The sequence below is a fragment of the Rhodoferax sp. GW821-FHT07G04 genome, assembly GCF_059418585.1.
This window is the reverse complement of the sequence record NZ_JBWKQD010000002.1, coordinates 680,759-735,822: the sequence shown is the minus strand read 5'-3', so window position 1 is coordinate 735,822 and position 55,064 is coordinate 680,759. Positions and strand designations below refer to the sequence as shown.

General features: G+C 64.0%; 55 protein-coding genes and 1 riboswitch (2 of these 56 running past the window's edge). Of the genes, 27 read left to right on the top strand and 28 right to left on the bottom strand.

Annotated features, from left to right (window positions below):
- On the top strand, positions 1-287 hold the 3' portion of the coding sequence (gene erpA, locus AC07OO_RS12580) for an iron-sulfur cluster insertion protein ErpA (RefSeq protein ID WP_495082450.1). Its footprint begins 85 nt before the window's first position; 287 of the gene's 372 nt are visible here — the last part of the coding sequence; its start codon lies beyond the left edge, outside the window; it ends in the stop codon at positions 285-287.
- A gap of 21 nt (positions 288-308) precedes the next feature.
- Here erpA and AC07OO_RS12575 read toward each other — a convergent pair whose 3' ends face one another.
- Both AC07OO_RS12575 and AC07OO_RS12570 read right to left on the bottom strand, forming a co-directional pair.
- Positions 309-1,421, bottom strand: coding sequence for an anhydro-N-acetylmuramic acid kinase (locus tag AC07OO_RS12575; RefSeq protein ID WP_495082449.1), 1,113 nt, complete (start codon positions 1,419-1,421; stop codon positions 309-311).
- Between the two features lie 22 nt (positions 1,422-1,443).
- On the bottom strand, positions 1,444-2,838 hold the full coding sequence (locus AC07OO_RS12570) for a M23 family metallopeptidase (RefSeq protein ID WP_495082448.1): 1,395 nt from the start codon (positions 2,836-2,838) through the stop codon (positions 1,444-1,446).
- Positions 2,839-2,998: 160 nt separating this feature from the next.
- Between AC07OO_RS12570 and tyrS the strand changes: the two genes are divergently transcribed.
- The 3 genes from tyrS (at position 2,999) to dtd (ending at position 5,599) form a co-directional block, all read left to right on the top strand.
- Positions 2,999-4,243 (top strand): tyrosine--tRNA ligase, encoded by a 1,245-nt coding sequence (gene tyrS / locus AC07OO_RS12565; RefSeq protein WP_495082447.1) that lies wholly within the window; start codon positions 2,999-3,001, stop codon positions 4,241-4,243.
- A gap of 85 nt (positions 4,244-4,328) precedes the next feature.
- Positions 4,329-5,138, top strand: coding sequence for a hypothetical protein (locus tag AC07OO_RS12560; protein ID WP_495082446.1), 810 nt, complete (start codon positions 4,329-4,331; stop codon positions 5,136-5,138).
- Complete coding sequence (gene dtd / locus AC07OO_RS12555; RefSeq protein ID WP_495082445.1) at positions 5,135-5,599, top strand: D-aminoacyl-tRNA deacylase; 465 nt, start codon at positions 5,135-5,137, stop codon at positions 5,597-5,599. The genes AC07OO_RS12560 and dtd overlap by 4 nt, the downstream gene beginning before the upstream one ends.
- Before the next feature lie 169 nt (positions 5,600-5,768).
- On the opposite strand, the gene pabB is transcribed toward dtd, so the two are convergent.
- Entirely contained in the window at positions 5,769-7,625 is a 1,857-nt protein-coding gene (gene pabB, locus AC07OO_RS12550) for an aminodeoxychorismate synthase component I (protein ID WP_495082444.1), read from the bottom strand.
- A gap of 68 nt (positions 7,626-7,693) precedes the next feature.
- On the opposite strand from pabB, the gene AC07OO_RS12545 reads away from it, so the two are divergent.
- Entirely contained in the window at positions 7,694-8,671 is a 978-nt protein-coding gene (locus AC07OO_RS12545) for an NAD-dependent epimerase/dehydratase family protein (RefSeq protein ID WP_495082443.1), read from the top strand.
- A complete protein-coding gene (locus AC07OO_RS12540) occupies positions 8,668-9,168 on the top strand; it encodes a DNA-deoxyinosine glycosylase (protein WP_495082442.1) in 501 nt (166 codons plus the stop codon). Before AC07OO_RS12545 ends, AC07OO_RS12540 begins: the two co-directional genes overlap by 4 nt.
- 86 nt (positions 9,169-9,254) lie before the next feature.
- On the opposite strand, the gene AC07OO_RS12535 is transcribed toward AC07OO_RS12540, so the two are convergent.
- The gene (locus AC07OO_RS12535) at positions 9,255-9,989 is read right to left on the bottom strand and encodes a PEP-CTERM sorting domain-containing protein (RefSeq protein WP_495082441.1); all 735 of its coding nucleotides are present in this window, start codon (positions 9,987-9,989) and stop codon (positions 9,255-9,257) included.
- Positions 9,990-10,152: 163 nt separating this feature from the next.
- Between AC07OO_RS12535 and cutA the strand changes: the two genes are divergently transcribed.
- The 3 genes from cutA to AC07OO_RS12520 all read left to right on the top strand — a co-directional run bounded on the left by cutA (position 10,153) and on the right by AC07OO_RS12520 (position 12,799).
- Complete coding sequence (cutA, locus tag AC07OO_RS12530; RefSeq protein WP_495082440.1) at positions 10,153-10,482, top strand: divalent-cation tolerance protein CutA; 330 nt, start codon at positions 10,153-10,155, stop codon at positions 10,480-10,482.
- A 29-nt stretch (positions 10,483-10,511) separates the two neighbouring features.
- On the top strand, positions 10,512-11,369 hold the full coding sequence (locus tag AC07OO_RS12525; RefSeq protein WP_495082439.1) for a sterol desaturase family protein: 858 nt from the start codon (positions 10,512-10,514) through the stop codon (positions 11,367-11,369).
- Between the two features lie 110 nt (positions 11,370-11,479).
- Positions 11,480-12,799 (top strand): DUF7933 domain-containing protein, encoded by a 1,320-nt coding sequence (locus AC07OO_RS12520; protein ID WP_495082438.1) that lies wholly within the window; start codon positions 11,480-11,482, stop codon positions 12,797-12,799.
- Between the two features lie 3 nt (positions 12,800-12,802).
- Here the strand turns inward: AC07OO_RS12520 and ybeY are convergent, their stop codons facing one another.
- Together ybeY and AC07OO_RS12510 are read right to left on the bottom strand one after the other, a co-directional pair.
- Entirely contained in the window at positions 12,803-13,249 is a 447-nt protein-coding gene (ybeY, locus tag AC07OO_RS12515; RefSeq protein WP_495082437.1) for an rRNA maturation RNase YbeY, read from the bottom strand.
- 31 nt (positions 13,250-13,280) lie between these two features.
- Complete coding sequence (locus AC07OO_RS12510; protein ID WP_495082436.1) at positions 13,281-14,315, bottom strand: PhoH family protein; 1,035 nt, start codon at positions 14,313-14,315, stop codon at positions 13,281-13,283.
- A gap of 87 nt (positions 14,316-14,402) precedes the next feature.
- Here AC07OO_RS12510 and ruvA point away from each other — a divergent pair, with 87 nt between their 5' ends.
- Complete coding sequence (gene ruvA / locus AC07OO_RS12505) at positions 14,403-14,975, top strand: Holliday junction branch migration protein RuvA (protein ID WP_495082435.1); 573 nt, start codon at positions 14,403-14,405, stop codon at positions 14,973-14,975.
- Positions 14,976-14,988: 13 nt separating this feature from the next.
- Here the strand turns inward: ruvA and AC07OO_RS12500 are convergent, their stop codons facing one another.
- Positions 14,989-16,041, bottom strand: a complete 1,053-nt coding sequence (locus AC07OO_RS12500) for a hypothetical protein (RefSeq protein ID WP_495082434.1) — start codon at positions 16,039-16,041, stop codon at positions 14,989-14,991.
- 166 nt (positions 16,042-16,207) lie between these two features.
- Entirely contained in the window at positions 16,208-17,389 is a 1,182-nt protein-coding gene (locus AC07OO_RS12495) for a carbonic anhydrase (protein WP_495082433.1), read from the bottom strand.
- A gap of 186 nt (positions 17,390-17,575) precedes the next feature.
- Between AC07OO_RS12495 and ruvB the strand changes: the two genes are divergently transcribed.
- Together ruvB and AC07OO_RS12485 are read left to right on the top strand one after the other, a co-directional pair.
- The gene (gene ruvB / locus AC07OO_RS12490) at positions 17,576-18,637 is read left to right on the top strand and encodes a Holliday junction branch migration DNA helicase RuvB (protein ID WP_495082432.1); all 1,062 of its coding nucleotides are present in this window, start codon (positions 17,576-17,578) and stop codon (positions 18,635-18,637) included.
- Between the two features lie 89 nt (positions 18,638-18,726).
- Entirely contained in the window at positions 18,727-19,122 is a 396-nt protein-coding gene (locus AC07OO_RS12485) for a hypothetical protein (RefSeq protein WP_495082431.1), read from the top strand.
- A 36-nt stretch (positions 19,123-19,158) separates the two neighbouring features.
- Here AC07OO_RS12485 and arfB read toward each other — a convergent pair whose 3' ends face one another.
- Positions 19,159-19,572: an alternative ribosome rescue aminoacyl-tRNA hydrolase ArfB gene (gene arfB / locus AC07OO_RS12480; RefSeq protein WP_495082430.1), complete on the bottom strand. Its 414-nt coding sequence runs from the start codon at positions 19,570-19,572 to the stop codon at positions 19,159-19,161.
- Between the two features lie 40 nt (positions 19,573-19,612).
- Positions 19,613-21,373 (bottom strand): lysoplasmalogenase family protein, encoded by a 1,761-nt coding sequence (locus AC07OO_RS12475; RefSeq protein WP_495082429.1) that lies wholly within the window; start codon positions 21,371-21,373, stop codon positions 19,613-19,615.
- Between the two features lie 139 nt (positions 21,374-21,512).
- Here AC07OO_RS12475 and AC07OO_RS12470 point away from each other — a divergent pair, with 139 nt between their 5' ends.
- Complete coding sequence (locus tag AC07OO_RS12470) at positions 21,513-22,709, top strand: tetratricopeptide repeat protein (protein ID WP_495082428.1); 1,197 nt, start codon at positions 21,513-21,515, stop codon at positions 22,707-22,709.
- A 22-nt stretch (positions 22,710-22,731) separates the two neighbouring features.
- Here the strand turns inward: AC07OO_RS12470 and AC07OO_RS12465 are convergent, their stop codons facing one another.
- The 5 genes from AC07OO_RS12465 to AC07OO_RS12445 all read right to left on the bottom strand — a co-directional run bounded on the left by AC07OO_RS12465 (position 22,732) and on the right by AC07OO_RS12445 (position 26,589).
- Positions 22,732-23,385, bottom strand: coding sequence for a histidine phosphatase family protein (locus tag AC07OO_RS12465; RefSeq protein WP_495082427.1), 654 nt, complete (start codon positions 23,383-23,385; stop codon positions 22,732-22,734).
- A 17-nt stretch (positions 23,386-23,402) separates the two neighbouring features.
- On the bottom strand, positions 23,403-24,359 hold the full coding sequence (gene ttcA / locus AC07OO_RS12460; protein WP_495082426.1) for a tRNA 2-thiocytidine(32) synthetase TtcA: 957 nt from the start codon (positions 24,357-24,359) through the stop codon (positions 23,403-23,405).
- Between the two features lie 168 nt (positions 24,360-24,527).
- Positions 24,528-25,412: a M14 family metallopeptidase gene (locus tag AC07OO_RS12455; RefSeq protein ID WP_495082425.1), complete on the bottom strand. Its 885-nt coding sequence runs from the start codon at positions 25,410-25,412 to the stop codon at positions 24,528-24,530.
- Entirely contained in the window at positions 25,406-25,777 is a 372-nt protein-coding gene (locus AC07OO_RS12450; protein ID WP_495082424.1) for a dihydroneopterin aldolase, read from the bottom strand. The genes AC07OO_RS12455 and AC07OO_RS12450 overlap by 7 nt, the downstream gene beginning before the upstream one ends.
- Before the next feature lie 14 nt (positions 25,778-25,791).
- Positions 25,792-26,589 carry an SDR family oxidoreductase gene (locus tag AC07OO_RS12445; RefSeq protein WP_495082423.1) on the bottom strand — a complete coding sequence of 266 codons (798 nt, stop codon included), beginning with the start codon at positions 26,587-26,589 and terminating at the stop codon, positions 25,792-25,794.
- 115 nt (positions 26,590-26,704) lie between these two features.
- Between AC07OO_RS12445 and AC07OO_RS12440 the strand changes: the two genes are divergently transcribed.
- The 5 genes from AC07OO_RS12440 to bioF all read left to right on the top strand — a co-directional run bounded on the left by AC07OO_RS12440 (position 26,705) and on the right by bioF (position 33,100).
- Positions 26,705-28,966 carry a penicillin-binding protein 1A gene (locus AC07OO_RS12440; protein WP_495082422.1) on the top strand — a complete coding sequence of 754 codons (2,262 nt, stop codon included), beginning with the start codon at positions 26,705-26,707 and terminating at the stop codon, positions 28,964-28,966.
- Positions 28,967-29,114: 148 nt separating this feature from the next.
- Complete coding sequence (locus AC07OO_RS12435) at positions 29,115-29,840, top strand: substrate-binding periplasmic protein (protein WP_495082421.1); 726 nt, start codon at positions 29,115-29,117, stop codon at positions 29,838-29,840.
- 103 nt (positions 29,841-29,943) lie between these two features.
- Positions 29,944-31,260, top strand: a complete 1,317-nt coding sequence (gene bioA, locus AC07OO_RS12430; protein WP_495082420.1) for an adenosylmethionine--8-amino-7-oxononanoate transaminase — start codon at positions 29,944-29,946, stop codon at positions 31,258-31,260.
- Entirely contained in the window at positions 31,257-31,943 is a 687-nt protein-coding gene (bioD, locus tag AC07OO_RS12425; RefSeq protein WP_495082419.1) for a dethiobiotin synthase, read from the top strand. The genes bioA and bioD overlap by 4 nt, the downstream gene beginning before the upstream one ends.
- Positions 31,940-33,100, top strand: a complete 1,161-nt coding sequence (gene bioF / locus AC07OO_RS12420) for an 8-amino-7-oxononanoate synthase (RefSeq protein ID WP_495082418.1) — start codon at positions 31,940-31,942, stop codon at positions 33,098-33,100. Before bioD ends, bioF begins: the two co-directional genes overlap by 4 nt.
- On the opposite strand, the gene AC07OO_RS12415 is transcribed toward bioF, so the two are convergent.
- The 4 genes from AC07OO_RS12415 to rsgA form a co-directional block, all read right to left on the bottom strand.
- Positions 33,097-33,519 carry a carboxymuconolactone decarboxylase family protein gene (locus tag AC07OO_RS12415; protein WP_495082417.1) on the bottom strand — a complete coding sequence of 141 codons (423 nt, stop codon included), beginning with the start codon at positions 33,517-33,519 and terminating at the stop codon, positions 33,097-33,099. The genes bioF and AC07OO_RS12415 overlap by 4 nt on opposite strands.
- Positions 33,516-33,923 (bottom strand): MerR family transcriptional regulator, encoded by a 408-nt coding sequence (locus AC07OO_RS12410; RefSeq protein WP_495082416.1) that lies wholly within the window; start codon positions 33,921-33,923, stop codon positions 33,516-33,518. The genes AC07OO_RS12415 and AC07OO_RS12410 overlap by 4 nt, the downstream gene beginning before the upstream one ends.
- Before the next feature lie 59 nt (positions 33,924-33,982).
- The gene (locus AC07OO_RS12405) at positions 33,983-34,468 is read right to left on the bottom strand and encodes a 6,7-dimethyl-8-ribityllumazine synthase (protein WP_495083342.1); all 486 of its coding nucleotides are present in this window, start codon (positions 34,466-34,468) and stop codon (positions 33,983-33,985) included.
- Positions 34,469-34,561: 93 nt separating this feature from the next.
- Positions 34,562-34,727, bottom strand: a riboswitch (FMN riboswitch).
- A 98-nt stretch (positions 34,728-34,825) separates the two neighbouring features.
- Positions 34,826-35,941 carry a ribosome small subunit-dependent GTPase A gene (gene rsgA / locus AC07OO_RS12400; RefSeq protein WP_495082415.1) on the bottom strand — a complete coding sequence of 372 codons (1,116 nt, stop codon included), beginning with the start codon at positions 35,939-35,941 and terminating at the stop codon, positions 34,826-34,828.
- A 438-nt stretch (positions 35,942-36,379) separates the two neighbouring features.
- Between rsgA and AC07OO_RS12395 the strand changes: the two genes are divergently transcribed.
- From AC07OO_RS12395 to trxC, 6 genes are all read left to right on the top strand, one after another.
- A complete protein-coding gene (locus AC07OO_RS12395; RefSeq protein WP_495082414.1) occupies positions 36,380-37,546 on the top strand; it encodes a class I SAM-dependent methyltransferase in 1,167 nt (388 codons plus the stop codon).
- Between the two features lie 17 nt (positions 37,547-37,563).
- Entirely contained in the window at positions 37,564-37,911 is a 348-nt protein-coding gene (locus AC07OO_RS12390) for a hypothetical protein (RefSeq protein ID WP_495082413.1), read from the top strand.
- A gap of 73 nt (positions 37,912-37,984) precedes the next feature.
- On the top strand, positions 37,985-39,451 hold the full coding sequence (locus AC07OO_RS12385; protein ID WP_495082412.1) for a hypothetical protein: 1,467 nt from the start codon (positions 37,985-37,987) through the stop codon (positions 39,449-39,451).
- A 34-nt stretch (positions 39,452-39,485) separates the two neighbouring features.
- Complete coding sequence (locus tag AC07OO_RS12380; protein WP_495082411.1) at positions 39,486-40,412, top strand: metal ABC transporter substrate-binding protein; 927 nt, start codon at positions 39,486-39,488, stop codon at positions 40,410-40,412.
- Positions 40,409-41,176 carry a metal ABC transporter permease gene (locus AC07OO_RS12375; RefSeq protein ID WP_495082410.1) on the top strand — a complete coding sequence of 256 codons (768 nt, stop codon included), beginning with the start codon at positions 40,409-40,411 and terminating at the stop codon, positions 41,174-41,176. Before AC07OO_RS12380 ends, AC07OO_RS12375 begins: the two co-directional genes overlap by 4 nt.
- A gap of 37 nt (positions 41,177-41,213) precedes the next feature.
- Positions 41,214-41,654, top strand: coding sequence for a thioredoxin TrxC (gene trxC / locus AC07OO_RS12370; protein ID WP_495082409.1), 441 nt, complete (start codon positions 41,214-41,216; stop codon positions 41,652-41,654).
- Between the two features lie 79 nt (positions 41,655-41,733).
- Here trxC and AC07OO_RS12365 read toward each other — a convergent pair whose 3' ends face one another.
- The 3 genes from AC07OO_RS12365 to AC07OO_RS12355 form a co-directional block, all read right to left on the bottom strand.
- Positions 41,734-43,005: a multifunctional CCA addition/repair protein gene (locus AC07OO_RS12365; RefSeq protein WP_495082408.1), complete on the bottom strand. Its 1,272-nt coding sequence runs from the start codon at positions 43,003-43,005 to the stop codon at positions 41,734-41,736.
- A 7-nt stretch (positions 43,006-43,012) separates the two neighbouring features.
- The gene (locus AC07OO_RS12360) at positions 43,013-43,699 is read right to left on the bottom strand and encodes a glutathione S-transferase family protein (RefSeq protein ID WP_495082407.1); all 687 of its coding nucleotides are present in this window, start codon (positions 43,697-43,699) and stop codon (positions 43,013-43,015) included.
- Positions 43,700-43,791: 92 nt separating this feature from the next.
- On the bottom strand, positions 43,792-45,795 hold the full coding sequence (locus AC07OO_RS12355; protein ID WP_495082406.1) for a lytic transglycosylase domain-containing protein: 2,004 nt from the start codon (positions 45,793-45,795) through the stop codon (positions 43,792-43,794).
- Between the two features lie 9 nt (positions 45,796-45,804).
- Between AC07OO_RS12355 and AC07OO_RS12350 the strand changes: the two genes are divergently transcribed.
- Complete coding sequence (locus AC07OO_RS12350) at positions 45,805-46,404, top strand: 5-formyltetrahydrofolate cyclo-ligase (protein ID WP_495082405.1); 600 nt, start codon at positions 45,805-45,807, stop codon at positions 46,402-46,404.
- A gap of 19 nt (positions 46,405-46,423) precedes the next feature.
- Here the strand turns inward: AC07OO_RS12350 and AC07OO_RS12345 are convergent, their stop codons facing one another.
- The 5 genes from AC07OO_RS12345 to AC07OO_RS12325 form a co-directional block, all read right to left on the bottom strand.
- Positions 46,424-47,335 (bottom strand): FecR domain-containing protein, encoded by a 912-nt coding sequence (locus AC07OO_RS12345; RefSeq protein WP_495082404.1) that lies wholly within the window; start codon positions 47,333-47,335, stop codon positions 46,424-46,426.
- Positions 47,307-49,376 (bottom strand): two-partner secretion domain-containing protein, encoded by a 2,070-nt coding sequence (locus tag AC07OO_RS12340; protein WP_495082403.1) that lies wholly within the window; start codon positions 49,374-49,376, stop codon positions 47,307-47,309. Before AC07OO_RS12340 ends, AC07OO_RS12345 begins: the two co-directional genes overlap by 29 nt.
- 12 nt (positions 49,377-49,388) lie before the next feature.
- On the bottom strand, positions 49,389-50,981 hold the full coding sequence (locus AC07OO_RS12335) for a ShlB/FhaC/HecB family hemolysin secretion/activation protein (RefSeq protein WP_495082402.1): 1,593 nt from the start codon (positions 50,979-50,981) through the stop codon (positions 49,389-49,391).
- A gap of 151 nt (positions 50,982-51,132) precedes the next feature.
- Positions 51,133-51,612: a TfoX/Sxy family protein gene (locus tag AC07OO_RS12330; protein ID WP_495082401.1), complete on the bottom strand. Its 480-nt coding sequence runs from the start codon at positions 51,610-51,612 to the stop codon at positions 51,133-51,135.
- A gap of 10 nt (positions 51,613-51,622) precedes the next feature.
- Entirely contained in the window at positions 51,623-52,582 is a 960-nt protein-coding gene (locus AC07OO_RS12325) for a DUF6279 family lipoprotein (protein ID WP_495082400.1), read from the bottom strand.
- Between the two features lie 70 nt (positions 52,583-52,652).
- On the opposite strand from AC07OO_RS12325, the gene glmU reads away from it, so the two are divergent.
- Both glmU and AC07OO_RS12315 read left to right on the top strand, forming a co-directional pair.
- Positions 52,653-54,035, top strand: a complete 1,383-nt coding sequence (gene glmU, locus AC07OO_RS12320; protein ID WP_495082399.1) for a bifunctional UDP-N-acetylglucosamine diphosphorylase/glucosamine-1-phosphate N-acetyltransferase GlmU — start codon at positions 52,653-52,655, stop codon at positions 54,033-54,035.
- Between the two features lie 19 nt (positions 54,036-54,054).
- Positions 54,055-54,804 (top strand): sensor histidine kinase, encoded by a 750-nt coding sequence (locus AC07OO_RS12315; protein ID WP_495082398.1) that lies wholly within the window; start codon positions 54,055-54,057, stop codon positions 54,802-54,804.
- Positions 54,805-54,816: 12 nt separating this feature from the next.
- Here AC07OO_RS12315 and AC07OO_RS12310 read toward each other — a convergent pair whose 3' ends face one another.
- Positions 54,817-55,064: the 3' portion of a glycosyltransferase gene (locus AC07OO_RS12310; protein WP_495082397.1), read on the bottom strand. 799 nt of this gene lie beyond the right edge of the window; the window shows 248 of its 1,047 coding nt (coding positions 800-1,047); the start codon falls outside the window, past its right edge; it ends in the stop codon at positions 54,817-54,819.

The window sequence follows — 55,064 nt, the reverse complement described above, 5'->3', positions numbered from 1 at the left end:
CTGACCTGATCGCCGAAGAGGGCAATCCTGACCTGAAACTGCGCGTGTTTGTGCAGGGTGGCGGGTGCTCCGGCTTCCAATACGGTTTCACATTCGATGAAATCACCAATGAAGACGACACCATCATGAGCAAGAACGGCGTATCGCTGTTGATCGACGCGATGAGCTACCAGTACCTGGTGGGCGCCGAGATCGACTACAAGGAAGACCTGCAAGGTGCCCAGTTCGTCATCAAGAACCCGAATGCCACGACGACCTGCGGTTGCGGGTCTTCGTTTTCGGCTTAAGCGGCTGAAAAACCTATCCGGTCAGGCCGGGTAGATCCCACCCAGTATGCGGGCGCCTTGAGCGCCCGTAACGCTTTTCAGGCTGGACGTTTTGCCTTCCATCGTTTGGCGGGCCAGCCAGGCGAAGGCGGCTGCCTCCACCTGTAGGGGTGGCAAGCCCAACTCGGCCGACGAGGCGACCCGACAGCCGGGCAGGGCTACCTGCAAACGTGCCATCAAATGCCCGTTCAGCGCGCCGCCACCACAGACCACCAGGGTGTTGCAGTTGGGGCTGGTGGCCAGCAGGCTGCGGGCGCAGCACAGCGCGGTCAGTTCCGTCAGTGTGGCTTGCACATCCTGCGGCGCCAGGCTCTCAAAGCCAACCAGTTTGCCGACCAACCAAGGGCCATTGAACAAATCTCGGCCCGTGCTTTTGGGCGGGGGTTTGGCAAAGAAAGGCTCCTCCAGCAGCCGAGTCAGCAAACCAGCGTGGACCTGGCCCTGGGCACCCCAGCGGCCGCCATCGTCAAAAGCTTGGCTGGTGTGGGTCAGGCACCAGGCGTCCATCAGCGCATTGCCGGGGCCACAATCGAAACCCAACACGTCTTTGGCGGCAGGGTCCAGCACGGTGATATTGGAAATACCGCCAATATTGAGCACCGCAAGCGCCTGGTCCGGCTTGCCGAAGAAGGCCCGGTGAAAGGGCGGCACGAGCGGCGCGCCCTGGCCGCCGGCGGCTACATCGCGGCTGCGGAAATCGGCCACGACGTTGATGCCGCACAGCTCCGCTAGCAGGGCGGGGTTGTTGAGCTGCAGCGTGTAGCCGGTGCCGTCAAATTCCTGCGGCCGGTGGCGCACGGTCTGGCCGTGAGCGCCTATGGCTTTCACCGCCTCGGCCTTGACATCGCATTGCGCCAGCAGAGCCGTCACTTGGCTGGCGTACAAGCGCACCAAGCCGTTGGCGGCCAGCGCCGCGCGGTGCAGTTCGTTGTCGGTGGAGCCGTTCAGGGCCAGTAGTTCGGCCTTGAGGGCCTCTGGCATGGGTGCACTGGAGTGCCCCAGCACGCGGGGCTGCGGACCATCGAAATCCACCAGCACGGCGTCCACCCCATCCAGCGAGGTGCCCGACATCAGGCCTATGTACAAACCCGACAAGTTTGAGGCCCGTAGTGGTCGCTTACTGCGCGTTACCCACTTGCATATTGGCCGCGGCGGCCAATTGCGTGCGTACCTGAGCGGCGGCCTGGTTGAATGCGGTGCGGGCCGAAGCAGCGACCGGCACGGATTCGCTCTGCTTGGCAATCGTCAGCGGGTCCTTGTGGGCGCCGTTGACGCGGAATTCGAAGTGCAGGTGCGGGCCGGTGGCCCAGCCGGTCTGGCCGACGGCACCCACGTTCTGGGCTTGGCTGACGCTCTGGCCAGTGCGCACATTGATGCGGCTCAGGTGGGCATAGACCGTCACATTGTTGTTGCGGTGCTTGACCATGACCACATTGCCGAAACCGTTTTGGGTGCCGGCGAATTCGACCACACCGTCACCCACACTGCGCACCGGGGTGCCGATGGGGGCAGCATAGTCCACGCCCAGGTGGGCGCGCCAGGTTTGCAGAATGGGGTGGAAGCGCATCTTGAAGCCGCTGGTCACGCGCGAGAACTCCATCGGCGACGCCAGGAAGGCGCGGCGCAGGCTTTCGCCGGCCAGCGTGTAGTAGCCACCCTTGGTCAGCGTGTGGCTGGCAGTAGACGCGGCAGCGCTGCCACTGGCCACGGGTTCCTGGAACCACATGGCCTGGAAGCTCTTGCCGGCATTGACGAATTCGGCGCTCAGCACGCGGCCGGCGCGCATGGGTTCGCCATCGCCTTCCAGGGTTTCATAGGTCACGGCAAAACGGTCGCCCTTGCGCAGCGCGCGGTGGAAGTCGATGTCGCCCGCGAAGATCTCGGCCAGCTGGATGGCGATGGTGTCCGGAATGCGAGCGTCATCGGTTGCGGCAAACAGCGACGTGCTGATGGTGCCGCCGGCCAGACGCGAGGACGCAGTCATGGGTAGGGTTTCCAGCTTGGACTGAAAGCCGGCTGCGGTCTTTTCGACTGTCAGGCGCTTGAACATGCCGTCATCTTCCGGGCTCCAGCGGGCGCTGAGCTTGAGCAGCGTGTTGCCTTCGCTGGCTTCCACGGTGACATTGCGCCCGGCGCGGCCCATCAAGGTTTGCTGGACGACGGTGTCGGAGCGGATGAAGGCGGCGGCCTGGGGGTCATAGATGCCCAGACGCTTGAGCAGGGTTTCGGCCGTGTCGGACGAGCGGGTGGCGTCCGAGCGGTACAGGCGCATGGCCTGGGTTTGCAGGGCGTCCAACTGACCCAGCATGGGCAAGGGCTGCACATCTTCGACAATGGTGCGTACGGGCAAGTTTGCAGCATCGGGCGCCAAGGAGGCTACCGCGTAGGTGGCACCGGCACCGCACAACAAGAATGCTGCGACGGCGATGCTGAGTTGCTGGGGATGGCTGTGGACGAGACGGGCAGCGCGGGCCAAAGAGCCCTCAGCGGCCTGTAGCAGGCGTTGTATCAAAATTCTGACTCCATGGATTGGGGGTGAGCCCGTGCGGCACTACACCCCGAAACTGCAAGCTGGGCGCGACTAAAATCGGGTCGCCAACCATCCAGCGCGATTGCAGGAGGAAGGTCGCAGTATAGCGGTCTACCGCACAGACACATCGATAAAAACCCTTATGAATCAAGCCTCAAGCCCCCAGTTAGTTGTAAGCGACCGTGTCCGTGAGGCTCTGGCGGTGACCCTGCGCGGCGTGGATGAGCTGCTGCCGCAGGACGAATGGGTCAAAAAACTCGCCAAATCCGAGGCCACCGGCAAACCGCTGCGCATCAAGCTGGGGCTGGACCCCACTGCGCCTGACATCCACATCGGCCATACCGTGGTGCTGAACAAGATGCGCCAGTTGCAAGATCTGGGCCACACGGTGATCTTCTTGATCGGCGACTTCACCAGCATGATTGGCGACCCGTCCGGCCGCAACAGCACCCGCCCGCCGCTGACCGCCGAGCAGATCAAGCTCAACGCCGAAACCTACCGCGCCCAGGCGGACAAGATACTGGACCCCGCCAAGACCGAGCTGCGCTACAACAGCGAATGGAGCGACCCGCTAGGCGCCCGCGGCATGATCCAGCTGGCCAGCCGCTATACCGTGGCCCGCATGATGGAGCGCAACGACTTCCACGACCGCTTCAAGGCCGGCACCCCGATCGCCGTGCACGAATTCCTGTACCCGTTGATGCAGGGCTATGACAGCGTGGCGCTGCACAGCGACCTGGAGTTGGGCGGCACCGACCAGAAATTCAACCTGCTGATGGGCCGAACGCTGCAGGCCGAATACGGCCAGGAGCCGCAGTGCATACTCACTATGCCTTTGCTCGAAGGCCTGGACGGCGTAGAGAAAATGTCCAAGAGCAAGAACAACTACATCGGCGTCACCGAAGAACCCAACACCATGTTCGCCAAGGTGCTGAGCATTTCCGACGTGCTGATGTGGAAGTGGTACACGCTGTTGAGCTTCAAGCCCGAGGTCGAGATTGCCGCGCTGAAGGCCGAGGTCGATGCCGGGCGCAACCCCAAGGACGCCAAGGTCGCGTTGGCCAAGGAAATCACAGCCCGCTTCCACAGCGCAGCCGCGGCCGACGCGGCCGAGCAGGACTTCATCAACCGCAGCAAGGGCGGCGTGCCGGATGAGATTGCTGAAATCAGCCTGCCGCTGGGCGAGGGCGGCGCGGCCCTGGGCATTGCGGCTTTGCTGAAGATGGCCAACCTGGCTGCCAGCAGCGGTGAAGGCAACCGCCTGATCGACGGCGGCGGCGTGCGGGTGGACTCCAATGTGGTCAGCGACAAGGGCCTGAAACTGGCTGCTGGAACCTATGTGCTGCAGGTCGGCAAGCGCAAGTTTGCGCGCGTGACTTTGGCATAGTTGCTATTGTTTTGCTAGCGGATTGCATATATTTCATGAGGGCTAGCGGCCTATTTTATAAAACCACATGGGTAGGAGGCAGCTCTTGAAGAATTGCATTGCTGCCACGCTACTAGCCCTGGCTGCCGCCAGCGCAAGCGCACAGCAGGATTGGCCCGCCGCCAGCCTGGCGCTGCTGAAGCAGGCCCAGTCCCAACCCGGCCACACCCAGGTGGAGGCCCTGCACCCCAGCTACCGCCCCACCAGCGATGGCCGCAGCTACGCGCTGGTGTGGATGGCCAACCCGGCACAACCACCGGCCAAGTGGATCGTCTCGCTGCCCGGCACCGGCGGCTACGCCACGCGCGACCTGGCCGTCTGGTACCCGCACCTGCAGGGGCGCGACGTGGGGCTGGTCGTGCTGCAGTGGTGGCTGGGCAGCGGCGATGCCACGCAGGACTACTACACGCCGCAGGACATCTACCGCGAAATCGACCGCCTGCTGGCCGATCTGAAAGTGCCCAAGAACAGCGCCCTGTTGCACGGCTTCAGCCGGGGCGCGGCCAATCTTTATGCGGTAGCGGCGCTGGACCGGGCCAGAGGCCAGCAGTATTTCTCCAGCTTTGTGCCCAGCTCCGGCGGCGCCTCGCTGGACTACCCGCCCACCCAGATGGTCACGCGCGGCGCATTCGGCGCTACGCCCTATGCCGGCACGCAGTGGGTGACGGCCTGTGGCGACCAGGATTCCAACCCGGCCCGTGACGGCTGCCCCGCCATGCGCCGCACCGCCGTGTGGATCAAAGAGCGGGGTGGCAGCATCGCGTTCGCCATCGAAGACCCGGCGCAAGGCCATGGCGCCTTGCAGCGCAACCCCGCCAACACCAAGCGTCTGCTGGACTGGTTCCTGCACCCATGATCGCCGTGCTGCAACGGGTCCGTTCGGCCCGCGTCGATGTGGATGGCCAGACCGTGGGCGAAATCGGCCCGGGTCTGCTGGTGCTGGTCTGCGCCGAGCAGGGGGACACGCAGGCCCAGGGCGACAAGCTGCTGGCCAAGATCTTGAAGCTGCGCATCTTCAGCGACGCCAATGGCAAGATGAATTTGAGTGTGCAGGACATGGACGGCGCCGGCACCGCAGGCGGCCTGCTGATCGTCAGCCAGTTCACGCTGGCGGCGGACGTGAGTGGCGGCAACCGGCCCAGCTTTACCGGAGCCGCTGCGCCGGACGATGGCAGGCGTCTGTACGAAGGTTTTGTGGAGGCTGCACGGCGTTCCCACGGTGTGGTGCAGACCGGTATCTTTGCAGCCGACATGCAGGTGAGCCTGGTGAATGACGGGCCAGTGACGATACCGATGCGGATTGCTCCCAGTGTTTGATTTGCTATTGTTTGAATAGCTGCTTGTGCAGTATTGACGAGGGCTAGCAGGTTTTTTGCTTGAGTGAACTGGCTAGGAGCCTGGGCGGCGGAGCGTTCTGCTCCGTGTCCTCCGCCCGCTGCGCGGGCTCCCCCTTTTACCTGCGCAGAACGCTCCGCCGCCCAGGCTCCTAGCCAGGTTGCAGGGCGCCGTGTTCACCGTCGTCCCAACTAGACGGCAATGGCAGAACCAGTGGCACATTCCACACGGCATCCACCCAGCCGCGCAGGCTGTTGATGAAGGCCATGGCCTCTACCCGGTGCAGGTCATTCAGGTGCAGCACGGCCTCCATTACACGCCCTTGTGCCAGCCAATGGGCGCGCCCCACGCCGGGCAACAGGCCGCAGCTTGCTGCCGGCGTGACCCAGCGACCATCCAGCAGCAGGGCGATATTGCCGCGGGTGCATTCGGTGATTTCTCCCTGCGTGTTCCACAACACCGTGTCGAATACAGCGGTGTCCGTGGGCGCAAACGGCTCGTAGTGGGCGCGGCGCGTGGTCTTGTGGCGCACAAACTCGCTGCGGGCCTGCGGTAGAGGGCGGCCAGCCAGTTGCAGGCGCACGGCGCAGGGCGTGGCGGGCAGGGCATGGGCCTCCGCCCTTGGTGTGCCCGCCGCATCCAGCAGCAGGCGCACGCGCCAAGCGCCACTGGAGTTCTGTTGACAGAGCGTGGCTAGCGCTTTTTGCACGGTGTGCACTTGCCATGGAAAACCAAAATGTGCTGCCGAAGCCGCCATGCGTGCCAAGTGGGCGTCCAGGTGCTGCAGCAAACCGTCGTGCAGTGCCAGTGTTTCCAGCAGTTCGAAAGACTGGCTGGCGCGGGTCAGATAGGCCTGCTTGTGCCGCCACTCCTGCCATTCGCCACCTGCCTCGGCGTCGAAGGTGATGGCGCTGCCCGTGCCGGTGCGCAGGTGGCTGCCCTGGGCCAGCACGGTGCGGATCGGCACATTGAAGGTGGCGCTGCCGCCAGGCCGCACCACGCCCACCGCCCCGCAGTAGACGGCGCGGTCCGTGTCCTCCAGTTCGCGTATCAGGCGCATCGCCTGCACCTTGGGCGCACCGGTGACGGAACCGCAGGGGAACAGCGCGCTGAATACATCGACCAGCGTGGTGCCGTCTCGGGCATCGGCATGCACGTCGCTGACCATTTGCCACACGGTGGACAAGGCCTGCACGCGGCACAGGCCATCCACCGTCACCGAATAAGGTTTGGCAAGGCGCGACAGGTCATTGCGTATCAGGTCCACGATCATCACGTTCTCGGCCCGCTCTTTGGGCGATGTGCGCAAGCCTTCGGCCAGCGCAGCGTCTTCGTCGGGCGTGCGGCCGCGGGGTGCCGTGCCCTTCATCGGGCGGGTGGTGACGTGACCTTCATGCCAGTCAAAGAACAGCTCGGGCGAGACCGACAGCACCTGCTCGTCACCCGTGTCGATATAGGCGGCAAAGCCGCCCGGCTGGGCCTGGCGCATCGCGGTGAATAGCTCCCAGGGCGGCACGTGCAACTGGCCTTGGTTGCGCGCTGTGAGATTGGCCTGGTAGATCTCACCGTCGGATATAGCTTGGTGCAGGCGGTCCAGGGCGGCATCGAACCTTGTGCGGGTGATGCCGGGCTGCCAGCTGGCGCGGCGGGTGCCGTCCGCCGATGGCGGGGAGGGGGCCCGGTCGGCCGATGGTAGCGGCGCATCGTGCACGCCAAACCAGGCCAGCGGCCCGGTGGATGGGTGCACGGCCAGAGCGGCGTCGAAGGCGGGGGCGGCCTCGTAGCGCACATAGCCCACGCACCACTTTCCCTGCAAAGACCGCTCTTGCACCGCCTGCAATACGGCCTTGACCTGGTCCAGCGTATGCGCCACCAGCACCTCAACCGGCTCCCCAAATGCCACGCGCACCGCGCCCGAGCCGGGAGGCAGGGCTTTGCGCGGCAGAGGCCCGCTGTCGTGCGGGGGATTAGGGGCCTGGATGGCGGCGAAATCGATCAGGGCGCGCATGGGGCTGGGTTGGAACGTAGGCTGCCGATTATGCTCAGGTGTTTGAACCCCTCTGAGCGAAGACGGCAATGGCAAAGAAATTATTGGTACTGGGCGGCACGGTGTTCCTGGGGCGCCATGTGGTGGACGCCGCGCTGGCCGCGGGTTGCGAGGTCACGCTGCTCAACCGGGGCACGCGTGAGGCCCAGTTCGCGCATCCGGTGGAGCACTTGCGCGGCGACCGCGACGGCGATCTCAGCGCGCTGCAGGGGCGCCATTTCGACACAGTGGTCGATTGCAGCGGCTACACACCGGCGCAGTTGCAGCGCTCGGCCGACGCGCTGGGCGACCGGGTGGGCCACTATGTGTTTGTGTCGACGATCTCGGTCTATGCCCGGTTCGCGTCGGGCCAGGCCTACGACGAAGCCGCGCCGGTCACAGAAGCTACCGAAGGCTATGGCGGCGCCAAGGCCCGGGCCGAAGAGGTGATCCTGGCTGCCCTGCCGGGACGGGTGTCCATCTTGCGGCCTGGGCTCATCGTCGGGCCTTACGACCCCACCGGTCGCTTCACCTACTGGCCGCTGCGCATGGCCCGTGGCGGCCAGGTGCTGGCACCCGGGCGGCCTGAGCGGCCGGTGCAGTTCATTGACGCACGCGACCTGGCCCAGTGGTGTGTGCAGTTGGGTTTGCAAGGCAAGCCCGGCGTCCTGCATGGCGTAGGGCCCTCGGGCAGCATGGCCGAACTGCTGCAGGCCTGCCAGCAAGCCGGCGGCAACGGTGCTGTTGAGTTGCAGTGGCGTGACGATGCCCGCCTGGTGGATGCCAAGGTCGCGATGTGGACGGGCTTGCCGCTGTGGATTCCCGAGTCCGACGCAGACTACGGCGGCATGTTGTTGGCCAGCAGCCAGCGTGCGGCAGATGGCGGGCTGCGCACCCGCCCGTGGGTGGAGACTGCGCGCGACACGCTGGCCTGGGCGCAAGCGGCGGGTGCCGCGGCCCGGTCTACTGTGGCCTTGACCCCTGAGGCCGAGGCCGCCCTCCTCGCAGCAATCGCTTCTGCGGCATGACCCTGGTCACCAGCTTCCCCCCGTTGGCACGACCCCATGCCAAGGTGTTGGTGCTGGGCAGCATGCCGGGTGTGGCATCGCTCACGGCGCAGCAGTACTATGCGCATCCACGCAACCACTTCTGGCCCATCGTGGCCCGCATCGCCGGGTTTGATGCCGCGGCACCCTATGCCGATCGGGTGGACGCGCTGACCAGTGCGGGCTTTGCGGTGTGGGACGTGCTGCAGAGCTGTGTGCGGCCGGGCAGCCTGGACAGCGCCATCCAGGCCGGCACGCGCGTGCCCAATGATTTCGCGGCATTCTTTGTCGAGCACACTGGCATCACCCGCGTGTGCTTCAACGGCACCGAGGCGCACAACAGCTTTACCCGGCATGTGCTGCCGGGCCTGTCCGTGAAGGGGGTGGACTATGTGCGCCTGCCGTCCACCAGTCCCGCGCATGCGGTGCCGTTTGCAACCAAGCTGGCCGCCTGGCGTGCGGCGTTGCTGGGCGCTTAGCCAAGCAGGTTGCTACTGTTTATATAGCGTATTGCGTAGTATTGACGAGGGCTAGACGGCTATTTGCCTGCATGCCCTTCGATCATTCAGGCAGTTTGGGCCTTGTTGCGACGGCGGCGTGCCACACCGCCCACCAGCGCCAGACCGGCCAGCATCAGCGCATAGGTCTCCGGCTCGGGCACGGTGGCCACCATGTACAACTGGTCCTGGGCATTCACCGTGTAGTGGCCGTGGCTGTCCTGGCTGTACAGGTTCAGCACCCGCACATTGCCGATGCCGCTCCAGGCGCCGGAGTTCACCGCCGCATTGGCCATGTTCTTGTACTGTGTGGCAAGGCTGCTCATGGTGCCGAAGGACTCGCCCTCCAGCGACCAGATGGCCTGCTGCACGGCCGTGTTTTTCACGGCCTGGTTGTAATTGCCCCAGATGGAGGTGTTGGAGAGGTTGGTCGTGAAGAACTGGGTAAACAGCCACGCGGTGCTGGCACTGATGGGGTCTTGCGTGGACGTATGGCCGGGCTCGCTGCCGTTGTAAGTGCCATAGGCACCGGCTGCATTGACGGTGTGGTTGGTCACGCTGGCCACGCGGTAAGGCGTGTTGCCCAGGCTGATGTGTTCGTTGTACTCCAGGCAAAAGCTTTGGAAGGAGTTGTTCCAGGTGCCCGACGCGCCCGAAATCACCGATCCGTTGAATGCGCCACCGGGGTTGTCACCCACGCCGTCCGCGAACTTGACGATAGTGCCGGTGACCACGGTCGCGGCGGCCCACTGTGTGCCCAGGAACAAGGCTGCCGCCAGTGCCGATCGAACCATTTTTTTCATACTATTTGTGTTGCGCATTGCCAGAAGTCCCGGTTGAAACCAAATGTAATAATTTGTAGCTGGACTGTAGGGGCTGCGGCCTGGATGGTAAATAGTCCGAACGGACTAAGCCCCGGCAGGAAGTGTGAACAATGTCACGGATTGGCCCGAAGACGAAAACTGTATGGAACCCATTGCCGTGATCACAACCGTTGGCAACCGCGCCGAGGCACGGGCGATGGCGCAGGCACTGCTGGAGCGCAAGCTGGCGGCCTGTGCCCAGATCGAAGAGATCGAGAGCTTCTACACCTGGGACGGTGCGGTGCAGAACGAAGTGGAATTCCGCATCACCTTCAAAACCCTGGATACGCAGTACGCGGCGGTGGAGGCTGCGATCAAGGACTTGCACAGCTACGAATTGCCGGCCATTTATGCAGTGGCGTTGGCTGAGGTCTATGCCCCCTATGGGCAATGGGTGGGGGAAGACGTACAACTGCGCCGAGACCCTGGCTGACGCAGTTACGATTCCCGGATTCCATGCCCTTGCTCAACCTTCTTCTGCAGTACATCGAGCCCATAACCCAGGGGGCTTTGGCGACCGGGCTGCTTCTTTTCGCGGGGTTCGAGTTGCGTCGGCCCCGCAGGCCCCTGCGGGCCGACAGAAAGTCCCGTTGGATGACCAACCTGGGCATTTATCTGCTCACTACGGCGTGCATGCTACTGGCGTTTGACCCACTGAGTGCCTTGGCCATCCAATGGGGTGGTATGGGTGGGTGGGGCGGCTTGGCGGCCATGGCTTGGCCATCCTGGGTCAAGGTCACCCTGGGCGTGCTATTGATTGACGCCCTGCAGTATGCGCTGCACGTGGCCTCGCACTACATTCCCTGGTGGTGGCGTTTGCACAAGATCCACCACAGTGATACATCCGTGGATGCATCCACGGCGATCCGACACCACCCCCTGGAGGTCTTTGCCAATGCGTTTCTGCTGGTGGCCTTGTTTGCCGCCTTGGGCCTGCCGCTGTTTTCCATCCTGATATACGGTGCATTGCAGCAACTGCATGCGCTGTTTTGCCACGCCAATCTGGTGCTCCCGCCCGCGGTGGATGCGTGGCTGCGGATGCTGTTGGTAACGCCCGACATGCATGCGGTGCACCACTCCGAGCGGATGGACGAGGGCAACTCCAACTTTGGACTGGTCTTCCCCTGGTGGGATCGCTTGTTTCGCAGCTATTGCGCGCAACCTGAACAAGGGTGCGGGGACATGCGTCTGGGCATCGCCGAACGGTCGGGCCCATCCTTGCGCCTGCTGGCGCTGCTGGGCTTGCCGTTTGTGGCGCTGAAAACGCAGGCCGGCGCAAAGGGCAAGGGTGGGCGGCGCAAGCAGGGGCGGCGGCGTTGAGCGTCACCTGTGCAATATGGGCGGGCGGTGTTGTGCTGTCCCAATAATGCAGAGAGAATTTGTCGGTCCTTGGTTCCAACAATTGTTGTCCACACGGTAGGAGGTGCCCCATGACACGGTTTGTTCGCCGGATGGTGTTTTTGTTTGCGTCCATGTGCCTGCTACTGGGCTCCACAGGCGCGTTTGCGGGCACGCCGTCCGTCTTGACCTTCACCAAATCCTTTGGTGCATCCAGCATTCCGCTCAATGGCAGCACGAGCCTGACGTTCAATCTGTCCCTGAACAATGTCGGGGGGCAAAACACCAATTCCTTTGGGTTCACGGACACCTTGCCGGCTGGATTGGTCGTGTCTACGCCCAGTGGGGCTTCGGCCATCAGCTGTTCCTACGCCAATGGCGGTGCGAACAACATCGGCATCCTCACGGCCAGCCCGGGTAGCGGCAGCATCACGCTGGCGGGCATCAATATGCCTTCGCCCAGTAATTGTTCGTTCTCCGTCAATGTCACGGCAACCTCGGTGGGCACCAAGACCAACTCGGTGACCACGTCCGCCGCCTATATCGCTGGAGGCACAACAACCGCCACCGCGACGCTGGAGGTCACTGCGGCAACCCCACCCATTCCCAACCAGACTCCAACCCCCACCAACGGCATAGGCACGCAACCCACGACGGTGAATCTCAGCCAGGGTCAGGGGCCGACGATGACGACCTGTATGCTCAATGCGGTCAAGAGCTTTGCAGGGCTCGGTCAGGCGGTGTATCTCGGGCAGGACGCATATGGCGTGGCCAGTATCGACCTCAAGGATGGACGCTATTTGTCGTTCTACCCCTTATCGGCCAACACCGACACATCGCGCGCGCCGGGGTTGTACTTCTCGGGCAGCAACCGGGCTAGCCTGGTAACCAGTTGCGGTAGTTTTGATATCGCCCCTGCGGTCTACAACATGGCAGCACTGGGCACGGTCGTTGCTGCCACCGGTTCAGGTGCGTCGGTGGCCCTGAGTGCGGATGGCGTGGCTACGTATGCTGCCAACAACCAAACCTTTGTCTTGCGTCCAGACTTCTATGTGAGTCGCAATCAGGGCGGCGGGGCAGGCTTCACGAATGCCAGCAATGGTTATGTCTTCAACGATGGCGCTGGAAATGCCCAATTGATGCGCGGGGCCTTTTTGGACCCCACGGGCTTGGTTATTGCGATTGCACAGGAAGCGATTCCCGGCACCTTGTCTATTTCTTCCGACGGAACCGCGACCTACTCTGCCGCGGTAGGTGGATCCCGTTGGTTGCTGGTCGCCCAGCCGGTTCTGGAGCCTGTGCCTGCCGCTTATGCCAACAAGCTGGCTTGGCAAATTGGGAATTCGGCTTGGTACCGTGGCAGTACGGTGCAGTCGCTGGCCCAGCGATTTACGGTTATCCCGCTGAATTGATGCCTAGTAGGGGTTCTTGAACCCCAGCCTTGCCATGATCTCGCTCTCGCGCAGTTCCATTACCTGTGCGTCCTCGTCCAGCTCATGGTCCCAGCCCTGGGCGTGCAGCGTGCCGTGCACGATCAGGTGGGCGTAGTGGGCCTGTAGCGTCTTTTTCTGTTCCTTGGCCTCGGCGGCCACGACTGGTGCGCACAGCACCAGGTCGGCGCTGACGACGGGCTCTTGCGTATAGTCAAAGGTCAGCACATTGGTGGCGTAGTCTTTTTTGCGGTACTCGCGGTTCAGCGCCTGGCCTTCTTCGGCGTCGACGATGCGCACCGTGATTTCGGCATCCGTCTGCAGCGCATGGCGTATCCACTTCTTGACCATATGGCGGGGCAGGGCGGCGCGGTGCTTGTCGGGTTTTGCGACGCCGCTGAATTGCAGGGATAGTGTGAGTTCGGGCAGCATGGTGGCGGTGGTTGTTTGTTCTGTCGGGGAATCAGGATTTGGCGGCAGCGCGGCGGCCAGGTGTGCGCAGCTTGGGCAGGCCCATGCGGGGCAATGCGGCCTCTTCGCCGTCATCGGGAATGGTGATGGATGGTAGTTCGTCCTTGCGCGCTGCGTCATAGGCGTCTACCACGCGGGCCACCAGCGGGTGGCGCACGATATCGGCGCTGGTCAGGCGCGTGATGGCAATGCCGCTGACCCGGCGCAGCACCCGTTCGGCATCGACCAGGCCGCTGAGCTGGGCCCGGGGCAGGTCGATCTGGGTCAGGTCGCCGGTGATGACGGCCTTGGCACCAAAGCCTATGCGGGTCAAGAACATCTTCATCTGCTCGGGCGTGGTGTTCTGCGCCTCGTCCAGGATGACGAAAGCGTTGTTCAGCGTGCGCCCACGCATGAAGCCCAGTGGCGCGATCTCCAACTGCTGCTTCTCAAAGGCCTTGTGCACCTGGTCATAGCCCATCAGGTCGTACAGCGCGTCGTAGAGGGGGCGCAGATAGGGGTCGACCTTCTGGTTCAAATCGCCAGGCAGAAAGCCCAGGCGTTCACCGGCTTCCACCGCTGGGCGGGTCAGGATGATGCGCTGCACGGCACTGCGCTGCAGGGCATCCACCGCGGCGGCCACGGCCAGGTAGGTCTTGCCCGTACCGGCGGGGCCGATGCCGAAGGTGATGTCGTGCTCGGCAATATTGTCCAGGTACAGCGCCTGGTTCTTGCTGCGGGGCTTCAGGTCGGCGCGGCGCGTGGTCAGGCTGGGGCCCTCGCCGGCATCGGCCGAACCGTCGCCCGACAACATCAACTGCACGGTTACTGTGCTGATGGGTTTGGCCGCGATCTCGTACAGCGCCTGTATCAGGTCCATGCCCCGCTGGGCCTTGGCCTTGGGGCCTTCGATCTTGAACTGTTCGTGCCGGTGGGCGATGCGGATGTCCAGCGCCGTTTCGATGGTGCGCAGATGCTCATCGGTCGGGCCGCACAGATGGGACAGGCGGTTGTTGTTCAGCGGTTTGAAAGTGTGTCGGAGGATCAAGCTGATAATTCCGGTCAGAGAGATAAGAGGGGGCCAGGAAAAGGCCCCCATCATAGGCAACAAACCGCAAACAACCCAGGGCACACGATGATCGGCAAACTCACAGGCATTCTCAGCGACAAAAATCCGCCCCAAGTGTTGGTGGATTGTGGCGGTGTGGGGTATGAGGTGCAGGTGCCCATGAGCACCTTCTATAACCTGCCGGTCAGCGGTGAAAGGGTGTCACTGCTGACGCATTTTGTGGTGCGTGAGGACGCGCAGATTTTGTACGGCTTTGCCATCGAGGCCGAGCGTGCCGCGTTCCGCGAACTGATCAAGATTTCCGGTGTCGGCCCACGCACTGCGCTCTCCGTGTTGTCGGGCATGAGTGTGGGCGAGCTGTCGCAAGCGGTGACGCTGCAAGAGGCGGGCCGCCTGATCAAGGTGCCGGGTATTGGCAAGAAGACAGCCGAGCGCCTGCTGCTGGAACTCAAGGGCAAGCTCGGTGCCGATATCGGTGCCACCGCTGCGGTGGCCAACGATGCCCAGGCCGACATTCTGCAAGCCTTGCTGGCGCTGGGCTACAGCGACAAGGAGGCCGCTGCCGCACTCAAGGCCTTGCCGGCTGACGTGGGTGTCAGCGACGGCATCAAGCTGGCGTTGCGGGCGCTGGCCAAATAAGCGGTAGCCACTATCAACGCGCGGGCATGGTGCCCGTGCCGTAGCGCAGGTTGATGAAGCTGCCGCTGCTGGAGCGGTCCGCCTGGCCCCAGAAGTCAGTTCCCTGGAAGCTAATGCGCTGTAGATCCAGTGCCCCGTTGGCCGGGTTGAAGATGGAATTGCCCCGGCAACTGCCGGGCATGGACGGCGTGTAGGCAAAAAGATCCAAGGTCGTCAGCGTGCTGTTCAGGGTAAGGATGGCGTCGTAATTGGTGCCACCCACGGCCGCCTGGCGCACCAGTGCGAAGGGCGTGACGCCGTTGCTGATGACCAGCGGGGACTCGCAGAATCCATCGCTACTGCTGGTGATGGGCATAGCGACGCCCAGCAACAGCTTGTCGGTGCCGGGGACTAGCGAAGTGGGCGGTGTGAAGCTGATGAGACTGTTGGACGCGCTGAGACTGCCAAATATCGGTAGGTTGCTCGTGGGGCTGGCGCCGAGCAGTGTGGCATTGGCGCGCACATTGGTGATGCGGATAGCACGATTGGTGGTCTTGCCGGGCGGGTCTATCGGAACACCCAGCCACGACACCGCATTGATGCGCAGCGTGCCGGAAAAAGACGCAGGCGGGGTGTACGGAAATATGTTGCCGGGAGCCACCGTCACCGGGCCTGGAAAGACGATATTGCCAGAGCCGTCAAAGAACAGGCTATTGGAGCCCGCCGCCACACCCGGCGGGCACAGGATGGAGTTGCCCAGGTGGCTGCACTGGTCATAGCTGATGGTGAGCAAGGGCGCACCGGCCGAACCGCTATTGGGAACTGCGCCATCCACCAGCAGGGTAATGTCGCTGGTGCCTCCACTGCTGGGGCCGCCGGAGCACGTCAGGTTGAGCGCGCCCAACTGCTCCGCCGCAATGTCGGAGCGCAGCACCGGGGCAACGGAAACATTGGTGGTGCACCGCAAAGCGTCTCCGCTCACCACAACCGCCAGTGCGCTGGCATGACACCAGACCGATAACAGGCCGGCGATGCAGTACGCCAGGCAACGGTTGGTACAACTGCAAGAAGAAGTGATCCACCCCATGGCAGTGACTCCTGATGGTGAAACGTCCCACGCCGCAAGAGCCCCAGTACCTTTGGTCTGCCCTGGCAGTCCCTGGATGAGCCGTTTCAGCTGCTCTCCCGCAGAAAGTATCGTCCTATCGCCGAGCGCCGTCAAACGGCCCTTTCAACGCCTGCGAGCCATGCGCTTACTGCGCCTCCCGCACCGCCCGTCCATTGAGCGCCTGCACCGGGCGTGCATTATTGGGGTACAGCTGGGTAAACAGCCTGTACTGCCCCTTGCTGATCGTCACGGGCTTCTTCAGCACCATCCACAGCACGCCTTCGGAGCAGGGCGGCGTGGTCAGCGAGCCCATGAACTGGTAGTAGCGCTGGTCGGTTGGCAGCAGTTCGCTGACATTCAGCAGGCCGGCCGGCATGCGCACGCGGTCGTTGGCGTCCAGCGGCATATAGGTCCACACCTTGTCGATGAAGGGGCTGGCTACGCCCTCGTCCAGCAGCACCGCCACCACGGCCAACTGGCCCTCGCTGTTCTTGTGCACCAGGTGCGCCACCATCGGGAAGCGCCGGGAGTTGATCTGTTCCTCGGACGGGGTGTGGAAGTGGAATTGCAGCAGCCGGTAGGTGGAGCCGCGCACGGTGATGGCGTTCTCGCCCTGCACATCCACTTGGATCGTGTGGCCGTTGTTGACCACCGTGCCATTGCTGGGCGTGTACGCAAACTGCACAGCCTCGGCCGGGCCTTGCAAGGTGGCCCCGTCTTCGATGTTGATGGGGGACTGGCGCTTGCCGCTGGCGCAGGTGCCGAAGTCGGGCTTGAGCTTGCCCCAGGCTTGCGGGCCGGTATCGCCCTCATAGGCCCAGTGGACCTCGCCACCGCCATGGCCGGACGCTGCCGAGGCAGAGCCCTGCACGGCCGGGGCCTCCGCACCGTGACCCGCGACAGCTGCGGCTCGGGCTTGCTTGTAGTGCTGGCTGCTCAGGGCGCGTGCGGCAGCGGTTGAACTGCCGGCGCTGGTCCTCGGTGGCGGCGGGCCCTTCTCTTCCACGATCACCGTCATCTTCTTGCTATTGACCACGGTGCCAGCCAGGGCCGCGCGGATTTTTTCGGCCATGGGGTTGCCGCTGGCGGTGGGTAGGCTTTCCACTGGGGCCGTTTTGCTCGCCGTGGCGGGTGCGGGACTTTCTTGGGATGCAGCCTTGACCGGTGTCGATGCCGTGGGTGCGGCTGCCGATGCGGCTGGCGCGGCGGGAGCCGCCCCATGGTCGGCAGCGCCGGCGCCACCACACAGCCCAAACCCCAGGGCGGCGGCCAGCACCGGGCGTAGCGCGGCGGCAAGGCGGGAGGCGGTGTTGTGCTGTGGGTTCATGCGTGGGCGTGCCTTTGCTAGCTGCGAAATGCCATCACCCACACCCAAGGGCGCAGGCTTGCCTCCATCGTATCGGCTTGACCGGGCCGTAACTTGAATCGGTGCCGTTGCCGGGGTCAAGCGCATGCGGGCGAGCGCTATAGTGTGCATCCGCCCCTCTACCTTCCGCAAGAAGCCATACCCGCCGTGAGCATCCAAACCGACGACTTTGCCGCCCCACCTTCCAAACGCATGGTGTCCAGCGCCCCTACGTCGCCCCAGGAAGAGGCGATCGAACGCGCGCTGCGGCCCAAGCTGCTGGACGAGTACGTAGGCCAGGCCAAGATCCGCGAGCAGTTGGAAATTTTCATCAGCGCCGCCAAGATGCGCGGCGAGGCGCTGGACCATGTGCTGCTGTTTGGCCCGCCCGGCCTGGGCAAGACCACACTCTCTCATATCGTGGCTGCCGAGCTGGGTGTCAACTTGCGCCAGACCAGCGGCCCCGTGTTGGAAAAACCCAAGGATCTGGCCGCGCTCTTGACCAATCTGGAAAAGAACGATGTGCTCTTCATTGACGAGATTCACCGCTTGAGTCCGGTGGTCGAAGAAATCTTGTACCCCGCGCTGGAAGACTACAAGATCGACATCATGATCGGCGAGGGGCCGGCTGCGCGCTCCATCAAGTTGGATCTGCAACCCTTCACGCTGGTGGGGGCCACCACGCGCGCCGGCATGCTGACCAATCCGCTGCGTGACCGCTTCGGCATCGTGGCGCGGCTGGAGTTTTATACCGCCGAGGAGTTGGCACGCATCGTCAAGCGCAGCGCGGGCCTGCTGAACGCGCCCATGGATGCCGATGGCGGCTTCGAGATCGCCCGCCGCTCGCGCGGCACACCGCGCATCGCCAACCGCCTGCTGCGCCGCGTGCGCGACTATGCGGATGTGAAGGGCAGCGGCCACATCACGCTGGACATGGCCAACCGCGCGCTGGCCATGCTGGACGTGGACCCCCAAGGCTTTGATGTCATGGACCGCAAGCTGCTGGAGGCCGTGATCCACCGCTTCGATGGCGGCCCGGTGGGGCTGGACAATATTGCGGCCAGCATCGGCGAAGAGCGCGAAACCATTGAAGACGTCATCGAGCCCTACCTGATACAGCAGGGCTACCTGCAACGCACGCCGCGCGGGCGCATCGCCACGCTGGCGGCCTACCGGCACCTGGGTGTGGCGCCGCGCAACGCGCCCGAGGGTGGGTTGTTTGCCGAATGAGGTGCTGATTTCCCCAGAGTACTATTGGAAGAAACAGCCTCTAGCCCTCGGGTATATTGCACGCTCAGCTATTAAAAAGGTAGCAGGCAATGGAAGTCATTTTTGAAATCCTGTTCAGCGTTTTCGGCGAGTTGCTGCTGCAACTCTTTGGCCAGATTTTTATCGAGATCGGCCTGCACTCGGTGGCCGAGCCCTTTCGCAAGAAGCCCACGCCCTGGCTGGCGGCCATTGCCTATGCACTGTTTGGAGCGGTCTTGGGTGGCCTGAGTCTGCTGGCCTTCCCCGATTACCTGATGACCAACAAGAGCCTGCGCATAGCCAATACCGCACTGTCCCCCGTCGTTGCCGGTCTGAGCATGGCCGCGATCGGAGCCTGGCGCGCACGCCGCGGCCAGGCTGTGCTGCGCATCGACAAGTTCAGCTACGGCTACCTGTTCGCGCTGGGCTTTGCGTTGGTGCGGTTTGGGTTTGCGAGTGCGGGCTGACGAGATGGGCGATCTGCGGCGTTGCGCAACGGCACGTTAGTCGCCGCCCGACACCTTTCCCCGCAGCTTCTTCACATCCGCCCGCACGGCTTTGCCCTCCAGCCGCTTGCGCTGCGAGCTTTTGGTGGGTTTTGTGGCCTTGCGGTGCTTGGGCAGCACGGCCACGCTGTCCACCAGGGCCTGCAGGCGCTCAATGGCCTCTGCCTTGTTCTGCTCCTGGCTGCGTGTGGTCTGAGCCTTGATGACCACCACGCCGTCTGCGGTGATGCGCTGGTCGCTCAGGGCCAGCAGGCGCGCCTTGATGGCGTCGGGTAGAGACGAGGCAGGAATCGAGAAGCGTAGGTGGACGGCGCTGGATACCTTGTTGACGTTTTGTCCCCCGGCGCCCTGCGCGCGGATGGCGGAGAAGTCGATCTCATCTTCGTTGAGCGGTATCAGGGGACCGGGCATGCCCCGCATTGTCGGGCACAGCGCCCGCCAAAGCTTTCCCTCACGCTTTGCGCGCGTTGTGCACGATCAGCATCTGTGCTGCATAGTAAGTCGCCAAAATCCACAGCGATGACAGTTCCACCGGTGTCACGAATTTGTTGATGGCGATCAGCGAATCGCTGAGCATGAATACGCAGGCGCCCAACGCTACCCAGCCCGCACCAGCGCCGTCGGGTGATGCGGTGGCGCGGCCGATGGCCTGTGCCGCCATCATCGCGATGACGCTGACATAAGCCGCCACCGCAATCTTCAGCACCGGGTCGCTGAGGCCGCCCCAGATGATGGCGTACATGGTGGCGCCCACTGACAGCACAGCCACCAAGGCCTTTTTGCTGGGGAACCAGGCCTGGCCCTGGCGGAACAGTGCGATGTAGAACAGGTGCGCCACCAGGAACGAGGCAAGGCCGGGGATGAAGTAGTTGCCGGGCAGCATCAGGAACACATCACCGACCAGCGAAAACACCAAGGCCGCGACCAGCAGCGCATCAAAACGGCTGAATGACCCGCCCGTAGGAGCAAGCTCTGCAGAGAAACCGACGCTAGCTCCCGTGGAATATGCACGGGCAGCTACAAAAGCAATAGCAATCACCATTGTCAGGGGTTTGAAGACCATGTAGCCATCCGTCAGGCCCAAGGCGCCGACGGTGGCCAGCGCGCCGCTTTCCACGACCAGCACTTCCAGCATGTGCAGCCTGCCCTGCAGGAAATGCCCCGACGCCCACAGGCCGGATGCAATGGCGGCACACCAGATCGCGCTGTCGGCGAAGGACAGTGTGTTCACATGCCACAGAAACGCGAGTACGGCTGCCATGGCTGCCAAGAACTGGAAGCTGGCAAACCATTGTTGCGAGCGGGTGAGCGGTGGGTTGTACAGCGTGACCGCGGCCAGTGTGAACGCTGGCTTGGGGTTAGCGCGCGCCATGGCGGGGCTTTGCCAACCTGGGGGCTTGAACCAGAGTTTGATCTTGTCGCCCCAATCGGGGGTGCGCCAGGAATCCTTGGCCAGTGTCCAGTAGGTGTCCACATTGGCCCACAGCGGGTCCCAACTGTTGAGCAGGCCGCGGGTGCCGTAGACGCAGGTTTCCTTTTCTTCCTCGAAAGTGCCAAACAGGCGGTCCCACAGGATCAGGATGCCACCGTAGTTCTTGTCGATATACGGGTCGTTGACCGCGTGGTGCACGCGGTGGTTGCTGGGTGAGCAGAACACGCGGTCAAACCATCCCAGTTTGCCGATCTGTTCGGTGTGCACCCAGAATTGGTAGAGCAGGTCGATCAGCGCCACGATGCCAAAGACGGTGGGCGGCACACCGGCGATCGCCATGGGCAGATAGAAGACCCAGCCAAATAGAAAGCCGGTGGAGGTCTGGCGCAGCGCGGTCGTCAGGTTGTATTGCTGGCTTTGGTGGTGTACCACATGGGCGGCCCACAACAGCGACACCTCGTGGCCCAAACGGTGCAGCCAGTAGTAGCAGAAATCGTAGAACACCAGGGCCAGCAGCATGCCGTACCAGGTGCTCCAGAACTCCAGATGGGGGTATAGCGCCAGGGCATTGAAGGCCAGCACATAGATGCCGATACTGAACAGCTTGCTCAGCACGCCGGTGAGCTGGCTGAGCATGCCCAGGCTGATGCTGTTGATGGCATCACTGAGTCGGTACGGCGTTTGTCCTGTGGTGCGGCTGCTGTGCCTGAGGCTCCACAACAGCTCCAGTGCGATCAGCAGCAGAAAAACGGGTGTGGCGAAAACAATGACTTTGCTCATGGTTTAATTTTCACCGAGCGGGCGCTTTGCTGATATCGGGGCAACCCTAGGCAGGCCTATGCAATGCGCTTGACCCATGCCACTTCCATGACCATACTGGCCATGGGAGTTCTACATATTGTTTTACCGAGGTGATGCCATGGTTCGCAAAGGCCGGTGTGCGATGTTGTTGTTGGCCGTTGTGCTGGGCTTGGGGGGCTGCGCTGCGCCCAGGCAGAGTGCCAGTCTTGCGGCGCCCGACCATCTATGGCAGGACCAGGCATTTTCCTACCAGCCCAGCCTGGTGAGTGAAACCCGTGAATCGCTGTTTGCGCTGGACGCCGATGTGGTGCGCGACCTGCGCGCGGACGACGGCCTGACCCGCTCGACCGAGGTGCGCCTGGACCTGCTGGTGGCCCGGCTGTATGGCCCCAACGGCATACGCCTGTCCTATACCAGTGGCCACACCACCGGTGCGTCGGAGACCTGGCATAACAAGCGGGGCGATTGCCTGTCACTAACCCTCCTGGCCTATGCCTCGGCCCGCTACCTGGGCATCAATGCCCAGATGCAGGAGGTGCGGGTGCCCTTCTCCATGGACCGGCGCGACGGTGTCGACTTCATCAATGGCCATGTCAACGTGCTGGTGCGCCACGCCACGGAGGTGACGATCAACGGCCAGTCCTTTGGCGCTGGCAGCTTCATCATCGATTTCGAGCCCCAGGCGGGCTCGCGTCGGTCCGGCCAGTGGCTGACCGAAAACGCCATCATGGCCCGTTACTACAACAATCGGGCCAGCGAATACCTGGTGCAAAAGGACGATGTGCGGGCCTACGCTTACTATCGGGCCGCCATCGCCATGGAACCCGGGTTCGCGCCCGTCTATGGCAATCTGGCCCAGTTGTATGCCAAGCATGGCCTGATGACCGGTGCCGAGCAATTGCTGCAGCATGCCATCGCGCTAGGTGGCCCCGACTATGCGCCACTGCGCGCCATGCGCACCCTGTTGGTGGCGCAGGGACGCCATGCCGAGGCGCAGCGCTATGCCGAACTGCTGGCCAAACGCCAGGACGAAGACCCCTACTACTGGATGGGCGTTGGCATGGCTGCCATGAACGAGGGGCGCAATGGCACGGCTATCAGTGCCCTGGAGCGGGCCGTGTCGCTGACCACCGGCTTTGAGGAATTGCACTACTACCTGGGTGTGGCCTACGCACGCAACGGCCAGCGTGACGCGGCCATCAAGCAGTTGGCTACCATGAGCGCCATCAACAGCAAGGACCCAGGCATTGCCATGCTGAGCAAGAAACTGCAGAGCGGCGCCCTCAAGGGTACCGTCGCACAGCCGCCCGTCTAGGGCTTGAGCGGGTGGCCAGCGTCTAAGCGCTGGTCTCGTCCAGTGCAGTCTCGTCCAGGTGCCGCACATCGCCCCAGCCAATCAAGGTCAGGCCATCGGGCGTCCATAGCAGACGGTTGATCGCGGCATTGCCGAGTTCCCAGGTGCGGGGTGCCTCGACGCCCTGGCCGGTGGCCATGCGGTAGAGCGCATCCATGACGCCGCCATGCGCCACCAGCACGATCTGCTCGCCGATGTGCTGGGCCGCAATGGCATCAACCGTGTGGCGGATGCGCTCGCGCAATTGGGTCAACGACTCGCCGCCATGGGGTGCAAAGTGCGGGTCACGCTGGCGCCAGCGCCGCGACTCTTCGGGCCAGTCGGTGGCGATCTGGGCGTAGGTCTGGCCCTCAAAAATGCCGAAGCCGCGCTCCCGCAGGCCGGTGTGCGCATGCACGGCGTGTGCAGTGGGACGCTTGTTATGGTCGGCCACAGCCTGGGCGGTCGCGAAGGCGCGTGACAGGTCACTGCTGTAGATGGCGGCAATGTCCTCATCCGCCAAGGCCTGGCCGGCGCGCTGGGCCTGCCACTGGCCTCGGGCGTTCAGGCCGATGTCCAGGTGGCCTTGCAGGCGGGTGTCCACATTCCATGCGGTTTCGCCATGGCGTATGGCGATGATGCGGGTTGCGCCAGTCATCGGTTGCACTCGTTCGCTTAGGCTGCCACGACCTGCAGGCCAGGCAGGCCCGACAGTGCGGGCGCGGTGGGCTCTTCGTGGTCGAAGGCGGTATCGCCATTGGCGTCGGGTATGCCGGTGGCCTGGATGCCCTTGAAGTCGTGCCGGCTGTGGTCCATCAGGTGTGAGGGCACCACGTTTTGCAAGGCGGTGAACATGGTCTCCAGACGGCCGGGGTATTGCTTCTCCCAGTCGCGCAGCATATTGCCGATCTGCTTGCGCTGCAGGTTCTCCTGGCTACCGCATAGCGTGCAGGGGATGATGGGAAACGCGCGGTGCGCTGCCCAGCGGATCAGGTCTTTTTCGGCCACATAGGCCAGCGGGCGGATGACAATGAATTCGCCGTTGTCGCTGGTCAGCTTGGGGGGCATGCCCTTCAACTTGCCGCCGAAGAACATGTTCAGGAAGAAGGTTTGCAGCATGTCATCGCGGTGGTGGCCCAACGCGAGCTTGTTGCACTTCAACCGGCGCGCCACGCTGTACAAGATGCCCCGGCGCAGGCGGCTGCACAGGCTGCACATGGTCTTGCCTTCTGGGATGTTCTTCTTGACGATGGAATAGGTGTCTTGCGTCTCGATGTGGAACTCGATGCCCAGCTTGGCCAGGTATTCGGGCAGGATGTGGTCGGGAAAACCGGGCTGCTTCTGGTCCAGGTTCACGGCCACCAGCGTGAAGTCGATCGGCGCGCGGGCCTTGAGCTTCATCAGAATGTCCAGCATGCCGTAGCTGTCTTTGCCGCCGGACATGCAGACCATGACGCGGTCGCCTTCCTCGATCATGTTGAAATCGATGATGGCCTGGCCCATTTGGCGGCACAGGCGTTTTTCGAGCTTGTGGGTTTCGCGCTCGATCTTTGCGCTGTTCGTGCTGGCGGGTTGCTCGGCGGCGGCGTCTAGTGTTTCGGCCCAGTTGGCGGATTCAAGGATGGCGTTCATACGGTCTTTGGTTACGGGGCTTGCAGATGCTGCGGGGTTGAGCCTGCGTCGGCGGACCCTGCTGCCCAGTACATGGGGTGTGGTGTGTCACCCTCTGGGCCGGCGGACGGAAGCCGCTATTTTAAGCCACCGGCCCTTTTTTCGTGTTTCAGGGGTCAACGTGCCGCCTCAGAGCCTGTTTGCCAGCAATTGTGTCAATGCTTCCACTGCGGTGGCATGCACCTTGACCCGCTGCGCCAAGTCATGCCCGTCATGCACCTCGACTATGAAAGCCAGCGGCACGCCATGCTCCCTGGCCCACAGGGAGGCCGTAGTGAGGCGTATGCCGGGGAAATCGGACGCGGGCACCGACCAGACACCTTGCGCGGGTTTGGGGGCGTGGGCCATGCCGGACTGGCTGGCAATCGTGGCCACGGCAGCCTGCACGGCGGCGGTATTGGGTGGCGCATAGGCCAGCAGGTAAAAACCTGCGTGGGATCGGTCCTCGTGCAAGTCCACAAACAGGTCGCAGTGGGCTTGGGTGAATACTAACTTCGCCAAACGACTTTCTTGCGTCTCACCGTTGACGAACGCACGAGCGATGTCGTCATTGTCGGCATTGCGCCGCAGGTCGCGGGCCCAGCCCCAGGGGTTGGCCATGGGCAGCATCACATAGTTCAGTTGTGCGTAGGTCTGCGGACGGCGGGCTATGTCTCGGCCCAGCTCCAGCACGGCCTGCGCGCCTGCGGGCTCATTGCCGTGGATGCTGCCCATCAAACATACGGTCTTGCTGTCGGGCCGCAGTGCGGGTTTGCGGACCACCCACAGCGGGATAGACGCTCCATCGTATTGCAGTGTGCCAGCAGCTTCCATGGGTAGACCAGTCTGGCGCAAGGCCGAGGCGTAGCTGTCCAGATCGCGCACGGTGTGGTTGCGGCGCACGTAGAACAAGAACCAGTCGACGTAGTAATAAGCACCCCACACGGTGACCGCCAAGGCCACATAGAGCACCGTGCGTCGGAGCGTGCTTGCGGTGATCCGCCGCCGCAAGGCGCCCAATACGCCGGCTACCACTGGCCGGCTTCGACCCGTATCGCCACTTCGCAATCGTCAAAAATCTCCAGCTTGGCGATCTTGACGCGAACGCCCAGCACGCCGGGCAGTTGCATCAGGCGGTGGGCCAGCTTGCCGATCAGGCTTTCCAGCAAGTTCACATGCTCGGCCGTGCATTCGTCGATGATGATGCGGCGCACCTTGCGGTAATCCAGCACGTGGTGGATGTCATCGTCATGCGGCAACAGGGGCTGTACGCCCAGGCTCAACTCAGCATCCACCTGGATGGGCTGCGGGGCCGTTTTTTCCGAATCCAGAATCCCTAAGTTGGCGTCAAAACGCAGGCCGGTCAGGGTCAGGGTCTGGTTTCCCGTGGTGTGTTGCATAGGGGTGGGGGCTTTCACATCAGGGAGAAATCACGCTCAAAGCGCATGAGGTGCTGGCCGCCGTCCACCAGCAGCGTGGTGCCGGTGATGGATTGGTTTTGCAGCGCAAACAGCACGGTAGCCGCTACGTCCTGCGGGGTGGATGAGCGCCCCAGCGGCGAGAGCTTGTGCAATGCCTCAAACTTGGCATCGCTGAGCAGATGGCTGGTTAGCGTGAGGCCGGGCGCCACACCGACCACACGCACCCGTGGGCTCAGGGCCAGGGCCAGCATGGTGTTGGCGGCTTCCAGCGCGGCCTTGGACAGGGTGTAGCTCATGAAGTCCGGATTCTGGTTCCATAGCTTCTGGTCCAGCAGATTGACGACGACTCCAGCGGGCGCCGCAGCATCCACTTGCCCGCGCTCGGCTATGTGCTCGTGCAGGGCCTGAGCCAGCAGCACGGGCGCACCGACATTGCTGCGCATATGCTTTTCCAACGCGGCAAAGCCAAAGCTGGCGCTGGTGTCGTGCTCGAACGTGGACGCGCTATTGACCACGGCGTCCACACGCCCCATGGACTGGATGACGGCCGGTAGCAGGCTGCGAACCGCGGTTTCGTCCGAGAGGTCTGCACGAAATGCGGCTGCACCCCTCGTCAAATCTGCGCAGTCTGCTGCTGTTTTTGTAGCATCTTCCAGCGAATCCCGGTAATGCACCGCCACGCGCCAGCCTGCGGCGGCCAGTGCCAGTGCGATGTCGCGGCCCAGGCGCTTGGCGGCGCCCGTCACCAGGACGGTGGGCGGCAAAGGCGCGTGCGGGGTGCTTGGGGACATGGGGGTGGTGTGGGGTGAATACGGGGCCGATTTTAGTGCCCCACCCATTCGTCAGCCACAATACGCCCGCCAAGCGCCGCCTGCGGCCCTGGCTTTCCCCTACCGGTCACCCTCTATGTTTTCTATCAAAGACAAGCACAAGCCACTTTTGAAATGGATGCTGGGTTTCGCAGCGCTGGCCGCACTGGCTGCGGTGTTGCTGGCGGGCTATGCGCTACTGGTGCTGGCTCCGGGGCTGCCGGCGCTGGACGCGGTGACCGACTACCGGCCCAAGATGCCACTGCGTGTCTACACCGCCGACAACGTGCTGATCGGTGAGTTCGGCCAGGAGCACCGCGACTTTGTGCCCATCCGCGACATACCCGCCCAGTTAAAAAACGCGGTGCTGGCCATCGAGGATGAGCGTTTCTACAGCCACAGTGGCGTGGACCCCAAAGGCATTCTGCGGGCCTTTGTGTCCGATGTGACTGGCGGCGTCAAGCAGGGTGGCTCCACCATCACCATGCAGGTGGTGCGGACCTTTTTCTTGACCCAGGAAGGGACCCTGACGCGTAAGCTCAAGGAAGCCATGCTGTCCTACCGCATCGAAAGCGCGCTCAGCAAGGACCAGATTCTGGAGCTGTACATGAACCAGATCTACCTGGGGCAGCGCAGCTACGGCTTTTCCAGCGCGGCGCGCGCATATTTCGGCAAGCCGTTGAAGGACCTGAGCCTGGCGCAGAACGCCATGCTGGCCGGTCTGCCCCAAAACCCGGCGCGCCATAACCCAGCCGTCAACCCCGAGCGAGCCAAGCTGCGGCAGATGATGGTGCTCAAAAACATGCTGAGGCTGGGTCATGTCACCCAGGCCCAGTTTGACCAGGCCAGCAAGGAGCCTATGCGCATCAACACCGGCCCCATCGTGGAGTCCCACGGCGCCTATGCGGCGGAGATGGTGCGCCAAAGCATGGTGGCGCAGTACCAGGAGGCGGCCTACACCATGGGTTTGAATGTCGTCACCACGATCAACCAGGCCGAACAATGGGCGGCCTATGAGTCGGTGCGGCGCAATGTGCTGGCTTATGACCAGCGCCACGGCTACCGCGGCCCTGAGGCGGTCATCGATTTGCCGACCGACGAAGACGCCCGCGACGATGCCATCGACGCGCTGCTACAAAAGCACCCGGCCAGCGACGGCTTGCTGCCCGCGGTGGTGACTGAGGTGGCAGCTAAATCCCTGAAGGCGGAACTGGCCTCGGGCGAATCCATACAGATCACAGGTGGCGAATTGGGCTTTGCGGCGGCGGCCCTGCAGGCCAACGCCGGCAAGTCCCTGCGTCTGCGCCCCGGCGCGCTGATACGGGTGGTGCAAAACGCCAAGCAGAAGTGGACCATCACGCAATTGCCGGAGGTGGACGCGGCCTATGTGTCGCTGAATGCCCAAAGCGGCGCCTACCGTGCGCTGGTCGGCGGCTTTGATTTCCGCCGCAAGAATTTCAACCACGCCACCAGCGCCTGGCGCCAGCCGGGCTCGTCGATCAAGCCCTTCATCTACTCGGCGGCGCTGGAGCGTGGTTTTGCGCCAGCCACCTTGATCAATGACGTGCAGCTTTCCGCCACCACGACGGAGAGCCTGAAGTGGGACCCGCGCAACGACGACGGCAAGTACGACGGCCCCATCCGCATGCAGGACGCGCTGGCGCAGTCCAAGAACGTGGTCTCGGTGCGCATCCTCAAGGCCATTGGCGTGGACTACGCGCGCGACCACTTGCAGCACTTTGGATTTGACGCCGACAAGCATCCACTGAACCTGACGATGGCGCTGGGCACAGGGTCGGTCACGCCATTGCAATTGGCCTGTGCCTATGGCGTGTTCGCCAATGGCGGCTACCTGGTCAGCCCGTGGCTGATCCAGCGTGTCAGCGACGGGCGTGGCAAGGTCTTGTTTGAAGCCGATCGGTCCGCCACCCCGCCCGAAGAGGCGCGCGCCATCGACGCCCGCAACGCCTTTGTCACTGACAGCATGCTGCGCGAAGTCACACGCACCGGCACCGCGGCATCGGCCAGCCAGAAGCTGGAGCGCCAAGACCTGGCTGGCAAGACCGGAACCACCAGCGACGCGGTGGACGGCTGGTTTGCCGGCTACGCCAACGACATCGTGTCGGTGGCTTGGATGGGCTACGACGAGCCCCGCTCGCTGGGCACGCGCGAGTTTGGCGCCACACTGGCCCTGCCCATCTGGATAGACAGCATGCGCCGCGCGCTACAGGGCAGCACGCCCAGTGCGCGCCCGGTGCCCGACAACATCAGCTTTGCCGATGGCCGGTGGTACTTCAACGAGTTTGACAGTGATGCAGGGGTCAAGACGCTGGGGCTGGACGAGTCTGTCGCGCAGTAAGTGCTACGCCATCCTTGGTGGCGCTATTTCGCTGCACTGCGGCCGCTAAACGTCGCATAATTTCTGTAGTGATCGGCCGCCCGTCATGGCAAATGGGGGCCGGTTGCGCGCAGCGAGAGAGCATAGGGATTTCAAAGAGAATCGCGCCATGAAGAACCTGTTTCTGGTCGTGCTGCTGTGGTGTGGCATCGCATGCCGTGCGGAAACAATCACCCTGGGCGCCGAGGACGATTGGGCACCATACTCTTCCATCGTGAAGGGGGAGGCCAGAGGGTTTGCGGTCGACGTGGTGCGCGAATCGTTTGCCGCCATGGGCGTGGAGGTCAAGTTTGAGGTCCTGCCCTACGTGCGCTGCATGGCCATGGCCAAGGCAGGCGATGTGGTTGGCTGCTTCGACGCCGTTCCCAATAGCCTGATAGCTGGAAGCTACCTGTGGCCGGCGCGGCCGCTGTTCATCTCGCATATGAACATCTACGGACTCGCCAACTCACCGGAGAACGGTTTGAATGCCACCAGCCTGGAGGGCAAGACCGTGGGCGTGGTGCGTGACTACGAATACGGCGACGAGTTGGATCTCAACCAGCGCGTCTTGCGCCAGGTGGTGAGCAAGAACGAGGGTGGCTTTCGCATGCTGCTGGCCAGGCGCATTGCCTATATGGCGGCCGAGGAAAGGATCGCCAATGCGCTGTTCAAGCGTGCGCCCGATCTGGCAGGCCAGTTCAAGCAGGTGGGCACCATAGCGGCACCCGGTCTCTATGTAGCCTTTACCAAGCAGTCGGACCAAGGCGCCAAGTACCTGGACGTGTTCAACCGCGGCTTCGACGTGATTCAAAAGACGGGGCAGTACAAGGCCATTGAACGCAAATGGTTCTAGCGCGCTGCTGACCCCCTCTGACCCGTGCGAGAACGCCCGGTTTTGCTGCAGTGCGATACTTGCGCCCTTTGATCGCAGTGCGCGCTTGCGCCCATCCGAGACGATGACACCGAGCCCCAACGAATCCTTGTTGCAGCGCAGCCGCGCCGCCGTGTGGCACCCCTGCACGCAAATGAAGCACCACGAGTCGCAACCCCTGGTGCCCATCGTCCGCGGCGAGGGCGCGTGGCTGTTCGATGCAGAGGGCAAGCGCTACCTGGATGCGGTGAGCTCTTGGTGGGTCAATCTCTTTGGCCACGGCCACCCGCACATCAAGGCCGCGCTGCATGCGCAACTCGACAGCCTGGACCACGTGATGCTGGCCGGGCTGACGCACGAGCCCGTCATTGCATTGTCCGAACGTCTGGCTGCATTGACCGGTCTGGGCCATGCCTTTTATGCGAGTGACGGCGCCAGCGCCACCGAGATCGCGTTGAAGATGAGCATGCACTATTGGCGCAACCAGGGGCGGCCCGAGAAGAACGGTTTTGTCAGCCTGGCGCAGGGCTACCACGGCGAAACCGTAGGTGCGTTGGCCGTCACTGATATTCCTCTTTTTCGCACCGCCTATGCGCCCCTGGTGCGCGGCGCGTCCGTGGTGCCCAGCCCGGATGCGCGCCTGGCCGCGGATGGCATGGACGCCGAGCAGCACGCCGAATGGGCGGCTCAGGCGCTGGAGACTTGGTTGGTCGCGCACCATGCCCAGACCGCCGCGTTGATTGTGGAGCCCCTGGTGCAGTGCGCAGCCGGCATCGCCATGCACCACCCGCACTATCTGCGCCGTGCGCGGGCCTTGTGCACCGAGTACGGCGTGCATCTGATCGCCGACGAAATCGCCACCGGCTTTGGCCGCACCGGCGCGCGCTTCGCCTGCGATGTGGCCGGCGTGCGGGCCGACTTCATCTGCCTGTCCAAGGGGCTGACGGGCGGCACGCTGCCGCTGTCGGCGGTGCTGACCACCGATGCGGTGTATGCGGCCTTCTATGACGACGACACGGCGCGGGGCTTCCTGCATTCCCATTCCTACACCGGCAATCCGCTGGCCTGCCGCGCGGCCTTGGCCACGCTGGATTTGCTCGACGATGCACAACTGGCTCGCAACCGCGACACGGCCCAGCGCTTGAGCCGGGTGGCGCATCCGTTGAACGGGCACCCCCGCCTGCAGAACGCGCGCCAGTTGGGCATGCTGTGGGCCTGGGACGCCGTCACCGACGACCCGCTCTTCTCGCGCCGCTTCCACCGTGCCGCGTTGGACCAGGGCTTGCTGTTGCGCCCTATTGGCCGCACGCTGTACTTCATGCCACCCTATGTCATCGACGACGCGGCGATGACCCACTTGGTGGAGGGCAGTCTGCAAGCTTTGCACTGCGCCTTGGCATGAACAGGGCGTGGTTTGTGACTGGCACCGATACGGGCGTCGGCAAGTCCTTGGTGGCTGGTGCGTTGATGTGGCATCTGCGGGCACGCTACGCACGTGTGGCGGGCATGAAGCCCGTGGCAGCAGGTTCCGAGCGCAGGCCTGATGGTCAGTGGGGCAACGAGGACGTATGGGCGCTGCAAGCCGCGGCGTCCGTAGACCTGCCGAACGCGTTGGTCAACCCCTACCTGTTGCACGCTCCGGTGTCGCCGCATATCGCTGCGCAGCGTGACGGTGTGGACATAGCACTGGGCGCGATAGTGACAGCCTGCGCCAGCCTGCGTGAGCAGACCGATGCGCTGGTCGTGGAAGGGGCTGGTGGTTTTCGTGTACCGCTGTCCGTCACACAGGATGGTTCAGATCTGGCTGTGGCCCTGGGCTTGCCCGTCATCCTGGTCGTGGGGCTGCGGCTGGGTTGCTTGAACCATGCCTTGCTCACCGCCGAGTCCATCGCCGCCCGTGGCCTGCATCTGGCAGGTTGGGTGGCCAACCACATAGACCCGGCCATGCCGGAGCAGCAGGCCAACAAGGACTGGCTGCAAGCGCAGTTGAACGTCCCCTGTCTCGCCGACCTGCCGCACCAGGCGGTACCCAACGCGCAGCAGATGGCTGCGCACTTTCAGTTGCCATCGGAATTTTTTGCATGAGTGTGCTCGATACCCTTTCAGACGATATCCAGGCTCTAGACGCAGCCAAGCTGCTGCGCGTACGCCGCACCGTGGAGGCTGTGGATGGCGCACACCTGCATGTCAATGGGCGCGCCATGCTGGCCTTTTGCGGTAACGATTACCTGGGCCTGAGCCAGCACCCGGCGGTGGTTGAGGCGGCGCAGCGTGCCGCGGGCCGCTGGGGCGTGGGTGCCACGGCATCGCCGCTGGTGTGCGGCCATAGCGCATCGCACGAGGCGCTGGAGGCCGAGCTGGCCGAGTTCTTGGGCGTGCCGCGCGCGCTGTATTTCGCGTCAGGCTTCACCGCGAATGTGGGCCTGGTGCCCACGCTGGTGGGGCGCGGCGATGCTGTGTTCTGCGATGCGCTGAACCATGCCAGCCTGATCGATGGTGCCCGGCTGTCGCGTGCCGGTATCACGGTCTACCCGCACGGCGATGTGGTGGCGCTGGAGGCACAACTGCAGGTGTCCACCGCACGGCGCAAGCTCATCGTGACAGACTCCGTGTTCAGCATGGATGGCGACATTGCGCCGTTGTCGGATTTGCTGCGCCTGGCTGAGCAATACGATGCGCTGTTGCTGGTCGATGACGCCCATGGCTATGGCGTGCTGGGGGCAAGCGGGCGCGGTGCGGCGGAACATTGCGGCCTGCAATCGCCCCGTCTCATCATCATGGGCACACTCAGCAAGGCGGCGGGCTCGGCAGGTGCCTTTGTTGCCGGTGACGCCCGTGTTGTGGAATGGGTCATGCAGCGCGCGCGCAGCTACATTTTTGCAACCACCGCCCCTGCGATGGTGACCGAGGCGCTGCGCGCCAGCCTGCGTGTCATCCAGACCGAAGGCTGGCGGCGCCAGCGCGTGCAGGCCCACGCGGCACGTTTGCGCACAGCCCTGTCTGACCATCCAGCGGTGGGCCGGCTGCTACCCTCGATCACGCCAATACAGCCGCTGGTCATTGGCGACAACGCGCAGGCGCTGGAGCGCATGGCCCGGCTGTGGGAGCAGGGCCTGTGGGTGCCGGCCATTCGCCCACCCACGGTGCCGGCGGGCACGGCGCGCCTGCGCATCTCGCTGTCGGCCGCGCACAGCGATGCCGACATGGAACGGCTGATCGCCGCACTGCTGGCGACGGCTTAGTCCTTGGCCGTCAGGCCGCGCTCCACAAAAACCTCTTGCGCGGCAAACAGCGCATTCAAGGCTGCGGGAAAGCCGGCGTAGACGGCTATCTGCATCAGAATCTCGACAATCTCTTCGCGACTGCAACCCACATTGAGCGCGCCGTGCACATGCACCTTGAGCTGGGGCGTCGCGTTGCCCAGGGCTGCGAGGGCGGCGACGGTGGCAATCTCGCGTGATTTCAGATCCAGTTGCGGCCGGGCGTAGATATCGCCGAATGGAAACTCAATGAGGTAGCGTGCAAAGTCGGGTGCGATGGGAGCCAGCGCGTCGATGACGCGTTGGCCGGCCTCGCCGTCGATCTCGCGGAGCTTGTTCAGGCCCCGTTGGTAGCGGGTGTTGTCGGTGGGTGTCGATGCTGTTGTGTGGGTTGCAGTCATGGTGTGCGTTTGCGGGAAGGTGCCTTGCGCGCGGGCCGCAGGGAGCGGCGGTATACGCCGATCTTGTCGTCCAGCGCCGCAAGGTTGTCGGAGAGCTCCTCAATCGTGGCCACCAAACGCGTGCGGTGGAGCTCCAGCGCCGCCAAGCGTTGTGGCACCGTCGTCTCTCCTTGCGAACGCAGCACGGCATACTGCTTGATGCCGGCTAGCGGCATGCCTGTGGCCTTGAGCCGCAGCACAAAGGCCAGCCACGCGACATCACCTGCCAGGTAACGCCGGTGGCCGTTGCTGGCCCGCGTGGTCGGGGCCAGCACGCCGGCCTTTTCGTAGTAGCGCAGGGTGTGGCTGCTGACCCCGCTGTGGCGGGACAGTTCGCTGATGGAGAGGGTAGACGGAGTGGTCACAGGGGCAATCCTAGAAGTTAGAGCACACTCTAAGTCAAGCGCCTTGTGAACTTCTGTGCTCACACCTCCAAGGCGTGCAGGCTTTCCAGAGTCTGCATACAGGCGTGTGCGGCCTCTTTGCCCTTGGTCACAAAATGCGTCGTGAAAAATTGTTGGTGCTCGTCGTGCTCATGGAAGTGCAAAGGTGTCAGCACTACGGAGAACACCGGCACACCGCTGTCCAACTGCACCTTCATCAGTCCGCTGATGACGGCGTCGGCGACAAAGTCGTGGCGGTAGATGCCGCCATTGACGACAAAACCGCAGGCCACGATGGCCGCATAGCGCCCGGTGGCCGCAAGCTTTTGCGCATGCAGCGGGATTTCAAAAGCACCGGGCACCTTGAAGGTGTCCACGCAGTCCGCCGGGGTGCCGAGGCTTTGCATCTCGGCCAGGAAGGCGTCGCGGCCCTGGTTGACGATGTCGGCATGCCAGCCCGATTGGATGAAGGCAATGCGCGCAGAAGAGGAGGATGTTGCAGTGGTGGTCTGGGCCATGGTGGTCATGCTCAAGGGTAATAGTCGTTGAACCAAAAAACCCAGGGCGCACCATGCGGCAGCGGCCCCTTGCGTGAAAACGCAAAAGGGGGTCGCAGACACACGCGGTCTCTTTCATCCGGACTATGACCGTCGGCCTCGGAGTCACACCGAGTCTGCTGACCCCGCATCAGCATGGTGGCCGGTGCGGGCGCTCGCGGGCTTGTGCAACAGACGCGCCGTTGCCATCACCGCCGGTGGGGAATTGCACCCCGCCCTGAGAACGCATTCCCGAGATCGCTCCCGGGCGCCGCCATTCTAGGGTCGGTGGCAAAGGGTGATCTGTCACCTGTGCAAGAACCCCATGGCCCGCAGGGGTGCTGGCGGTCAACCGTCATCAGGTCCCGCGTGCTTGGACTTCTGTCGCTGGCGGCCCGCGCGGCTCATCACTTTCCAGCGCGCCAATTGGCTTTGCCGCTCCAGTGCGCCCATGGTGTCGCGGCGGCTTTCGCGCAGCAGCTTTTGGTAGTTCTTCAAACGCGCGGGGCTGACTTCGGCACGCACCGCACAACCCGGTTCGTCCTGGTGCTTGCAGTCGCGGAAGCGGCATGTATGTGCCAGCTGGCTGATGTCTTCGAACAATTGCCCCAATACATGGCCATCCACATCGGGGCGCAATGTGCGCACACCGGGCGTGTCGATGACGCAGGCACCACCGGGCAGCAGGTGTAGTGAGCGCGCCGTCGTCGTGTGCTTGCCGCGGCTGTCGTGCTCGCGCACTGCGCCGGTGTCCTGTGTGGCGCTACCCAGCAGGCTATTGGTCAGCGTGCTTTTGCCAGCGCCTGACGAGCCCAAGAGCACCAGGGTCTGCCCCGCACCCAGGTAGGGCTGCAGCGCCGTCGCGGCGTCGGCACTGCGGCCGTCCACTGCAACGACGTCAACGTGTTGGCCCACGCGTGCACGCACGTCGTGCACACGCTGCGCCACGCTGTCGGGTGCGGCTTGTTGCGCCACGTCGGCTTTGGTCAGCACAACCACCGGCAGCACGCCACTGCTGCCCACCAGTGCCAGGTAGCGCTCCAGCCGCTGCAGGTTGAAGTCCAGGTCCAGCCCCATCACCAGTAACGCGGTATCCACGTTGCTGACCACGGTGTGGCGGCTGCCATCGGCGTCGCGCCGCACGATCTGGTTCTGCGGTGGCACGCGGGCCGTAACCCAGCACTGCCGGTGTGCGTCGGCTGTGCACAGCACCCAGTCACCGACGGCCAGGGCACTGCCCTCGTCCATCAGCTCTCGGGTGAGGCGTGCCGCGCAGCGGGCCGAGCATTGTTCGGTGCCGCTATGCACCTCCACGGTTTCGCGGTGCACGGCTGCGATACGCATCCACTGGGGTGTCTGCGTGTTTGCCAAGGCGTCGGCCACATCCGCGGTGGCCAGACGCTGCGCCATGGCGGGAGTCAGTCCCAGGTTGCGCAAAGTCTCAAAAGAAAATTCGATGATCATGATGGTGTCGTATGTCTTTGTGGGGCCCAGTGCCAGACGTGCCGATACGACACGCCACAAGCGGCGACAGGGCCAAAAAAATGGAATAGGCGGGACCAGCGGGCGGCCCGGCAAAGACAGAGAAGACACACGCCCCGTGCAACAGGGCGAAGACCAGCGCTAGGCTTGTTTAGTTCAAGTGACGCAGGTGGTTGGCAAACTCAGCTCTCAGGCGGCCAGCACAAAGGGAGTTGGTGTATGAACAATCATGGAAGCACTCCTTCGCGGTGGGTTGATGAGAACGTTTGCAAGTGGCGCGAAGCCACGCAAGATGAAGGCGCGATTGTGTAGATAGCCACCAGGCTTGTCAACGAACGGCGCGCTGCCTGGTGCTGTTTTGCAACAGCGTTTGGATGGGCACCTCCCCCGCAGCCTTGGTGGACAATGCACGCCGAGATGATGACAACGCCCGCTTCCACGATGACCGCTACCGACACCACTACCCAAGCCAGCCCCTTGCCGGCGCACTTGCAGACCTTGATTGCAGAGCAAGGTGGTTGGATAGGTTTTGATACCTTCATGGAGCATGCCTTGTACGCACCGGGCATGGGTTATTACAGCCGGGGCGCCACCGTGTTTGGTGCCATGCCGCAGGGTTTGAAGACAGCCAATGGCGAAGTGAAAGGTGCCGGTAGTGATTTCGTCACCGCACCCGAGATGTCACCGCTGTTTGGCCAGGCTTTGGCCCGCCAGGTGGCGCAGGCCTTGCAGGTCACCGGCACGGATGAAGTGTGGGAGTTTGGCGCCGGTACCGGTGCACTGGCCTTGCAGATACTGGACGCGCTGGATGCCCTGGGCGTACCCCTGCGCCGCTACACGATCGTGGATCTGTCGCAGCCTCTAAAGGAACGCCAGCGTGCCACCTTGCAGGCCCATGCGGGCCGCGTGCAATGGGTCGACGCCCTGCCTGCGCAGATGAATGGCGTGGTGGTGGGCAACGAGGTGCTGGACGCCATGCCGGTCAAGCTGCTGTCCCGTGTGGGAGGTGTATGGCACGAGCGCGGGGTGGTGTGGGATGCAGCCGGTGCGCGCTTTGCGTGGCGAGACCGGCCCACCGCGCTGACCCCGCCTGCAGAAGTACCCGGCATGCACGACTACGTGACCGAAATCCACCCCCAGGGCGAAGCCTTTGTGCGCACGCTGGCCGAACGCCTGCAGGCCGGTGCTTTGTTCTTGGTGGACTATGGCTTCCCCGAGCACGAGTACTACCACGAGCAGCGCCACATGGGCACGGTGATGTGCCACCGCGCCCACCAGGCCGACGGCGACCCGCTCGTGCTGGTGGGTGAGAAAGACATCACGGCCCATGTCAATTTCACCGGCATTGCCGTGGCCGCGCAGGACGCCGGGCTGGAGGTGCTGGGCTACACCAGCCAGGCGCATTTCTTGTTGAACTGCGGCTTGGCCGACGCCATGCAAGCGGCGTCACTCGCCGAGCGCGCGGCGGCGCAAAAGCTGGTGCTGGAGCACGAGATGGGCGAGTTCTTCAAGGTCATAGGCCTGACCCAGGGTAGCTATTGGGAAGCCATGGGTTTTGCCCGCGGCGACCGCACCCACAGGCTATAGGCTAAGATTCGCGTTCTATGCGTGCACGGCTTTTCAGCAGAGTATCCAAGTACCACCTCGCGTGGCTGTTGGGCATTTTGCTGCTCATGCCGCTGGCGCAGACGGCTGCGGCATGGCACCAGATCTCGCACACGCAAAGCCAGTCCTCTGAGCGGCAAGACCCGCAAGCCCCCGTCGTTGCCGATTATTGCGACCTGTGCCAGATTGCTGCAGCAACCGGCGGCGGTCTGTTGCCGGATTTGCCCGATGCGGTCAGCGTGCAGGCCACGCCCAACGCCGCCCCCGCATTCACCTGCCAGCCGGTGGCCGCCAAGCCGCTGTGGCCTCCTTACACCAGCCGCGCGCCTCCCTTCGCTCTGAGTTGACCCTTGCCTTTCGGCGTGGATGCGGCGCGTGCCGCGTTGCGCCGTGGATTGTCATTTTTCGGAGCGAATCCCCATGAAGTTTCCTATTCCGGTGAGCCTTGCGCTTGCCCTGGCCGCGCCCTTTGTGTCCCAGGGCGCATTGGCCGCCCCTCCCTCATCTTCTTCCCAACTGCCTCAAACCATCAACCCTTCCGACGTGCGAAGCCTGCGCCAGGAAATCGAGGCCATGCGTGCCGACTACGAGGCCCGGCTGAAGGCCCTGGAACAGCGCCTGGCAGCGGCCGAGCGCCAAGTGCCGGCCACTGCTGTGCCTGTAACTGCCACGCCAACCCAGCCTGTGCCGATTGCGACTGTGGCGACCGCGAGCCCGCCGGCCGCGCCTGCTGCACCCACAAGCGCATCCACCACCGGCGGTGTCAATGCCTTCAACCCCGCCATGTCGTTGATCCTGTCGGGCCAATACAGCCACACCAGCGTCAGCCCCGGTGCCTACAGCATCAGCGGCTTCCAGTTGCCCAAGGCTTCTGAAGCCGGGCCTGGTGCACGCAGCTTCAACCTGGGCGAATCGGAGTTGGGCCTGTCGGCCAATATCGATCCCTGGTGGCGCGGTGCGGCCAATATCTCGCTGCACGGCGACGACACGGTGTCGGTGGAAGAGGCCTATGTGCAGACCACGTCCCTGGGTAATGGCCTGGGCCTGAAGGCTGGACGCTTCCTGTCGGGCATTGGCTACCTGAATTCCCACCACGCCCACACCTGGGACTTTGCCGACAACCCGCTGGCCTACCAGGCGATGCTGGGCACGCAGTACCGCGACGATGGCCTGCAGATCAACTGGCTGGCGCCCACGGACCAGTACCTGGAGTTCGGCCTGGAAGTGGGCAGTGGCCGCAACTTCCCGGGCAGCGACACGGGCAAGAACGGCGCAGGCATGGTGGCCTTTACGGCGCACACCGGTGGCGATATTGGTGACAGCCACAACTGGCGTGCCGGCATCTCGTGGTTGCGCACCGAGGCCAATGGCCAGGAGTTGAGTAGCCTGGATGCATCCAATAGCCTGGTCGCCAACGCCTTCAGCGGCAGCACCCAGGTCGCGATCCTGGATGGCGTGTGGAAGTGGGCGCCGCATGGCAATGCAACGCGCACCAGCTTTACGCTGCAAGGTGAATATCTGCGCAGCACGCGCAGCGGCACACTAGCCTATGACACGGCCGGCGCCAATACCAGCGACGCCTACTATGGTGTGCAGTCCGGCTGGTACCTGCAAGGCGTCTACCAGTTCATGCCCAAGTGGCGCATAGGCCTGCGCACCGAGCAGTTGGACGCAGGCACGCCAGACTACGGCATCAACACCACGGCCCTGACAGGCACGGGCTTCAAGCCAAGCAAGGACACGCTGATGCTGGACTACAGCCCCAGCGAGTTCTCGCGCCTGCGCCTGCAGTTTGCGCAAGACCGCTCGCGTGAGAACCAGACCGACAACCAGGTCTTTTTGCAGTACCAGATGAGCCTGGGCGCGCACGGCGCCCATGGCTATTGATCGCATGTTGTCCATGCATTCGAAGGAGTCTTTGATGTTGAAACACAAAAAATCGGTGTGGGCGGCGGCTTTGGCCCTGCCCTTGGTGGTGTTGGCAATGCCGGCACAGGCGGCGCTGCGGGTGTTTGCCTGCGAGCCCGAGTGGGGCGCGCTGGCGCAGGAACTGGGGGGCAACCTGGTGGAGGTGTCGGTGGCGACCAGCGCCCTGCAAGACCCGCACCAGATCCAGGCCAAGCCCAGCCTGATCGCGCGGGCGCGCAGTGCGGACCTGGTGGTCTGCACCGGCGCGGAACTGGAGATCGGTTGGCTGCCGGTGCTGTTGCAGCAGTCTGGCAATGCCAAGGTGCAAGAGGGCCAGCCGGGCAATTTTGCAGCGGCCAACTACGTGCGCAAGCTCGATGTGCCGGGCCAGTTGGACCGGTCGCAGGGCGATGTGCATGCCGCTGGCAATCCGCATATCCAGACCGACCCGCGCAACATCGCGCTGGTGGCTACGGCCCTGGCCGCGCGCCTGCAGCAGGTGGACGCGGCGAACGCCAATCAATACGCGCAGCGCCTGACAGACTTCTCGCAACGCTGGCAGCAGGCCGTGGGTCGCTGGACCGCCCAGGCCGCTCCGCTCAAGGGTGCGGCCGTGGTCTCACAGCACAAGGCCTTTGTCTACCTGTACGACTGGCTGGGTCTGAAAGAGGTGGCGGTGCTGGAGCCCAAGCCCGGCGTCGAGCCCACGGCCTCGCACCTGCAGGAGGTGCTGGTGGCATTGAAGACCACACCGGCCAAGATGACGCTGTACTCCGCCTACCAGGATGCCAAGGCCTCCGACTGGCTGCAGCGCAATGCGGGCGTGCCCGCCGTCAAGGTGCCCTTTACCGTGGGTGGCACGGACGGTGCCAAAGACTTGTTCGGTCTGTTTGACGACACGCTGGCGCGGCTGCTCGCGGCGGCGGGAGCCAAGCGATGAACTGGGCCGCGCTGGACTGGGGCATTCTGGGCCCGGCCTTCATCGCCGGCCTGCTGGTGCTGGCCACCCATGTGCCCTTGGGTGCGCAGGTGCTGGACCGCGGCATTGTGTTCATCGACTTGGCCATCGCACAGATCGCCGGGCTGGGGGTGATCGCAGCGGATGCACTGGGTTTGCCCGAGGGCGGCGCGGCCGTGCAGATCGCCGCCGTAGTGGCGGCCTTGTTGGGCGCCTTGTTGCTGACCTGGACCGAGCGCAAGGCCCCACAGCAGCAGGAGGCCTTGATTGGTGTGATGTTCATTCTGGCGGCCTGTGCTGGCATCCTGTTGCTGGCGGGCAACCCGCATGGCGGCGAGCACCTGAAGGAACTGCTGGTGGGCCAGATCCTGTGGGTCAGTACCACGCAGTTGCTGTGGCTGGGCGCGGTGTCGGCGGCGATTCTGCTGGCGCTGTGGCGTGGCTGGATCGCCCGGCTGGGGCGCTTTGGTTTTTATGCTGCCTTTGCGCTGGCCGTGACGGCATCGGTGCAATTGGTGGGGGTCTACCTGGTGTTCTCCAGCCTCATCATTCCGGCGCTGGCCACGCGCAACCACAGCGGCGGCATGCAATACGGCGTGGCCTATGCGATTGGCGTGGTCGGCTATGCGCTGGGCCTGGCCCTGTCGGCGCTGTGGGACCTGCCATCGGGCGCCGTCATTGTCTGGACGCTGGCTGCCTGCGCGCTGGCCTGGGCCTTGAAACCAGGGGCTGCGAACCCCAGCTGAGTGGGCACAAGGCCTTTTCCTTCCCTTGCCCACCGCCATGACCGAATCCCTGCACATCGTCTGCCCGCACTGCCACACCACGAATCGCGTCAAGACCGCGGACCAGGCCAAGGCGCCGGACTGCGGCAGTTGCCATAGAGCGCTGTTTACCGCGCACTCTACGGCGCTGGACGAGGCCGCGTTTGACCGCCACATCCAGCGCAACCAGATACCGGTGTTGGTGGACTTTTGGGCGCCGTGGTGCGGCCCCTGCCGCCAGATGGCGCCCGCCTTCGAGCAGGCCGCTGCGCAACTGGAGCCCCATGTGCGCGTGGCCAAGGTCGATACCGAGGCGGTGCAGAACCTGGGTGCGCGGTTCAACATCCGCAGCATTCCCACGTTGGCATTGTTTGTTGGCGGGCGGGAGGTGGCGCGGCAGGCGGGGGCGATGGGCACTGCCGATATTGTGCGGTGGACGCGGGCGCATCTGCCTGTTTGACGGACGCCCGGAGGCTGGGAGACAGAGCGTTTAGCTCCGTGTCCTCCGCCCGCTGCGCGGGCTCCCCCTTTTACCTACGCTAAACGCTCTGTCTCCCAGCCTCCTGGAGGCCTTTGGCGACTGCCGCTACGCGCGCTTTCTGGATCCACTCGCCGATCTTTGGGCCGCTAGCCCCCGTAGATATTGCTTCAGCAGCTACTACATTGGTAGCAACCGTTTGTGTGAGCGCCAAAGCCTGCGCCAGCCGGGGGCCTTGCGGGTAGGGCGCGTCGGGTTGGCCTGCGTGCCCGCGGGCGATGCAGGTGCAGGCCTGCAGGATCTCGGCCAGGCGCTCGGGCTTGCGCCACGCGTCGCAGCGCTCCAGCAGGCGCACCAGGCCGTCTGCGTCCAGCGCGCCGCTGGCCTCGATGGCAGTCTGCTCGCGTGCCACCACCTCGGCCAGCTCCTTGCACTCCACCGGTGTGCGCAGGCGCTCGCAGACGGTCTTCAGCGGCTGCTGGCCTGCGGTCGGGGCCACAAGGCCGTGCGCCAGGCAGGCAAAGCGCACCGTCAAAGGGGCGCCGCCTTGGGCGGCCAGGTCCACAATCTCCAGCACCTGCAGGCCGGCGTTGGCCTGGGCGGCGGTTGGGGCCTCATCGCAGGGCAGGTCCCACAGCCGGTCCAGTTCGGGCAAGAGTCGCGCCAGCGCACCACAGTCGCGCAGCACGTGGAACATGCGCGAGGGTTTGCTCTCCATCAGGCCGCGGGACAGTTCCTGCCACACCCGCTCGGCGACCAGGTGGTCGGCTTCTCCGCCGTCTACCATCTCGCGCAGCAGGGTCTGGGTTTCGGGCGCCACGGTGAAGTCGGTGTAGCGCGCCGCGAAGCGGGCCAGGCGCAGGATGCGCACCGGGTCTTCGCGGAAGGCGGGCGTCACATGGCGCAGCACCTTGTCGGCAATGTCCTGGCGGCCGCCGTAGGGGTCCACCAAATGGTCATTTTCTACCCAATTTGGGTTTTTTGATGGTGATTGAGAAGTAAAAAGGCCGCTAGCCCTCGTCAAATCTGCGTCAATTGCTATTGAATTAATAGTAAGGTCGCGCCGTGCCAGATCCTCTTCCAGCGTCACATCGGGCGCGGCATGCACCGCAAAGCCGTGGTAGCCGGGGCCGGTGCTGCGCTCGGTGCGGGCCAGCGCGTACTCTTCCTTGGTCTCGGGGTGCAGGAAAACCGGGAAGTCCTGCCCCACCTGCAGATAGCCCTGGTCCAGCAGCATCTGCGGCGTGGCACCCACCACCACCCAGTCGCGATCCTGCACGGGCAGGCCCATCAGGGCATCGCGCACCGCACCGCCGACCAGGTAGGTTTTCATCGTAGCCTTAAGCTTTCAAGCGATAGGGTTCTTCAAAATCGAGGAAATCCTTCTCGGCCAGCGCCTGCGTGATCCAGGCCTGCACGCCGGGCAGGGCGCAGACGCGGCCCACATAGGCGGAAATGGCCGCGGGCAGTGGCAGTGCATAGGTCTTCAGGCGCATGCACACCGGCGCGAAGTAGGCGTCGGCCACCGTGAAGCGATCGCCAAACAGCAGCGGGCCGCCGTGCTCGTTCAGCAGCGCGCTCCACATCTCCACCAAGCGCTGCACATCGGCGCGCACGGCGGGCTTGTCGCGCCAGACCAGGGCGCCCACATCGGGCAGGTGGGCCTCGATGTTCATGGGGCAGTTGCTGCGCAGACCGACAAAGCCGCTGTGCATCTCGGCGCAGATGCTGCGGGCGCGGGCACGGGCGGCCTTGTCTGCGGGCCAGAGCTGTTTGTCGGGGTATTGCTCGGCGATGTATTCGGCAATGGCCAGTGTGTCCCACACGGCCAGGTCGCCGTCCACCAGCAGGGGCACCTTGCCGGTGGGGGAGACGGATTGGATGGACTTCTTGAATGCGGAGCCGGCGTCGAACGAGTCAAAGCGCAGCTTGGTTTCTTCGAAGGGGATGCCGGCCTGGGTCAGCAGCACCCAGGGGCGCATGGACCAGGAGGAGTAGTTTTTATTGCCTATGTAGAGTTTCAGCATGGGGTCGCCTTTGCTAGCGTCTTTGTAAAGGGGCAGCTATGGTACGGCGCAATGGTCGGGGCATTGATGACGAAACCCCGCGCGATTGATGCTCAGGGCAGATCAAGCCCGGTGTCGGGCGTGCTGGCGTCCTTGGGGCCGACCATGCCCAGCCGGGCCTTCAGCGATTGGGGTTGGCCGGTGATCAGCGCGGCGTAGTTCGTGGTGTTGGACAGCACTTTCTTCACGTAGTCGCGCGTCTCGTTGAAGGGTACGTTCTCGGCCCAGATGGCGGCCTCCATCAGCGGTGTGCCAGATTGGCCGCGCCAGCTGCGCGGGCGGCCCGGGCCTGCGTTGTAGGCGGCGGCGGCCAGCGGCATGGAGCCGTCAAAGCTGTCCAGCACCAGCTTCAGGTAGCCGGTGCCGATGGCGATGTTGGTGTCGCGGTCGGTGATGTGGTGGGGTTGGAAGGTGGTCAGGCCAATCTTCTTGGCCGTCCACTTGGCGGTAGCCGGCATGACCTGCATCAGACCCGAGGCGCCGACGCCGGATTTTGCGTCAATGATGAAGCGGCTCTCCTGGCGTATCAGGCCATAGACATAGGCCGGGTCCAGGCCGATCTGGCCGGTGCGCGCCACGACAGCGGCCTTGAAGGGCATAGGGAAACGCTGTTCAAAGTCAACGACGGAGCGGGTGCGCTCGCTGGTGTTGATGCAGCGGTCCCAGACTTCGTAGCGGCAGGCCATGTCGGCAGCGGCCAACAGCCCGCGGTCGTCCAGGCCACCGCGCACATGCAGGTTGGTGCTGTAGTTCCACTCGCGCACACCTTCGGCCCGCAGGCCGATGTTGATGGCATACAGCGCACGGTTCAGGCCGGGGTTCAGGCGGGCGGCTTCCTTTTCTTCGGTCGTCAGTGGCAGTGGTTTGGGCGGTACGGTGATGCGCTGGCCCAGCTCTTCCAGTGCCAGCTGCTCGTAAAAGCCGCGTGCGTTGGCAATGCTTTCCAGCAGTTGCAGCGCGTGGCCGCGGGCGTTCTCAGTGCCCTTTTGCTGCAGCAGGGCGCGGGCCCGCCAATAGACCCAGGTGGGATCGTTGCGCTGCAGTTCGGGCATGGCGGCAATGGTGGTCAGCACCTGCGGCCAGCGGCCCAAGCGCAGCGCTGCACGCACCTGCCAGGCCAGATGGTCTTCGTGCATGGCCGTGGCCTGGCCGCGGGCGAAGTAGTCGGCGGCGTCGTTGGACAGCCGCTGCGCCGCGCGCTTGCCGATGACGCCCCAGATCCAGCTGCGCTCTTCGTCGGTCAGCTGCGTCTTCCAGCGCAGCTTGTCGATCTCGGTCGCGGCCTCGGCCGGGTCTTGCGTGGCCAGGCGTATCAGGGCCAACGACACCAGTTCGCGGGTCTTGGGCTGCAGGGCGGTGAGCTTGTCGTTGAGGTATTTGCCAGGGCTGGTGTAAATGGCGTTGAGCTTGGACACCGAGCCGGGGCTGACGATGCCCACGGCCTGGGTGACTACGCGCAGGCGGTCGTTTTCCATGCCCAGACGGGCGCGCTGCCAGACCATGGCGGTGGCCGAGGCGGGTTGGTCCTTGACCAGTTGCTCGGCGGCGGCGGCGCAGCCCTCGTCGGCATCCTTGAGGTTGAGCCAGTTCTCCCGGACCAGCGCGGTGTTGTCCACGCCGCTGGCCAAGTGTTCGGACAAGAGCGCATAGCAGCGCACCGACTTGTCATCGTTCATGCGGTACAGCGGGTATTCACGGCTGAAGGCGGCCCAGTCGCGGTTGCGGCCGTGCATCAGCAGCAGTTCGGCGCGCAGCCGGTCTTCCTGGTAGCTGCCGCTGTAGCGGTTGAAGAACTCCTGGATCTCGGTGGGGCCGGCTTCGTCGAGCCGTGCCGACAGATCCCAGTAGGCGGCCCAGGGTTCCAGCGCATGGCCGCGGACCTGGGGCAGCAGCGCGCTCAGGCGTTTGCGTTCGCGTGCTTTGTAGGACTGGGCCATCTCCAGCACAATGTTGTCGGCGCGCGCCGGGTCCCGGTTCTGGGCGTATGCTGGGGCGGGAAAGGACACGGCGACGGCGCTCAAAAGCGCCATCGATGTCAGAATGGCTGAAAACTGCATGTGGAGATTATGGACAACTCAGATGATTCGAAAGCGCAAGCCAAGAAAGTTCTGCGCAAACGCTTGTTGGAACAACGCCTGAACCTGCCCGACCGGCTACAGCAGGCCGACCTTTTGCAGCAGGTCATGCGCATCTGGCTGGTGGGCCGGCCCGATACCGTCATCGGCGCCTACTGGCCCATCAAGGGTGAGTTCGACCCCTTACCGGCCTTGCACCGCTGGAAGGAAGACGGCGAATTGCTGGACCAACCGCAGCTGCGCCGCATCGGCCTGCCGGTGGTCAACAAAGAGCACAAGACCATGACCTTCCATGCCTGGTACCCCGGCTGCCCCATGGAAGAAGACGCCTATGGCATCCCCAAGCCCAAGGACACCGAGGTCATCACCCCCACGCTGCTGTTTGCCCCCTGTGTGGGCTATGGGCCCGGCGGCTACCGGCTGGGCTATGGCGGTGGCTTCTACGACCGCATGATGGCGGCGCTGGACCCCAAGCCCTTTACCGTGGGCCTGGGTTTTGGGGTGGGCTTTGTCGAGGACTTCGAGCCCGAGCCGCATGATCTGCCGCTGGACGCCATCCTCAACAACCACGGGGTTGTGTGGCCGGTGTGAGGCGCCCGACTGCAGTCAACTAGCGCACTTCGCAGTCAACCGTCTTGGGCTTGCTGGACGAAGAACTGCTTTGCGGGCCGGTAGACGACTGGAAGGCCGGCGGTGGGGTGAATTGGATGCCCGGATTCTTGGGCACGACCACCGGCGGCTGCACAATGCTGCCCGTGAATCCAAACTGGCCTGCCGCAAACTGTTGCACACCGCCGCGGTTGGACAGCTGGATCAATCCATCTATGACATGCACATACAGCCCCGGTGCCAAGGCGCCTGTGGGTGTGGGTGGGGTCAGCTGTGCCAGCACCTGGGGCGCACCCCAGTTCTGGGGCAATGAAAGCAAGGGGGCATCTGTGCGGTAGGCAGACTCCGCCGCCGCCAGTTGAAACCCGGGGTAGCGGGCTGCCATCTGTTTGGCATTCAGGCCGGCAAATTTGGACTCGGTAAATGGCGCAACCACATATTCCGCAATAAAGCGCGTGCCGGCCTTGCGGTCCAGTGTCACCGAGGCAGCGGGCTCCAACAGGCTGGGCATGACCAGGCGGATGTTCTCGGGCTTGGGTCGCGCCGCACCACCCGTGGTGATTTGTACGCTGCCCCTGGCCAGGCCGAAAACGGTGTCCAAGTTCTGCGCATTGCCGGCATTGAAGACCAGCACCTCGATCTTGAGCTGGGTGTCGGGCTTGAGCGTGACCTCGCTGTCGTCCGCGAACTTGAGCTGCGCATAGGTGTTTTTCTCGGTGACCAGGGTGTCGCCCTGCTCCACAAAGGAGTTCAGCGCGATGGCCTTGACGCTGCCATCGGCGCGCTGGAGCATCAGCGGGCCGGTGACCTGGGTCACGGTACCCACGGCGGTGCCGGCCAGCGCCGGCGCAGCGCACAGCGCGACCAGGCAAAAGCCCAGGCTGCTAATTGCAATACATTTTTTTGGCTGCATCATCATTTTTTACTCCGACTTTGTCATTGGAGGCGACCTCTTTCTTGTCATCCTTCTTGTCCTCTTTCTTGGTGGCATCGGCCTTGGTGTCTGAAGCGGTTGAGGCGGTGCCGGACCCTGTGGACCCACCGCTGGCACTGCTGCTTCCACCGCCCGATGTGCTTGGCGGCGACACGGGGGGCGGGGTTACCACACCGTTGGTACGGCTTACCGTGTTGATGATATTGACCGTTGCGTTCAGCGCCTGGTTGACGGGCGAGATGCTCGCGGTGGGCGACAGCTGCACACAGGCGGGCAGAGTGGGGGAGGCCACGCAAAGGTCCACTGGTGGCAGCACCACGGAGCAGCCTGCCAGGGCGGGCGAAGCCGCGCAGGCAGACAAGGAAGGCAAGACCACGCTGCAGCCTGCCAGCGTGGGTGCGGCTGTGCAGGCGACCAAACTGGGGAGTACGGCACTGCAGCCGGCTGTATTGGGTGCGGCAATGCAGCCCGCCAGTGTGGGCAAGACCGCAGTACAACCGGTCGCGATAGGGGCTGCTACGCAGGTACTCAGACTGGGCAGCACGACGCTGCAACCGGCCACCGTCGGTGTTGCGGTACATACGCTGAGGCTAGGCAATATGGCGCTGCAGCCCGCAGTCGAGGGCGCACTGATGCAGACGTTCAGGCTGGGCAACACAGCGTTGCAACCCGGCAGGGAGGGCGTGGCGATGCAGCTTGCCAAGTTGGGCAGCACGACGCTGCAACCGGCCGCCGCCGGTGTTGCGGCACAGGTGCTCAGGCTGGGCAGTACGGCACCGCAACCAGCAGCCGTTGGGGCGGCGATGCATGCGCTGATGCTGGGCAGAACCGCACTACAGCCGCTCAGTGTGGGCGTGGCGACGCAGGCGCTGAGTGTGGGCAGCACGGCGGTGCAGCCGGTGGTGGATGGCGACGCGATGCAGGTGGCCAAGGTGGGTAGCACGACGCTGCATCCCGGCAAAAAGGACTCTGCAATACAACTGGCCAAGCTGGGCAGTACGGTGTTGCATAGTGCCAGGCTGGGGTTGGCAATGCACTGTTCCAATGTGGGTGTTTCGCTGACCTGCTGCGCCGTAGTCCTCTTGCGCGTGACGGTCAGCGCACCGCCGCCGGGGTCGACGGTACCGGCTACCGTCACCTGCTCCCCGCTGATGGCAATATCGCCGCCGCTGGTGCTGGTGGTGCTCCCGGCTTCCAGTACCGCGTCGCCGCTGGCTTTGAAAACGATATTGCCGTTCTCGCCACGCACTGCGCTGCTGGCATTGACCACGCCACGCTGGCGCACCAGCGCACCGTAGATGCCGATCTTGCCGCCCTGGGCCACGATGCTGCCCACATTGAGCGCCTGGTCATTGGCCGCACTGACCACGACGCGCATGTTGGGGTCTGATGTGTCGGCGATTTGCACGCTGTGGCCCGCGGCCAGCAGCACGTCGCCGCCGGGGCTGTTGATCAGGCCGCTATTCGTGACATTGGGCGCAATCAGGTAGACCTGCCCGCCGCTGGGGGTATTGATGCTGCCCTGGTTGTGCACGGCACCGCTGCTGCCGTCGCCGGTGAAGTTGAGCCTGCCGGCTGCAAAATCTTCGTTGCTGAGCTTGAGGCTGGAGGCCACCAGGCCGTTGACGTCGACCCGTGCGCCCGTGCCAAAGACGATGCCATTGGGGTTGATCAGGAAAACCTTGCCATTGGACTGCAACGCGCCCAGGATTTGCGACGGGTCTTGCCCCACGATGCGGTTGAGCACCGCGCTCTGGCTGGTCTGCTGCACAAAGCGCGTCAGTTCATCCGCACCAATGGAGAAACTTTGCCAGTTGATGACGGCGCCCGGTGTGGTGGTCACCACCAATTGGTTGCCGGTGGTGACCATGCTCGCCTGGCCACTGGCGACCTGGGCGCCTGTGGGGTTGGCCCATGCAGGACCGACCAGACCCGAGAGGGCGGTGGCGCAGGCCGCCAGTAGCGCAATGCCTCGGTTCAGGCGGTGGATGCGGCGTGGTGGTGTGGTGTTGGTGTTCATGGTGGCCTTGCCTCAATACGCCAGGTTCATCTTCAGGTGAACCCGGGTGCTGCCCTTGGATTGCGTGTCGCTGTCCGTCAATGCTTGTCCCACATCCATTTGCGCCGACAGGTGCTTGCCTGCGTTGAGGCGCACGCCCAGGCCCACGCTGCTCAGGTTAGCGTCTTTGCGCTCGCCGGGCAAGGCGTTGTTATGGGTCAGTGTGGCGGCGTCATAGAAGGCCAGGACGCGGCATTGCACGGCCGATGGCGCAGCGCTGCCGCACAGGGCCGGGGAGTAAACCTCGAGATTGAAGGCATGGCCCTGATCGTCCGACAGTGCGCGTTCGCTGTAGCCACGGACCGATGTGGCACCGCCGGCGCCAAACTGCTCGCCGGGGACCAGGGCGTCCCGGCTGATCTGGCCGTTGAGCATCACGCGCAGTTGCCAGTCGGAGGCCCACTGCTGTGAGTGGCTCACGCCGTAGCGCAGCAGGCTGTAGCTGGTGGATGCGCCGGCGCGGTTGGCGGTAAAGTCGGACGCGTCGCCATTGTTGCCGCCGGGGAGATTGCGCACACCCATCAGGTAGTAATTGGTGAGGCCGGCAGCATGTGTCCAGTCACCGGCATACAGAGCGCTGACGGGACGCACGGTGACGTCATGGCCCAGTTGCACGCCCTGGAAGCCCAGGTTGTTCTGAAAGGCCTTTTGCTCCAGACCCATCGAGATGCGGGACGTATAGCTGGCGTTACGTGGCAGGTTGTGGGTGTAGCGCCCACCCAGCACAGTGCCCTTGCCGCGGACCTGCAGGTTGAAGGCACCGGCCGATACCGTGCCCGAGTCCACATCGGAATAGCTGCCATAGAAGTCCAGCGCATCGCCCCAGGCGTACAGCGGTATGTGGTAGCCCAGGCCATACACACCCACGCGGCTGGGTTGCTCCACGGTGGTGGTGTATTGCAGGCTCAGCGTATGGTCCCAGCCTGCGACGTTGAAGTGCTGGAACTGGGTCGTCAACTGGGTCTTGCCGGTGGCGTCGCTGCCGGCGTTGTCGAGCGAAAGGCCGATCATCCAGGGTTTGTCATCAACCACCTGCAGCGTGGCATCCACTTCGTCGTCATTGGGCGCGCTTTGCAAGGCGATCGTGGTTTTTTTGGCCGGGTTCTCGTTGGACAGGCGCAGGCTATTGGATACCTGGGTGATCAGCGGTGGCTGGCCTTCGACCAACCCCGGCACGCTATGGCGGATGTTGGCGTTGTCAAAGTGCTGGTTGCCGACGATCTGCACCTTGCGCAGGCGGGTCTCGGTGACCACCAGGCGCACCGTACCCTGGTTCAGCTCCTGTTCGGGCAGGCTGACCCGCACCAGGGTCAGGCCCCGTGCACGGTAGGCGTTCTCCAACGACTCCATCGCGTTTTGCACGTCGCTGAAATGGCGTGCCGTACCCGTGAATGGGGCCAGCAGTTGCGCAATGGAGGCAGCGCCCAATTGGGTGTCGCCCGCCACGTCGAAGCGCGCAATCGCAAAGGAGGCAACCGCATCACCGGGCGATGGCGCCGCGGCTGACAGGCCCCCAAGCAATGACAGAACGCAGCCAACAAGGCCTTTTGTACACATGGTTTTCATGTTTTCTTATGGGTCAGGTTGTGGGGCACATCCATGCCAATTCCATGGTGTTGCATGCTGGTGGGCATGGTAACCCGTTTAGCTTTTGGCGGGGCGATTGTTTGGCACCGTTTCGGGTGTGGTGTAGGGGCGTGTTGCGCCCATGAAGCGCCTATCGCGGTTTCTTCGCAACCGCCGTCTTGCGGGCGGGGTTGAGGGTCTTGGGCTTTTGCTCGGCCTTGCGCGGGGCGGCGGTTTTGCGGACCGTCTTGCGCACAGGCTTGGCGGCTTTGGCGCTGACGGCGGCCTGCAGTGCCAGGCGGGCCCAGGGTGCCATGGCGTGGGGCGCGTCCATGGCCTCTTCGGGGGCACTGTAGTAGTTCATGCCGCGCGACACGGGTTCACCGTCTTTGGTGGAAGCATAGGTAAAGCGTCGGCCGCCAGCGGCCTCCCAGCGGGGAATGTCTTCCTCGCTGGCCTTGAGCCACAGCTTCTCGCCATCTCCCAGGTCGGCAATGATGGCAATGGTGAGACCGTCGGTGCTGATGCCGAAGCCGCCGAACATGCGCTTGGCGACACAGGGACCGGCGCTGGACAGCAGTTCACAGCAGTACAGGGCGAAGTCGGAGGCAGGGGCAGTCTTGGTAGCCATAGGTCTGTGATCAAAGCGGATTGGACGCCGCAGCCGGTGACGCAGCGCCGGATGGCGGCGTGGCCTGGCCTTGCGGCAGTTGGTTGGACAGGGCGCGGGCATCGCCCTCGTAGTCGCGCAGGGTTTGCAGCAGGCGCGTGCGCTGGCTGGCGTTGCTGCTGTTGTGCAGGGCGGCCATGGCGGCGCAGCTCTCGTTGGTGATCAGGTCGATGTATTGGCGGTAGGCGGGGTCGGGTGCCCGCATCGTGCGCTCCAGCAGGCCGCGTATCTCGGCCGTGGCCTGGGCGGGTGGCACGCGGGTGGTGCGCAGGCTGTTGAGCACCTGGACGGCATCCTGCTGGCGGCGCAGCATCTCCTTGTGCTGGCGCGGGCCGTCGAAGCTGGAGGTGTCGATGTAGGCCCGCACGATGGCTATCTGCGCGGGCTCCAACCGGCCGTAGAAGGATTCGGCGCGCTCAATGATCTGCTTGGCCCGACGGTCGCTGCGTTCGGCCACAGTGCCTTCCAGCCATTCCTCGCGCCACTTCTTGTCGCGCTTGTCGAACTCGCGGTTGATACTGTCGATCTGTGTGGTCTGCAGCGTGGGTGCAATAGCTGCGATGGAGGGGGCCACGCGGTCCAGCGGGGCCTGCACGCGCACTTGCAGGTGGGTCACCATCTGGCAGACCTGGGCCGGCGTGACCGGTTTGGGCGCCATGGTCTGCAGGTCTTTGAGTGTCTGTATCAACAGCGGCAGTTCTTCCTTGCGGTGCCAGTCCTGCGCGCTTTGCAGGTCGGCCTTGAGGCGCAGGCTTTGCTCGCCGTCGAAATCAAAATAGCTGTCCAGCCACCAGTAGGCCAGCATGGGTGCATTGTTGTAGCCCAAACGCACGGCGCTGCATCCCGCCAAGGCTAGCATGGCCAGCACCGCACCGATAATGGGCACTGAGCGAATGGCGCGACGCGCAATAGACGGCATTGAAAGGGACATGCAGGTGACTTCCGAATTACAGGTTCACACAAACACAGCGTTGGAGCAACAGGCAATCGATGTGGTCATTATGGCGGCCGGAAAGGGCACGCGGATGAAGAGCCGCCTGCCCAAGGTGCTGCACCCGCTGGCTGGACGCCCGCTGCTGCGCCATGTGCTGGACACGGCCCAGGCCTTGCAGGCGCGCAAAGCGGTTGTCATCACCGGGCACGGTGCTATAGAAGTTGAAGCGGAATGTGCAATGGATACGAGGGCTATAGCCCAGTTTTTCATAAGCACGGTGCGCCAGGAGCCGCAGTTGGGCACGGGCCATGCCGTGCAGCAGGCCCTGCCGGTGCTGGATGACGATGGCGTCGTGCTGGTGCTGTCGGGTGACGTGCCGCTGACGCAGCCCGACACGCTGCGCCACCTGCTGGCGGCCAGCGCTGGCAGCAAGCTGGCGTTGCTGACCTTGGAGATGGCTGACCCCAGCGGCTACGGGCGTATCGTGCGGTCCGGCGATGGCACGGTGCAGGCCATCGTCGAGCACAAGGACGCTTCGCCCGAGCAGCGGGCCATCACCGAAATCTACAGCGGCATCATGGCAGTGCCTGCCCACCAGTTGAAGCGCTGGTTGGCCCGGCTCGACAACCAAAACGCCCAGGGCGAGTACTACCTCACCGATGTTGTGAAGTTTGCAGTGGCCGATGGCGTGGCTGTGGTGGCGCACAAGATTGACGATGCCTTGCAGGTAGCGGGCGTCAACAGCCCGGTGCAACTGGCCCAGTTGGAGCGGGCCTACCAATTGCGGCAAGCGCAGCGCTTGATGGAAGACGGTGTGCGTCTGGCCGACCCCGCGCGCATTGATGTACGTGGCGTGCTGCAGTGCGCGCAGGACGTGAGCATCGACGTGAACTGCGTGTTTGAGGGTCAGGTCGTGCTGGGCGAGGGCGTGTCCATAGGCGCGAACTGCGTCATTGCCAATGCCACCATTGAAGCCGGTGCGGTCATCCACCCCTTCACCCATATTGACGGCGAGAAGCTGGGCGCCACGGTGGGGGCTGGTTCGCTGATCGGACCCTTTGCCCGCCTGCGCCCCGGCGCGCGCCTGGGGGCGGATGTGCACATCGGCAATTTTGTTGAGGTGAAGAATTCCACGCTGGCGAAAGGCGCCAAGGCCAACCATTTGGCCTATTTGGGCGACGCCACGGTGGGTGAGCGGGTCAATTACGGTGCGGGCTCCATTACCGCCAACTACGACGGCGCCAACAAGCACCGCACCGTGATTGAGGCCGATGTACACGTGGGTAGTAACTGCGTGCTGGTGGCCCCGGTTACGCTGGGGGCGGGCGGTACCGTGGGCGGGGGCTCCACCATCACCAAGAACACCGAGCCTGGAGCGCTGAGCGTGGCGCGGGGCAAGCAGGTCAGCATCGCCAACTGGTCGCGCCCCACCAAGGCGCCCAAGGTCTGATACCGGGCTTGTTGTGACCATGGCCGAACCCTCTTCGCACGATTCCGAGACCCGCATCGCCGCGCTGGAGGCCGAATTGGCCGCCGTGCGTGCCGAGATGCAACATTTCACCTACGCGGTTTCGCACGACCTGCGCGCACCGCTGCGCCACATCGTGTCCTATGCGCAACTGGTGCGCGAAGACGCAGGCCCGGTGTTGAATGCCGAGGTGCTGGAATTCCTGGGCACCATCACCGATTCGGCCCGCCATATGGGCGTGCTGCTGGACGGCCTGTTGGCCCTGTCGCGCGTGGGCACGGCGCCCATGGAGATGACGGCGGTTGCGCTGCAGGATCTGGTGGCAGATATCTGCCTGGATCTGGCGGCACAGCACCCGCAGCGCGCCATCACCTGGCGTGTTGCCGATGACCTGCCGGTGGTGCAAGCCGATGCCGCCTTGCTGCGCCAGGCCGTGGCGCAAGTGCTGGCCAATGCCGTGAAGTTCAGCGCCCCCCGCGAGCAGGCGGTCATAGCCATCACGCACACGGTGGACCCGCAGGGTGGCTGGGTCGCGCTGCAGGTGCAGGACAACGGCGTGGGCTACAACCCTGCGCTGCAAGGCCAACTGTTCCGCGTATTTGGCCGCCTGCACAGTGCCAACCAATTCCCCGGCATCGGTGTGGGCCTGGTGTTGGCCCAAAAGAGCCTGCAGCGCATGGGAGGCAGCGTGGTCACCGACGGAGTGGTCGACGCCGGGTGTACCGTGCAACTGCGCCTGCAGCGGGGATAGCCCCTGGCCGGCTTAGGACACGGCGGCGTGGGCGGCTAATGCCGCTACAAAGCGGCCCAGTATCACGGGTGAGGCCGCAGTCTGGAAGGCCTGGTGCCGCGCCTGTTCCGATAACTGGTCGTAGTGTGCGGATGGCGTGTAGGCCGAGCGCAGGGCCTCTTCCCACTGGGCTATGGGCGCATGCGCATCGACCAGAACGCCGCCGGCCCCCACGGTGTCGGGCAGGGCGCCACGCCGACTGGCGACGACGGGAATGGCGT

Excerpts from the sequence above, each read along its gene's own strand:
- AC07OO_RS12470 (WP_495082428.1), top strand. The coding sequence starts at position 21,513 with ATGGTTCGCAAAGGCCGGTGTGCGATGTTGTTGTTGGCCGTTGTGCTG.
- pabB (WP_495082444.1), bottom strand. The coding sequence starts at position 7,625 with ATGCGCGCCCTGATCGATTTCGCCGCCATCCAGGCCCCTAATCCCCCG.
- AC07OO_RS12520 (WP_495082438.1), top strand. The coding sequence starts at position 11,480 with ATGACACGGTTTGTTCGCCGGATGGTGTTTTTGTTTGCGTCCATGTGC.
- arfB (WP_495082430.1), bottom strand. The coding sequence starts at position 19,572 with ATGCCCGGTCCCCTGATACCGCTCAACGAAGATGAGATCGACTTCTCC.
- AC07OO_RS12435 (WP_495082421.1), top strand. The coding sequence starts at position 29,115 with ATGAAGAACCTGTTTCTGGTCGTGCTGCTGTGGTGTGGCATCGCATGC.
- trxC (WP_495082409.1), top strand. The coding sequence starts at position 41,214 with ATGACCGAATCCCTGCACATCGTCTGCCCGCACTGCCACACCACGAAT.
- AC07OO_RS12335 (WP_495082402.1), bottom strand. The coding sequence starts at position 50,981 with ATGAAAACCATGTGTACAAAAGGCCTTGTTGGCTGCGTTCTGTCATTG.
- AC07OO_RS12450 (WP_495082424.1), bottom strand. The coding sequence starts at position 25,777 with ATGCAACACACCACGGGAAACCAGACCCTGACCCTGACCGGCCTGCGT.
- cutA (WP_495082440.1), top strand. The coding sequence starts at position 10,153 with ATGGAACCCATTGCCGTGATCACAACCGTTGGCAACCGCGCCGAGGCA.
- AC07OO_RS12395 (WP_495082414.1), top strand. The coding sequence starts at position 36,380 with ATGACAACGCCCGCTTCCACGATGACCGCTACCGACACCACTACCCAA.
- AC07OO_RS12390 (WP_495082413.1), top strand. The coding sequence starts at position 37,564 with ATGCGTGCACGGCTTTTCAGCAGAGTATCCAAGTACCACCTCGCGTGG.
- glmU (WP_495082399.1), top strand. The coding sequence starts at position 52,653 with ATGGCGGCCGGAAAGGGCACGCGGATGAAGAGCCGCCTGCCCAAGGTG.
- AC07OO_RS12360 (WP_495082407.1), bottom strand. The coding sequence starts at position 43,699 with ATGCTGAAACTCTACATAGGCAATAAAAACTACTCCTCCTGGTCCATG.
- AC07OO_RS12440 (WP_495082422.1), top strand. The coding sequence starts at position 26,705 with ATGTTTTCTATCAAAGACAAGCACAAGCCACTTTTGAAATGGATGCTG.
- AC07OO_RS12380 (WP_495082411.1), top strand. The coding sequence starts at position 39,486 with ATGTTGAAACACAAAAAATCGGTGTGGGCGGCGGCTTTGGCCCTGCCC.
- AC07OO_RS12500 (WP_495082434.1), bottom strand. The coding sequence starts at position 16,041 with ATGGGGTGGATCACTTCTTCTTGCAGTTGTACCAACCGTTGCCTGGCG.
- ttcA (WP_495082426.1), bottom strand. The coding sequence starts at position 24,359 with ATGAACGCCATCCTTGAATCCGCCAACTGGGCCGAAACACTAGACGCC.
- ybeY (WP_495082437.1), bottom strand. The coding sequence starts at position 13,249 with ATGCTGCCCGAACTCACACTATCCCTGCAATTCAGCGGCGTCGCAAAA.
- AC07OO_RS12385 (WP_495082412.1), top strand. The coding sequence starts at position 37,985 with ATGAAGTTTCCTATTCCGGTGAGCCTTGCGCTTGCCCTGGCCGCGCCC.
- AC07OO_RS12355 (WP_495082406.1), bottom strand. The coding sequence starts at position 45,795 with ATGCAGTTTTCAGCCATTCTGACATCGATGGCGCTTTTGAGCGCCGTC.
- AC07OO_RS12325 (WP_495082400.1), bottom strand. The coding sequence starts at position 52,582 with ATGTCCCTTTCAATGCCGTCTATTGCGCGTCGCGCCATTCGCTCAGTG.
- AC07OO_RS12330 (WP_495082401.1), bottom strand. The coding sequence starts at position 51,612 with ATGGCTACCAAGACTGCCCCTGCCTCCGACTTCGCCCTGTACTGCTGT.
- AC07OO_RS12475 (WP_495082429.1), bottom strand. The coding sequence starts at position 21,373 with ATGAGCAAAGTCATTGTTTTCGCCACACCCGTTTTTCTGCTGCTGATC.
- tyrS (WP_495082447.1), top strand. The coding sequence starts at position 2,999 with ATGAATCAAGCCTCAAGCCCCCAGTTAGTTGTAAGCGACCGTGTCCGT.
- AC07OO_RS12315 (WP_495082398.1), top strand. The coding sequence starts at position 54,055 with ATGGCCGAACCCTCTTCGCACGATTCCGAGACCCGCATCGCCGCGCTG.
- bioD (WP_495082419.1), top strand. The coding sequence starts at position 31,257 with ATGAACAGGGCGTGGTTTGTGACTGGCACCGATACGGGCGTCGGCAAG.
- bioF (WP_495082418.1), top strand. The coding sequence starts at position 31,940 with ATGAGTGTGCTCGATACCCTTTCAGACGATATCCAGGCTCTAGACGCA.
- AC07OO_RS12405 (WP_495083342.1), bottom strand. The coding sequence starts at position 34,468 with ATGACCACCATGGCCCAGACCACCACTGCAACATCCTCCTCTTCTGCG.
- AC07OO_RS12350 (WP_495082405.1), top strand. The coding sequence starts at position 45,805 with ATGGACAACTCAGATGATTCGAAAGCGCAAGCCAAGAAAGTTCTGCGC.
- AC07OO_RS12540 (WP_495082442.1), top strand. The coding sequence starts at position 8,668 with ATGACCCTGGTCACCAGCTTCCCCCCGTTGGCACGACCCCATGCCAAG.
- AC07OO_RS12375 (WP_495082410.1), top strand. The coding sequence starts at position 40,409 with ATGAACTGGGCCGCGCTGGACTGGGGCATTCTGGGCCCGGCCTTCATC.
- AC07OO_RS12535 (WP_495082441.1), bottom strand. The coding sequence starts at position 9,989 with ATGAAAAAAATGGTTCGATCGGCACTGGCGGCAGCCTTGTTCCTGGGC.
- dtd (WP_495082445.1), top strand. The coding sequence starts at position 5,135 with ATGATCGCCGTGCTGCAACGGGTCCGTTCGGCCCGCGTCGATGTGGAT.
- AC07OO_RS12545 (WP_495082443.1), top strand. The coding sequence starts at position 7,694 with ATGGCAAAGAAATTATTGGTACTGGGCGGCACGGTGTTCCTGGGGCGC.
- AC07OO_RS12345 (WP_495082404.1), bottom strand. The coding sequence starts at position 47,335 with ATGCAGCCAAAAAAATGTATTGCAATTAGCAGCCTGGGCTTTTGCCTG.
- AC07OO_RS12465 (WP_495082427.1), bottom strand. The coding sequence starts at position 23,385 with ATGACTGGCGCAACCCGCATCATCGCCATACGCCATGGCGAAACCGCA.
- rsgA (WP_495082415.1), bottom strand. The coding sequence starts at position 35,941 with ATGATCATCGAATTTTCTTTTGAGACTTTGCGCAACCTGGGACTGACT.
- ruvA (WP_495082435.1), top strand. The coding sequence starts at position 14,403 with ATGATCGGCAAACTCACAGGCATTCTCAGCGACAAAAATCCGCCCCAA.
- AC07OO_RS12445 (WP_495082423.1), bottom strand. The coding sequence starts at position 26,589 with ATGTCCCCAAGCACCCCGCACGCGCCTTTGCCGCCCACCGTCCTGGTG.
- AC07OO_RS12340 (WP_495082403.1), bottom strand. The coding sequence starts at position 49,376 with ATGAACACCAACACCACACCACCACGCCGCATCCACCGCCTGAACCGA.
- AC07OO_RS12365 (WP_495082408.1), bottom strand. The coding sequence starts at position 43,005 with ATGAAAACCTACCTGGTCGGCGGTGCGGTGCGCGATGCCCTGATGGGC.
- AC07OO_RS12495 (WP_495082433.1), bottom strand. The coding sequence starts at position 17,389 with ATGAACCCACAGCACAACACCGCCTCCCGCCTTGCCGCCGCGCTACGC.
- AC07OO_RS12485 (WP_495082431.1), top strand. The coding sequence starts at position 18,727 with ATGGAAGTCATTTTTGAAATCCTGTTCAGCGTTTTCGGCGAGTTGCTG.
- bioA (WP_495082420.1), top strand. The coding sequence starts at position 29,944 with ATGACACCGAGCCCCAACGAATCCTTGTTGCAGCGCAGCCGCGCCGCC.
- AC07OO_RS12415 (WP_495082417.1), bottom strand. The coding sequence starts at position 33,519 with ATGACTGCAACCCACACAACAGCATCGACACCCACCGACAACACCCGC.